The 55,915-nt window shown below is 62.5% G+C and carries 60 protein-coding genes, 1 pseudogene and 2 riboswitches (2 of these 63 cut by a window edge); of the genes and pseudogenes, 27 read left to right on the top strand and 34 right to left on the bottom strand.

The features are described 5' to 3' along the window. The 4 genes in view from BOO69_RS22515 to BOO69_RS22500 are tightly spaced (at most 41 nt apart) and all read left to right on the top strand, a layout consistent with a single transcriptional unit that may run on beyond the window. Positions 1-846: the 3' portion of a phosphoribosyltransferase-like protein gene (locus tag BOO69_RS22515; protein WP_100161457.1), read on the top strand. The gene continues 276 nt to the left of window position 1, outside the view; 846 of the gene's 1,122 nt are visible here — the last part of the coding sequence; its start codon lies off the left edge, out of view; it ends in the stop codon at positions 844-846. 41 nt (positions 847-887) lie between these two features. Then, on the top strand, positions 888-2,753 hold the full coding sequence (locus BOO69_RS22510; protein ID WP_133119789.1) for an ORC-CDC6 family AAA ATPase: 1,866 nt from the start codon (positions 888-890) through the stop codon (positions 2,751-2,753). Between the two features lie 13 nt (positions 2,754-2,766). Continuing rightward, positions 2,767-3,876 carry a hypothetical protein gene (locus BOO69_RS22505; RefSeq protein WP_100161458.1) on the top strand — a complete coding sequence of 370 codons (1,110 nt, stop codon included), beginning with the start codon at positions 2,767-2,769 and terminating at the stop codon, positions 3,874-3,876. Beyond that, the gene (locus tag BOO69_RS22500; protein ID WP_067267214.1) at positions 3,873-4,934 is read left to right on the top strand and encodes a carbohydrate kinase family protein; all 1,062 of its coding nucleotides are present in this window, start codon (positions 3,873-3,875) and stop codon (positions 4,932-4,934) included. Before BOO69_RS22505 ends, BOO69_RS22500 begins: the two co-directional genes overlap by 4 nt. Positions 4,935-4,998: 64 nt before the next feature. Here the strand turns inward: BOO69_RS22500 and virB11 are convergent, their stop codons facing one another. The 14 genes from virB11 to BOO69_RS22430 form a co-directional block, all read right to left on the bottom strand. Then, positions 4,999-6,000: a P-type DNA transfer ATPase VirB11 gene (gene virB11, locus BOO69_RS22495; RefSeq protein WP_067922297.1), complete on the bottom strand. Its 1,002-nt coding sequence runs from the start codon at positions 5,998-6,000 to the stop codon at positions 4,999-5,001. Continuing rightward, on the bottom strand, positions 5,997-7,424 hold the full coding sequence (locus BOO69_RS22490) for a TraB/TrbI/VirB10 family type IV secretion system protein (protein ID WP_071974404.1): 1,428 nt from the start codon (positions 7,422-7,424) through the stop codon (positions 5,997-5,999). Before BOO69_RS22490 ends, virB11 begins: the two co-directional genes overlap by 4 nt. Before the next feature lie 2 nt (positions 7,425-7,426). Continuing rightward, entirely contained in the window at positions 7,427-8,149 is a 723-nt protein-coding gene (locus tag BOO69_RS22485; protein WP_071974403.1) for a TrbG/VirB9 family P-type conjugative transfer protein, read from the bottom strand. Between the two features lie 5 nt (positions 8,150-8,154). Then, positions 8,155-8,835, bottom strand: coding sequence for a VirB8 family type IV secretion system protein (locus BOO69_RS22480; protein WP_071974402.1), 681 nt, complete (start codon positions 8,833-8,835; stop codon positions 8,155-8,157). A 17-nt stretch (positions 8,836-8,852) separates the two neighbouring features. Beyond that, positions 8,853-9,866: a TrbL/VirB6 family protein gene (locus BOO69_RS22475; protein ID WP_071974401.1), complete on the bottom strand. Its 1,014-nt coding sequence runs from the start codon at positions 9,864-9,866 to the stop codon at positions 8,853-8,855. Beyond that, positions 9,867-10,295, bottom strand: a complete 429-nt coding sequence (locus BOO69_RS22470) for a hypothetical protein (RefSeq protein WP_232786401.1) — start codon at positions 10,293-10,295, stop codon at positions 9,867-9,869. Positions 10,296-10,297: 2 nt separating this feature from the next. Then, on the bottom strand, positions 10,298-11,065 hold the full coding sequence (locus tag BOO69_RS22465) for a type IV secretion system protein (RefSeq protein ID WP_071974400.1): 768 nt from the start codon (positions 11,063-11,065) through the stop codon (positions 10,298-10,300). Continuing rightward, positions 11,062-12,174: a lytic transglycosylase domain-containing protein gene (locus BOO69_RS22460; RefSeq protein ID WP_009804201.1), complete on the bottom strand. Its 1,113-nt coding sequence runs from the start codon at positions 12,172-12,174 to the stop codon at positions 11,062-11,064. Before BOO69_RS22460 ends, BOO69_RS22465 begins: the two co-directional genes overlap by 4 nt. After that, complete coding sequence (locus tag BOO69_RS22455; RefSeq protein WP_009804202.1) at positions 12,171-12,380, bottom strand: hypothetical protein; 210 nt, start codon at positions 12,378-12,380, stop codon at positions 12,171-12,173. Before BOO69_RS22455 ends, BOO69_RS22460 begins: the two co-directional genes overlap by 4 nt. Then, positions 12,377-14,770 (bottom strand): VirB4 family type IV secretion/conjugal transfer ATPase, encoded by a 2,394-nt coding sequence (locus BOO69_RS22450; RefSeq protein ID WP_172839585.1) that lies wholly within the window; start codon positions 14,768-14,770, stop codon positions 12,377-12,379. Before BOO69_RS22450 ends, BOO69_RS22455 begins: the two co-directional genes overlap by 4 nt. Continuing rightward, positions 14,745-15,023, bottom strand: a complete 279-nt coding sequence (locus BOO69_RS22445; RefSeq protein ID WP_040609064.1) for a VirB3 family type IV secretion system protein — start codon at positions 15,021-15,023, stop codon at positions 14,745-14,747. The genes BOO69_RS22450 and BOO69_RS22445 overlap by 26 nt, the downstream gene beginning before the upstream one ends. A 15-nt stretch (positions 15,024-15,038) precedes the next feature. Continuing rightward, positions 15,039-15,320: a TrbC/VirB2 family protein gene (locus BOO69_RS22440; protein ID WP_040609066.1), complete on the bottom strand. Its 282-nt coding sequence runs from the start codon at positions 15,318-15,320 to the stop codon at positions 15,039-15,041. 16 nt (positions 15,321-15,336) lie between these two features. Continuing rightward, the gene (locus BOO69_RS22435) at positions 15,337-15,894 is read right to left on the bottom strand and encodes a lytic transglycosylase domain-containing protein (protein ID WP_007120604.1); all 558 of its coding nucleotides are present in this window, start codon (positions 15,892-15,894) and stop codon (positions 15,337-15,339) included. 79 nt (positions 15,895-15,973) lie between these two features. Continuing rightward, positions 15,974-16,288, bottom strand: a complete 315-nt coding sequence (locus BOO69_RS22430; RefSeq protein ID WP_007120603.1) for a hypothetical protein — start codon at positions 16,286-16,288, stop codon at positions 15,974-15,976. A gap of 132 nt (positions 16,289-16,420) precedes the next feature. On the opposite strand from BOO69_RS22430, the gene BOO69_RS22425 reads away from it, so the two are divergent. Further along, positions 16,421-16,999, top strand: a complete 579-nt coding sequence (locus tag BOO69_RS22425) for a hypothetical protein (protein ID WP_007120602.1) — start codon at positions 16,421-16,423, stop codon at positions 16,997-16,999. On the opposite strand, the gene BOO69_RS22420 is transcribed toward BOO69_RS22425, so the two are convergent. The 11 genes from BOO69_RS22420 to BOO69_RS22365 all read right to left on the bottom strand — a co-directional run bounded on the left by BOO69_RS22420 (position 16,993) and on the right by BOO69_RS22365 (position 27,240). After that, complete coding sequence (locus tag BOO69_RS22420; protein ID WP_007120601.1) at positions 16,993-17,193, bottom strand: hypothetical protein; 201 nt, start codon at positions 17,191-17,193, stop codon at positions 16,993-16,995. The two genes, BOO69_RS22425 and BOO69_RS22420, sit on opposite strands and share 7 nt — an antisense overlap. Before the next feature lie 76 nt (positions 17,194-17,269). Then, on the bottom strand, positions 17,270-17,479 hold the full coding sequence (locus tag BOO69_RS22415) for a helix-turn-helix domain-containing protein (protein WP_007120600.1): 210 nt from the start codon (positions 17,477-17,479) through the stop codon (positions 17,270-17,272). A gap of 221 nt (positions 17,480-17,700) precedes the next feature. After that, entirely contained in the window at positions 17,701-18,552 is an 852-nt protein-coding gene (locus BOO69_RS22410; RefSeq protein WP_071974399.1) for a TniQ family protein, read from the bottom strand. Further along, on the bottom strand, positions 18,549-19,430 hold the full coding sequence (locus tag BOO69_RS22405) for a TniB family NTP-binding protein (protein WP_071974398.1): 882 nt from the start codon (positions 19,428-19,430) through the stop codon (positions 18,549-18,551). Before BOO69_RS22405 ends, BOO69_RS22410 begins: the two co-directional genes overlap by 4 nt. Before the next feature lie 12 nt (positions 19,431-19,442). After that, entirely contained in the window at positions 19,443-21,056 is a 1,614-nt protein-coding gene (locus BOO69_RS22400) for a Mu transposase C-terminal domain-containing protein (protein ID WP_071974397.1), read from the bottom strand. A gap of 310 nt (positions 21,057-21,366) precedes the next feature. After that, positions 21,367-22,203, bottom strand: a complete 837-nt coding sequence (locus BOO69_RS22395) for an alpha/beta fold hydrolase (RefSeq protein ID WP_071974396.1) — start codon at positions 22,201-22,203, stop codon at positions 21,367-21,369. A 7-nt stretch (positions 22,204-22,210) separates the two neighbouring features. Beyond that, positions 22,211-22,426, bottom strand: a complete 216-nt coding sequence (locus BOO69_RS22390) for a 2-hydroxymuconate tautomerase (RefSeq protein ID WP_071974395.1) — start codon at positions 22,424-22,426, stop codon at positions 22,211-22,213. Between the two features lie 24 nt (positions 22,427-22,450). Continuing rightward, positions 22,451-23,236: a 2-keto-4-pentenoate hydratase gene (locus tag BOO69_RS22385; protein ID WP_071974394.1), complete on the bottom strand. Its 786-nt coding sequence runs from the start codon at positions 23,234-23,236 to the stop codon at positions 22,451-22,453. Between the two features lie 67 nt (positions 23,237-23,303). After that, entirely contained in the window at positions 23,304-25,208 is a 1,905-nt protein-coding gene (locus BOO69_RS22380) for a TRAP transporter large permease (RefSeq protein ID WP_083545811.1), read from the bottom strand. 14 nt (positions 25,209-25,222) lie between these two features. Further along, the gene (locus BOO69_RS22370) at positions 25,223-26,248 is read right to left on the bottom strand and encodes a TRAP transporter substrate-binding protein (RefSeq protein WP_071974393.1); all 1,026 of its coding nucleotides are present in this window, start codon (positions 26,246-26,248) and stop codon (positions 25,223-25,225) included. Positions 26,249-26,436: 188 nt separating this feature from the next. After that, positions 26,437-27,240: an IclR family transcriptional regulator domain-containing protein gene (locus tag BOO69_RS22365; protein ID WP_083545808.1), complete on the bottom strand. Its 804-nt coding sequence runs from the start codon at positions 27,238-27,240 to the stop codon at positions 26,437-26,439. 170 nt (positions 27,241-27,410) lie between these two features. Here BOO69_RS22365 and BOO69_RS22360 point away from each other — a divergent pair, with 170 nt between their 5' ends. From BOO69_RS22360 to thiE, 17 genes are all read left to right on the top strand, one after another. Further along, positions 27,411-28,343 carry a 3-carboxyethylcatechol 2,3-dioxygenase gene (locus BOO69_RS22360; RefSeq protein ID WP_071974392.1) on the top strand — a complete coding sequence of 311 codons (933 nt, stop codon included), beginning with the start codon at positions 27,411-27,413 and terminating at the stop codon, positions 28,341-28,343. A gap of 66 nt (positions 28,344-28,409) precedes the next feature. After that, positions 28,410-29,903, top strand: a complete 1,494-nt coding sequence (locus tag BOO69_RS22355) for a 4-hydroxyphenylacetate 3-hydroxylase family protein (RefSeq protein ID WP_071974391.1) — start codon at positions 28,410-28,412, stop codon at positions 29,901-29,903. Positions 29,904-29,926: 23 nt separating this feature from the next. Further along, positions 29,927-30,793 (top strand): alpha/beta fold hydrolase, encoded by an 867-nt coding sequence (locus BOO69_RS22350; protein ID WP_036562808.1) that lies wholly within the window; start codon positions 29,927-29,929, stop codon positions 30,791-30,793. Between the two features lie 68 nt (positions 30,794-30,861). Then, on the top strand, positions 30,862-31,413 hold the full coding sequence (locus tag BOO69_RS22345) for a flavin reductase family protein (RefSeq protein WP_071974390.1): 552 nt from the start codon (positions 30,862-30,864) through the stop codon (positions 31,411-31,413). After that, complete coding sequence (locus BOO69_RS22340; protein ID WP_071974389.1) at positions 31,410-32,207, top strand: 2-keto-4-pentenoate hydratase; 798 nt, start codon at positions 31,410-31,412, stop codon at positions 32,205-32,207. Before BOO69_RS22345 ends, BOO69_RS22340 begins: the two co-directional genes overlap by 4 nt. Further along, entirely contained in the window at positions 32,204-33,145 is a 942-nt protein-coding gene (locus BOO69_RS22335; RefSeq protein WP_071974388.1) for an acetaldehyde dehydrogenase (acetylating), read from the top strand. The genes BOO69_RS22340 and BOO69_RS22335 overlap by 4 nt, the downstream gene beginning before the upstream one ends. A 1-nt stretch (position 33,146) precedes the next feature. Further along, entirely contained in the window at positions 33,147-34,181 is a 1,035-nt protein-coding gene (gene dmpG / locus BOO69_RS22330; protein WP_071974387.1) for a 4-hydroxy-2-oxovalerate aldolase, read from the top strand. A gap of 138 nt (positions 34,182-34,319) precedes the next feature. Beyond that, positions 34,320-34,892 carry an NADPH-dependent FMN reductase gene (locus tag BOO69_RS22325; protein WP_205589667.1) on the top strand — a complete coding sequence of 191 codons (573 nt, stop codon included), beginning with the start codon at positions 34,320-34,322 and terminating at the stop codon, positions 34,890-34,892. A gap of 94 nt (positions 34,893-34,986) precedes the next feature. After that, positions 34,987-36,258 carry an LLM class flavin-dependent oxidoreductase gene (locus BOO69_RS22320; RefSeq protein WP_071974386.1) on the top strand — a complete coding sequence of 424 codons (1,272 nt, stop codon included), beginning with the start codon at positions 34,987-34,989 and terminating at the stop codon, positions 36,256-36,258. Positions 36,259-36,511: 253 nt separating this feature from the next. Beyond that, positions 36,512-37,390 (top strand): MBL fold metallo-hydrolase, encoded by an 879-nt coding sequence (locus tag BOO69_RS22315; protein ID WP_071974385.1) that lies wholly within the window; start codon positions 36,512-36,514, stop codon positions 37,388-37,390. Between the two features lie 53 nt (positions 37,391-37,443). After that, entirely contained in the window at positions 37,444-38,181 is a 738-nt protein-coding gene (locus BOO69_RS22310; protein ID WP_071974384.1) for an SDR family oxidoreductase, read from the top strand. A 137-nt stretch (positions 38,182-38,318) separates the two neighbouring features. Then, complete coding sequence (ribB, locus tag BOO69_RS22305; protein ID WP_071974439.1) at positions 38,319-38,960, top strand: 3,4-dihydroxy-2-butanone-4-phosphate synthase; 642 nt, start codon at positions 38,319-38,321, stop codon at positions 38,958-38,960. Between the two features lie 60 nt (positions 38,961-39,020). Further along, positions 39,021-39,788, top strand: coding sequence for an SDR family oxidoreductase (locus tag BOO69_RS22300; protein ID WP_071974383.1), 768 nt, complete (start codon positions 39,021-39,023; stop codon positions 39,786-39,788). A gap of 25 nt (positions 39,789-39,813) precedes the next feature. Further along, a complete protein-coding gene (locus BOO69_RS22295; protein WP_071974382.1) occupies positions 39,814-40,086 on the top strand; it encodes a DUF1330 domain-containing protein in 273 nt (90 codons plus the stop codon). A 57-nt stretch (positions 40,087-40,143) separates the two neighbouring features. Beyond that, positions 40,144-40,262, top strand: a riboswitch (TPP riboswitch). A gap of 98 nt (positions 40,263-40,360) precedes the next feature. After that, positions 40,361-42,175: a phosphomethylpyrimidine synthase ThiC gene (gene thiC, locus BOO69_RS22290; protein ID WP_071974381.1), complete on the top strand. Its 1,815-nt coding sequence runs from the start codon at positions 40,361-40,363 to the stop codon at positions 42,173-42,175. Beyond that, complete coding sequence (gene thiM, locus BOO69_RS22285) at positions 42,172-42,975, top strand: hydroxyethylthiazole kinase (protein ID WP_071974380.1); 804 nt, start codon at positions 42,172-42,174, stop codon at positions 42,973-42,975. Before thiC ends, thiM begins: the two co-directional genes overlap by 4 nt. Then, positions 42,972-43,610 (top strand): thiamine phosphate synthase, encoded by a 639-nt coding sequence (gene thiE, locus BOO69_RS22280; RefSeq protein WP_071974379.1) that lies wholly within the window; start codon positions 42,972-42,974, stop codon positions 43,608-43,610. Before thiM ends, thiE begins: the two co-directional genes overlap by 4 nt. On the opposite strand, the gene thiD is transcribed toward thiE, so the two are convergent. Further along, positions 43,599-44,303 (bottom strand): bifunctional hydroxymethylpyrimidine kinase/phosphomethylpyrimidine kinase, encoded by a 705-nt coding sequence (gene thiD, locus BOO69_RS22275; RefSeq protein ID WP_083545807.1) that lies wholly within the window; start codon positions 44,301-44,303, stop codon positions 43,599-43,601. The two genes, thiE and thiD, sit on opposite strands and share 12 nt — an antisense overlap. 42 nt (positions 44,304-44,345) lie before the next feature. Between thiD and tnpA the strand changes: the two genes are divergently transcribed. From tnpA to tnpC, 3 genes are read left to right on the top strand one after another with little or no spacing between them, the layout of a single operon-like run. Continuing rightward, on the top strand, positions 44,346-44,753 hold the full coding sequence (gene tnpA / locus BOO69_RS23585; RefSeq protein ID WP_071974378.1) for an IS66-like element accessory protein TnpA: 408 nt from the start codon (positions 44,346-44,348) through the stop codon (positions 44,751-44,753). After that, positions 44,747-45,100 (top strand): IS66 family insertion sequence element accessory protein TnpB, encoded by a 354-nt coding sequence (gene tnpB, locus BOO69_RS22265; RefSeq protein ID WP_027264363.1) that lies wholly within the window; start codon positions 44,747-44,749, stop codon positions 45,098-45,100. The genes tnpA and tnpB overlap by 7 nt, the downstream gene beginning before the upstream one ends. Before the next feature lie 54 nt (positions 45,101-45,154). Then, on the top strand, positions 45,155-46,711 hold the full coding sequence (gene tnpC / locus BOO69_RS22260; protein ID WP_071974377.1) for an IS66 family transposase: 1,557 nt from the start codon (positions 45,155-45,157) through the stop codon (positions 46,709-46,711). Between the two features lie 31 nt (positions 46,712-46,742). Here the strand turns inward: tnpC and BOO69_RS22255 are convergent. Both BOO69_RS22255 and BOO69_RS22250 read right to left on the bottom strand, forming a co-directional pair. Beyond that, positions 46,743-46,892, bottom strand: a pseudogene (locus tag BOO69_RS22255) (bifunctional hydroxymethylpyrimidine kinase/phosphomethylpyrimidine kinase); the annotation flags it as partial. Then, complete coding sequence (locus BOO69_RS22250) at positions 46,889-47,338, bottom strand: NUDIX hydrolase (protein WP_071974376.1); 450 nt, start codon at positions 47,336-47,338, stop codon at positions 46,889-46,891. The pseudogene BOO69_RS22255 and the gene BOO69_RS22250, both read right to left, overlap by 4 nt. Positions 47,339-47,372: 34 nt before the next feature. Next, positions 47,373-47,489, bottom strand: a riboswitch (TPP riboswitch). Between the two features lie 99 nt (positions 47,490-47,588). Between BOO69_RS22250 and BOO69_RS22245 the strand changes: the two genes are divergently transcribed. Beyond that, a complete protein-coding gene (locus tag BOO69_RS22245) occupies positions 47,589-48,740 on the top strand; it encodes an HPP family protein (RefSeq protein ID WP_071974375.1) in 1,152 nt (383 codons plus the stop codon). Between the two features lie 15 nt (positions 48,741-48,755). Here the strand turns inward: BOO69_RS22245 and panC are convergent, their stop codons facing one another. The 6 genes from panC to BOO69_RS22215 form a co-directional block, all read right to left on the bottom strand. Continuing rightward, a complete protein-coding gene (gene panC / locus BOO69_RS22240; RefSeq protein ID WP_071974374.1) occupies positions 48,756-49,643 on the bottom strand; it encodes a pantoate--beta-alanine ligase in 888 nt (295 codons plus the stop codon). Next, positions 49,640-50,467: a 3-methyl-2-oxobutanoate hydroxymethyltransferase gene (panB, locus tag BOO69_RS22235; RefSeq protein WP_071974373.1), complete on the bottom strand. Its 828-nt coding sequence runs from the start codon at positions 50,465-50,467 to the stop codon at positions 49,640-49,642. Before panB ends, panC begins: the two co-directional genes overlap by 4 nt. 124 nt (positions 50,468-50,591) lie before the next feature. Then, positions 50,592-51,452: a carboxylating nicotinate-nucleotide diphosphorylase gene (gene nadC, locus BOO69_RS22230; protein ID WP_071974372.1), complete on the bottom strand. Its 861-nt coding sequence runs from the start codon at positions 51,450-51,452 to the stop codon at positions 50,592-50,594. After that, the gene (locus tag BOO69_RS22225; protein ID WP_071974371.1) at positions 51,449-53,032 is read right to left on the bottom strand and encodes an L-aspartate oxidase; all 1,584 of its coding nucleotides are present in this window, start codon (positions 53,030-53,032) and stop codon (positions 51,449-51,451) included. Before BOO69_RS22225 ends, nadC begins: the two co-directional genes overlap by 4 nt. Before the next feature lie 4 nt (positions 53,033-53,036). Further along, entirely contained in the window at positions 53,037-54,089 is a 1,053-nt protein-coding gene (nadA, locus tag BOO69_RS22220) for a quinolinate synthase NadA (protein WP_071974370.1), read from the bottom strand. Between the two features lie 663 nt (positions 54,090-54,752). Beyond that, positions 54,753-55,070, bottom strand: coding sequence for a Dabb family protein (locus tag BOO69_RS22215; protein ID WP_028288509.1), 318 nt, complete (start codon positions 55,068-55,070; stop codon positions 54,753-54,755). Between the two features lie 427 nt (positions 55,071-55,497). Between BOO69_RS22215 and BOO69_RS22210 the strand changes: the two genes are divergently transcribed. Next, positions 55,498-55,915 carry the beginning of an ArdC family protein gene (locus BOO69_RS22210; RefSeq protein ID WP_048534124.1) on the top strand. It continues 506 nt past the right edge of the window, so only the first 418 of its 924 coding nucleotides appear in the window; it begins with the start codon at positions 55,498-55,500; the stop codon falls past the right edge of the window.

The following is a 55,915-nucleotide window of genomic DNA, read 5'->3' as shown; positions in this document are numbered from 1 at the left end:
CCAACCTTTGTTCGCCCAAAGTTGATTGCTGATACCGCGGAGAGCCATTCGGCTTTGGAAGCCCATCGGGTAAAATCGATAGTTAAATCCAAGGAATATCGCGCAAGATTACGAAAGACACTGTTTCTTGGATTGAGCGACGGTGCCCGTACTGACCAGTTTCGAAGGGCGCATCCACAAGACATCACCCATGAGCAAGTGTTCCACGCATATGATATGTCTTCGCCAAAGGCCAAAGGGTTCACGGAAAAGTTACAAAAGGATCTCTCAACGATCTCTGGCGCGGAAGTACCGGAAGATCAAGCTAAGTTCGAGTATGTAGTATTGCTGGATGACTTTACAGCGAGTGGGACCAGCTACCTTCGAGAGGGAAAGAACGGAGACTGGGACGGAAAAATTGCAAAAATTATCCGCGAACTCGATAGCGATGAGCTTTTAGGTAGTCTCGTGGCTCAATCCGGAGTTTCGGTGCTCGTCGTGATCTACATCGCGGCTGATCAGGCGATAGAACACATCGAGCAGCGTTTGGAACAGCTGCCATTTTCGAAAGGATCAATCGAGTTCAAGGTTGTTCATCGCCTCAACTGCGGCGTGAAGCTGGTGCCGCCGACGGACGATGGAATTTTGTCTCTTGCCAACCAAGACCGCTACTTTGACCCCGATGCAGACGATGAACATTCGAAGGTTGGTGGCACGTCCAAACGTTTCGGTTATGCAGGGTGTAAGTTGCCGGTAGTTCTGGCACACAATACACCCAACAACTCCATCTTCCTTTTGTGGGCAGAAGATGTGCACAGGGTACGCGGTTTGTTCCCTCGTGTCAGTCGCCATAGAAAGTTTGAGTAGCTGTGAGAAACCCATTCCGCATAAGAGCATCCCAGCGTTCGGTGAGTGATGAACAGTTCGTCAGACTGTTCGGGCCTGGAGCTTTGGATGTCGTCGACGACAAAGAAGATCCGTTTTCCGGACTAGTCTTCTTTCGAAGCGCTCCTGGGGGCGGAAAGACAACCTTGCTGCGAATGATGCTGCCGCGCCCGCTCGAGCTCGTTGTGTCGTTGCGGGAAGATCAGCAGGTCAAGCCAACGTTCGATGTCTTGAGTAATCTCGGTGCCGTAGATGAAAACGGAGCCAAGTTGCTTGGTGCCATGATTTCGTTCTCGACAGAGTATCAAGATTTGGCGCAGATCGATCGCGGCAATGGGTTATTCAGATCGCTTCTGGATTCTAGAATCGTCATCGCGACGCTCCGATCACTCCTTGATCAAAGTGGACGACTATATCCGGATGATCTGAAAACATTGCGAGTCACTTGGGAACCAGAGTCTGGAGCAACTGTGCCTGCATCCGCGAGTGGAACAGAGCTGTTCGAATGGGCTTCTGAGATCGAACGCAATTTTTATGACACGATGGATGATCTAGGGGAGCCAGATGCACTCCAAGGTGGCCATACAAGGCTCGACAGTCTCAAGTGGTTTGCCCGGGCGAGAATGTTCGATGGGCGCGGAGAGGTTCGGTCCCGACGAATTCTCCTTTTCGACGAACTTCAATTCTTGGACAATGCGCAACGCAAAAGTCTGATAAACCTTGTAACCAATGCACGGGAGCCCTGCGGTATTTGGATTGCCGAGCGCCTCGATGCGATGAGCCACCAAGACTTGTTGACCGAAGGTGCCTTGGAGAAACGCGATTACGACTCCGTCATCCAGCTTGAAACACAGTGGTCCGGAAAGCGGTCATCTGGTTTCACGCGATTTGCCGAGCAAATTGCCAATCTCAGGGCATCCAAGGCGGACGGTTTTGAAGGGAGAGAGTTCTTCCCTTTGGTAGCAAACGAGGAAGAGCTGGCGCAAGGTGAGAATAGATACGGCGAGAAGTCATCCGAGATCGAGACGCGACTTGTCGAGAAGACCGCCGGTGATAGCCGCTATGAAGAATGGATTTCTGCCGCTCGAGAAGATCGCAGAGATGCGATTTCATCAGCTATTAAGTGGCGGTCCACAGAGATCCTGATCGAGCGGGACCTAAGGCGGAGCCAGGCGTCATTCGCATTCGACGTTCTGCCGGCTGATGAACTCGATGAAAAGGAAAAGGCCGTTTCGAGGGCCGCTGAGCATTTCCTAAGAACCGAAATGGAAACTCCGCTGTACTTTGGAAAAGACACGCTAGCGGCAGTGGCGAGTTCGAACATCGATCAGTATCTTGAGGTAGCTGGAGCGTTGTTCGAAGAGATTTCTGCAAAGATCACCGGTCCAAGGAGCATTCCGCGTTCGTTGTCAGCAGAACGACAGGATGCGATAATTCGTGAAGTCGCCGAGTTAAGATGGGAAGGCTTGGTCCGGCGCCTGCCCCAGGGCTACGATGCAAAGAGATTTCTGGAAGCTCTTGGCAAATACTGCCGTGATCAGACCTTTCGCCCAACCGCTCCCTATATGCCGGGAGTCACCGGGTTTGCGATATCCATGCAGGATCGAAATACGCTGGCAAATGAAGATGAAAAAAAGATCAAGCATCTTCTTCAATTGCGAAATGTCGTCACTTCCCTAGTTGCGCATAACTTGATTACCCCGCATTTGGATCGGAAGGCGAAGGGAAAATCCTACATGGTTTTCTATCTGAACAGATTGCTATGTGTGAAATTTGGCCTGCCGCTTGGATATGGGGGCTGGCGTGAGCAATCGCTTGGAACACTTCATCGCTGGATGGAGCTCGGCGACATAGGGGAGCAGTCGGACAGGGAGCCGAGGCTTGTCTAGCGAGGTCACTATCATGCGTTGGGACCCCTATATCTTCCGTCAGGGTGAGGATTTTGATGCCTTTTGGCAGAAATACGCAAATGAACCTTCCAAGCGTTTCTTGTTTGTGCTTGGGCGTGGGTACGACCCGAGGGCTCTATCTGTTTTGGATAAGATCGTGGAGTTTGGTGGGGAAGTCGATGTTTGGTTGCTTGCCTTCGACAACGGCTTCCAAGACAGCGAATTAAGAATCCAGCTCACTCTCGAAAACGTTAAAAAACTCGAAGCTTTGGTCGGCGCATCGAAGATTCGCGAGATTGAGGTCTCACTCGGACGCTCCGGGAAAGGTAACGCCACTTCTAGGAACGTGCGGCAGGCATTGCGCGCCGCGGGTTCTTTGGGCGTGTATACTGACGTTGTGGTGGACATTAGCGCTATGCCCAGGATGGTGGCGCTAACGGCGGTCGCATCTCTGCTCCACGAGCTTGACAAAATGAGTGTAGATGGACCGGACGTAAATCTCCATGTGACGACCGCCGAGAGCGTGTCGGCTGACATCGGCGCCGCGCGAGGTACGCTCCGTGATGACGTCACCAACGTGATCGGTTTTGGCGGGCAGCTTGATAGTGAATCGACCGATCAGATTCCTCGGGTATGGTTTCCGGTGCTCGGCGAACAGCAAGGAATTAGGCTGTCGCGCATCCGAGACAAATTGAACCCTGACGAGATTTGCCCCGTGATCCCTTTTCCAACTAGAGAACCACGACGCGGAGACGAGATCATTCGGGAGCATCGGCAACTCTTGTTCGAAGAGTTCCAAGTCGAACCAGGCAACATTCTAAGAGCATCAGAGTATAATCCGTTCGAAGCTTACAAGCAGATATTTGCCGCCATGGACCGGTATCGGCGGGCACTGAGCGAACTTGGCGGTTGCAAGGCTTTCGTGTCACCATTATCTTCCAAGCTTTTATCGGTCGGCGCCTTGTTGGCGTGCTATGACCATAGGTACGGGGCTATCGCAGGAGATCGTATGTCAGTGGGTGTTTTGTATGTAGAAACAGCAGACTACTCCGATCCTGTCATAGAATCAGACACGGAGTACCAGCTCTCATCTATGTGGCTTCGTGGGGACTGGGAACGATGATCGACGACAAGAAACAGGAAGCCATCGGGTTACGGGCCATGGGAACAGGCTTCGTGGCCATGGATGTTGTGGAGGGCCTTGAGGCGACCTTTGCTTCGGCAGGCGGTTCGTGCGGGAATGTTATGGCCTTGTTGAGCTGGCTGGGTTGGGATTCGTTTCCTGTGGCGCGACTTGGATGTGATGAACCGGGAGACTTCGTTGTTCACGACCTTCAGTTCGACGGCGTTAAAACTGACTTTGTATGGCAAGAACAGTCGGTCTCCACGCCAGTTGTCGTTCAGAAATTCAAGGTAGATGCTGAAGGCCACAGGTCACATCGTTATGTGTTGACTTGCCCGGATTGCGGCGGTTGGCTTCCAAGGTTCAGATCAACGACGATCCGACAAATCCAGCCGGTATTGGATAGTGATTGCGTTCCCGATATCTTTTTCTTTGACCGCGTGTCTCCGAGCGCCCTGAAGCTTGCCTCTTGGGTACGCGAAAGTGGAGGTCTAGTCCTCTTTGAGCCGTCTTCCATAGGGGATGAGAGCCAATTTCAAAAGGCAATAGATGTTTGTCACGTCCTAAAGTTTGCCGAAGATAGGCTCGGTCACATCAATGAAATCCGTGATCTCACTGGGCCAAATCTCATCATTCAAACCTTAGGACCGCGAGGCTTGGAATTTCGCCTTGGCTGGGATTGGTTCGAACTTGATGCTTTCGAGGCGCCATATTTTCTTGATGCGGCAGGTTCAGGTGATTGGTGTACCGCAATACTGTTGAGTGAACTTGGCAACCAGGGCAGTATGAACCCTGTATCCTGGACGCCGAGGTTAATCTCTGACGCACTTCGAAGAGGGCAAGCGGCGGCGGCGTTGAACTGCGGATTTGAAGGTGCCCGTGGAGCGATGCAAGCAGCCGACAAGGATGCTTTCATGTTGGCGGTTTCAGACCTGATGGCCGGCAAGGAAACTTCAGTTGAAAGATTGACTGAGGGTAAGGCTGAGCCGCGAGTGAACCTGTGTTCGCTATGCAAGATTGTTCCGTTTTCGACGGGGAAAGATGCCGAAACCGCCTAAAGTACTATGACATCAGCAGTGCCCACGCATTATGGTTCCGGAGACCCAGTTCTGCTAACGAGCCTCAAGGCGGCGGCTGGTTTCTGCTTCCAGGCAGATAGAACTCAGTGATCCCCCGTTTGCCCTCGGCCCGCCCCAGCTGCACGATCACATCAATGGATTTCCGGATGTACTCCCGCACTTCAGCGAAGGTCAGCGGTGTGCCGGCCTGCAGCACCATGATCGCCAGCCGGTCGATGGCGAGTTCCGCGGTTTCGGCGTGGATCGTGGAGACCGACCCACCATGGCCAGTGTTGATGGCCTCGAGATAGGTCAGGGCCTCGGCCCCGCGCAACTCACCGACGATGATCCGGTCGGGGCGCATGCGGAGGGAGGCCTGAAGGAGGGCATTGGCGCTGCGTTGCGAACCGGTTCCGCGGTCGGCCAGGAGGGCGACGGTGTTCGGTTGGGCGGGGAATAGCTCGAAGGCGTCCTCGATGGTGATCAGGCGTTCGTGCTCAGTGATATGGGTCAGAAGATGGCGGGCGAAAGTGGTCTTGCCGGTCGAGGTGCCGCCGCTGATCAGGACGTTGAGCCGCGCCTCGACGAGGGTCTGCAGCGCGACCTCGAGGTTTTCTTCTGCGAGACTGGCGATGTTTTTCATCTTCTCGGCGCGGAGCGCATCGAGCGAGACGGCCTTGCCGAAGAGATAGGCCGGGGCGTAGTCCCGGACGCTGCCCGAGGCGAAAAGTCGGATGGTGATCGAGGCACCGCGGTCGATGGCGGGCGGCACGGCGACCTGGACCCGGAGGGGGCGGCCCGCATATTCCACCTTGCCGGACACGAGCGGGTTCTTTTCAGAGACGCGGGCCTTGGCGTCGCCGACGATGGTCTGGGCCATGTTGAGGGCGGTGGTGCGATCCACGGTCTGGCCTTCGTGGCGCATCGTGGCGTCGCCCGCGACCTCGAGCCAGACCTTGCCGTCCGGGTTGACCGCGATCTCGACCACGTCGTCGCGCCGCAGAAGGTCGCGGAACGGATCGAGATATCGCTCGAGATAGGAGGCTGGGCTTTCTGTCCGGGTCAATAAATCACCACATCCCGATCCACGAGCACGGTGACCGAGGCCCCCTGATCGACATAGATCGTCGGCGCGATCGAGACCTGATCGGCGATGACCGACCCGACCGCGTCCTGCAGGTCGCTGCCGACATCTCCCAGGACAATGCTGGTGGTTTCATTGTTGGCACTCTCGGCCGCGACCGCAGGCGCCGCCCCGATCACGGAAATCAGAGCCGCCCCGCCAAAGCGCTCGGCGAACTTGGTATCGACGAGGCCGGTGAGGCCCGACCGGCCGAGCTGGTCCCCGCCGACGGCGGCGATTTCCATCGAGGTGCCGTCCGGGGTCAGGACGCGGGTCCAGAGGATCAGGATGCGCTTCTGGTGCATCTCGATGCCGGAGCGGTATTGGCCAAAAAGGCGGGAACCCCGGGGGATCAGAACCCGGTCCCCGGAGAACGCCGGAACCGGCTCGGAGACGACCGCGACAACGGAGCCCGGCAGATCGCTGTTGATGGCGGTCTGAAGCGCGGCCTGGATGACGGACCCTTGGGTCAGCGTGCGCTCGGGATGGGTGAGACGAGTGGCCTCCTGCACCTCGAGCGGTCGCGCGCTCTGCAGGAACGCCTCATTGCCTGAGAGCACCGGCCCCCCGGCACCAGCAGCGGCGGTAGGTTCGGCCACTGCCGCGCCACTCGCGCTGCCGCGCGGCCCGTCGGCATATACCACGGCGGGAGATTTGATCTGCGCGGTCAGAAGCTCCTCTGCAACCCGCTCGGCCTCGCGCTGACGCTGTTCCTCTTCCTGCCTGCGGCGTTCCTCGAGCAGGCGCTGGTCAGCGATCAGCCCTTCGCGGTCGAGCTCGGCCTCGAGCCCTTCCCGCTGCGCCCTCTCGGCATCGAGCATGGCTTGCAACCCGGCGATACGGGACTCGGTCTGGCGTTGCAGGTTGGCAAGCTCGGCCTCCTTTGCTGCCAGCATGGATTCGAGTGCGGCCTTCTGTTCGTCGAAGGCCTCGCGCAGGTCAGCAACGGCGGATTGGATTTCCGAGTTGCGGGCGGCCTGGCTGGCGGCCAGTGCCTCGCGCAGCTTGGCGATCTCGGCCAGCACCTCGGCGCTTGCCTCCGGGGCAGGGGCCGCGGGCACGTCGAGCGCCTCCTCGACAGCGATCAGCGCGTCATTGATCCGTTGTTCGGCCTCATCTGGCGGAAACTCCAACCGCCCGCCCGTGCCGGGGCGGCGGTCCTGAAAGGTCTCGACATCGGAGGTCTCCAGCGCGCTGTCACCTTCCTGCAACCCGGTTGCGAGGAAATACGCGACCCCGGCGCCGCCGAGCGCGAGGGCGGCGGCGAGCGCGCCGACCCCGAGGCTGTTGCCCCGGCGTTTGGATTTGCCGCGCTGGCTAAATTGATCGAGGCGGTCCTGCAGGTCGGGAGGGGTTTGATCGGCCATGGTCAGTTGCTCACGTAGATCGCGCTCTCGTCGCGCCAGGCGCAGATCGCCTCATCGCCGATGCGCAGCGTCCAGTAGGTGTTCACCCCGAGCACGCGGACGGTGTTGCCTGCCTGCGTCCAGTTCACAGTGCGCTCACGGCCTTGGTCATCGGCCTTGAAGAAGGCAGGCTGGCGACCGTTCTCCGGGAAGACGAAATACGTATAGCGCCCGTCGTCGTAGATATGGCTGGGGCGGAAGTCGCCTTCGCCTGAGACGCGGTAGTTGTAATTGCGCGGGGCCTCAAATCCCTTGGGCTGGGTGGAACCCGCCGCGCGGCGCTCCTCGTCGGGGTAGCGGAAGCGCACTTCGAAGAACATGCCGGTGCGGTTCGGGATCGAGCCTTCGCGCAGATGGAACGAATAGGTGCGTCGGTTGGTGATCACCGTCATGTTGGTCGAGGCATTGGCCACATGCGGTTTGATGGTCAGCACGTTGCCCAGCTCGGGGATCGGATCGACCTGGAAGCTTTCGGTGTCGCCAACAATCACTGCTTCAAACCGCTCGCCCGCCCCGAAATGAATCGTGGTCGAATGCCGCAGATCGGTCTCGATCCGGTAGACCTGGTTCTCATTATAGACGGCGGTGCGGATGCGGATATCGAGCGGGCCGCCTTGCGGCGTGGCCTCGGCAAGGGCGGCAACAGGAAGGGCAAGCGCCAGGAGGAGCGCGGGCAGGGATTTCATACTGGTCAGTTCTCCAGGGTCTCGGCATCGACGCGGTAGGAGGTCACCACGAAGCCCAAGGGGTTGGCCCAGACGTCCTGAAGGCGCTGGCGGGTTTCGGGTTGGAAGTCGTAGCCGACGGTGGCGACATAGGACCGGGTGACAGTGCGGGTGTCGCGGGGACGGCGCAGCGTGCGGGTGAAGCGCACCTGCGCCACGCCGCGCTCGATCTGATTCACGGATTTGATCACCACCTCGATCTTGGCGTCGCGGCCGTAAACGGTGATCGGGTAATCCTCGTTGGTCGAGGACCAGAGATCGCGCAGCGTGCGGGCAGCGTCACCGTCCGAGCGGTCCAGCACCGAGTTGATGCGTTGCTCGCCATCGGTCAGGTCATAGGTTTCCCGATCATCGACATAGGCCACGAGATTGGCCTGGATGATCGCGTCACTTTCGGAAAGGGTCAGCGCCTGCACGGCCGCGACCCGGTCCATCTCGCCGGTTTCCTTGTCGACCACGACCACGAAGGTCTCGGTCGATTTGAGGGGAAAGAGGCTCGCGCCCGCGACCATGCCGGCCACGCCGACCAGCACGCCCGCCGCCGCGACGAACCAGGCAAAGCGCTCGCGCCGCCGTGGCCCGAAGATGAAATCCGCCTCGAAAGCGTCGCAGTCTTGGCTCGCAGAACTGGTTACGGTTGTCTTCAAGTCAGTCGTCTTTCAAATCAGGGTTTGCGGAAGGATTTGGCGGCGGAGAGAAGCGCGCCGGGGCTTTGCCGGATCAACTCGCCAGTTTTCACCACGCCCGCATTGGCCATCTGGTTCAGCTCCTGCGGCGACTTGCCGGTGACGAGGCGGGAGGTGGTGCCCGTGCCGTACTGGCGCGTGTTCACGAAACCCTGGCGTGCGAGGCCGGTCAGACCCACGGCGTTGGAGGCAATGCCGACAACGCCGGTGAGGTTGGAGGCGATGTAGGGGACCGAGGCCATGATCCCGGCGCTGAGGATCAGGATGACGAGGAAGGGCAGGATGAGGCTGACCGTCTCGACATCGCCCGGATCGGCGGAGGCGTCCCCGATGGCCTCGGCGATGGCGACGATGATGCCGGCGGCCCCTGCGGCAGCGACCGGCATGAGCGCATAGCCGATGGTAGCGCGGGTCCAGGCCTCGAAGAGCGACTGGGTCGGCTTGAAGAGCGAGGTCACGATCATGAAGGGGGCGATCACGATCATCAGCGCGAAGACGATGCGGGCGAAGGCGATGATCCCGGCGGTGACGGCGGCAAAGACGGCGGAGAGGACGAAGAAGATGGCACCCAGGACCGCGCCGAAAACCCAGCCCGCACGGTCCCCGATCGTATCGCCATAGGCGGTGATGCGGGCGACCATGTTGTCGAGGCTCTCATAGACCCCGGCCTCGTCGCCGGACCCGGTGAGGGCCAGGATCGAGGCGCCGACGGAGTCGGGCACGCGTGTGACGATGTCATAGATGACGCTGAAATTGTCCCAACTTTGCGCGAATATCCCTACCAGTGCCACCTTCACCCCGAAGGCAAAGCCGGTGCCGAAGGGCAGGGGGCGCAGCTGCATGACCGCGTTGATGCCCAGAAGGACGAGGAGGAGGGTCGCGCCCGCCGAGATGACGTTGCCGACCGAGGCCGCCGAGGAGACAAAGCCGTCCTGCGCCACGGTGTTCACCGCGGCGTCGACCTGTCCCAGGATGTCGCGAATAACGCCCATTTACTCTGCGCAACCTTCTGCAAGTTGAGCCTCGAGCGCGTCGGCTTTGGCGTAGAGGTCCAGCACGTTGAAGGGCAGACGCGGATTGTCCGAGGTCTTGAACCGGGGCAGGGCGCCCAAGGCCTGATCCCAGCTGAACTGGTCCAGCAGGCAGGTGCAGCTCTCCGAGGCGAGGGCTTCCTCGGCGATCAGGATGCGCAGGATCGCGCGGTAGCCATTGCGCAAGTAAGCGGTCTCGGCGAGATCAACAGGCGGCTTTGGGACGCGGCATTCGTCCTCTTCATCCCGTACGATCTCCATCGAGGTGAAGGGCCGGTCCTGACCCGAGGCCGGGTCGGGCAAGACGAGAAGACCGACCGGAATGACAAGTGAAAGGCTGAGGAGACCGGCTTCCATCAATGTGAAGCGGCTCGGGGTGCGCTTGGACATTCTCATGGATCCACCGCCATCGAGCGGAACTTGCGTTCATCCGCGAGGGTGGCTGCATCGACGACGCCAAGTTGGCCGGCGCTGACGCCCTGGGCCGCTTCCAGCCGCCAGATCTGGGTCAGGATGATGCCGAGCTCTGCCGTGACGCGGGTGTTGAGATCGACGGCGGCCTTCAGCCCGTCCTGATCGTCGATCAGCCCGACCATGGTCTCGAGCCGCTCGAGGCTTTGGCCCGCTTCTTCATGGCTTTCCTGGGCTGCGACGGACAGCATGGCGCTGGCCCCGGCCGAAGTGGCGATCCGGTTGTCGGCGGGCTGATCGGAGCCCGAAAGCGTGCTCAGGCGCTCCGAGGTGAAACCGCTGCCAGACAAAACCCGCTCGACCGAGGCTGTGAGTTCCGCACCGGGATTGAAGCCGCTCAGGAAATCGCCGCTCGCCAGAGATTGCGCGGTGTTGAGCGGGGCGACCAACTTGCCGCGCAGTGCGCGGAATTCTTCGACCGTGGCGAAGAGCTCACCCAACCCGCTGCCCTCGATCAGCGAGGTCAGTTGCGCCTCGAGGTTTGTGAGCTGCGACAGTTGGGTTTCCAGTTCCAGCCGCATGGTGGCGAGCTGCTGCATCTGGACGTTCAGATCTTCGGCCATGTGCTCGAGTTGCGCGACCAGTTGTCCAAGCTGCGAACCATCGAAGGTTGGCACACCTTGGGCCGCTGCGGGCGAGGAAAACCCAAGCGTGGTGACCGCAGCCACGGTCAGGAGAAGCTGTCTCATTCGGGAACTCCCATTTGCATGAAGTCGCGCTCGGCCAGCCGGTCAGCGACGAGGTGCTGCGCATAGGCCGCCTCGCGCTGCTGGTTTGCCGCCATCAGCCGGACGCGGAGGTTGAGGATGCGACCGATCTCGGCCTTGGCGTAGGTGTTGAGCTCCCAGGCCGCCTTGGCATTGGGTTGCGCGTCGATCTGCAGGATGATCGCGCGCAGGCGATTGATGACCTGCTCTGTGGTGGCGGAACTGTCGGCGGCGTAATAGACGCCGGCCTCGGAGATGCTGGCATACTCGGCCAGCGCAAAGTCCGAGGGCGAGAGCGTGCCGAGCGCATCGGCGCCGCCGACCACGGCAAGGTATTCGTTGTAAAACTTGGAGATGTTGCGCACATAGCCTTGGGTCTCGGCAAAGGGCGGCACGCCACCATATTCGATCACGCGTCCCGGACCCGCGTTATAGGCCGCGAGCGCATGGGGGATGTTGCCGAAGCGATTGAGCTGGGTGGTGATGTAGCGCGCGCCGCCGCGCAGGTTGTCTTTGACATTATAGCGGTCGACGCCAAGATCGGAGGCGGTGCCGGGCATGAGCTGGGTCAACCCATAAGCCCCGACCGGACTTTCGGCGGCGACGTTGAAGCGGCTTTCCTGCTTGATCAGGGCCTGGAAGAGACAGCGCCACTGGGTGGCCGAGAGACCTGCTCGGGCCACACCTGGCGCGCCTGCGAATTCGCCCGCCACCTCGACGATCATCATCTCGACCGTCTCGCGACCGTCGCCGAAGAGGCGGCTGTTCATCGGGCTCGGGTCGGTGTTCGGGTAGACCGCCGCTACTCCGAAATCCGCATTGCCCTCGAGCGCGCGGATATCGACGCCGGGACCGGTGATCGCTGTGGTCATCTCTTCGAGCACACGCAACTGGTCAGCCTGGACATCGGCCAGGGTCGTCTCGGTGCGATCCTTGTCCTGCTGGACGCCCAGATCCTCGGCCAGTGCGGCCACCCGGGCGATGGCGCGCCCGATCGCGGAATTGTCCTGCGTCGGCACGCCCTGGGCGATCGCGGGCAGGGTGCTGAGGCCGAGGCAGAAACCGGCGGATATGATCGCGACGCGGCTCATTCCGGACGGGGCAGGGGCTCGAAGGTGCAGTCGGGCTTGGCCATTGCGTGAGCCGGCGCGCCCATGGTCGAGAAGGACAGGGCGGACCTTGTCACCTGCGGCTCGCCATTGCGTCCGAAGCAGGGCGAGGATTTCTCGGTGTATTTCTCGCAAGCCGAAAGAAGGCTTCCGGCGGCGCAAAGCGCGAGGAGAGGTTTCGAATTCATATAACATGTCTCCAGAAATCAGGATTGGCGCGCCAATCGGCGGGCACACGGGCCTCGCCGGTGGCGCCGCCGCCAAGGATGGGGAGGAGGGTGCCGAGGGCGGAGAGATCGGCATCGACAAAGACGCTGTCGCCCGCCGAGCGCACGAGCGCGATGCGCTGGCCGATTGTGGGCTGCACGAGGAGGGCAGCCTCCTTGGCGTTCACGCGCAGAAAGTCGTAATCGGAGATCGTGGCACGGTCGTTCGGGAAGAGGATCTGGGTCGGGACCGTCTCGACGATGGTCTTGCCGACGCGGCTATCGCGCAGCTGGCTCGGATACTGCGTCATCATGATCACGACGCAGTTCATCTTGCGCAGCGTCACCAGCCAGTTTTCCAGCCGCGCGCCGAAGTAGGGATCGTCAAGCAGCTTCCAGGCCTCGTCGAGGACGATGATGGTGGGGCGGCGATCCTCGACCACACGTTCGATCTGGCGGAAGATGTAGGAGAGCACCGCCATCCGCTCGGTGGTCATGTCGAGAATCTCGGTCATGTCGAAGCCGATGATGTCGGAGGCCAGTTCGAGCCCGGCACCATGTTCCGGCTCGTCGAAGACCCAGCCATAGCGGCCGCCCGGGGCCCATTCGGCGACGCGGGACTGTAGCTCGCCATCGTCGTCGAGCGATTGAAACAGCGTCTCGAAACTCGCGAAGCGCCGGAGCGAGCCCTCGGCATAGGCATTTTGCGCGACCGCGCTCTGGATATGGCGGGATTGTTCGCCCGTGAGGGTTCCGCCCCGGGAAAGAAGGGTCGCCAGCCAGTCCGAGAGCCAGGCGCGGCCCCGTTCGTCGATCTCGGTCATCAGCGGGTTCAGGCCCGTCGGCACGCCAGCGCGGATCTCGTTGTAGCGCCCGCCAAGCGCGCGGACCGCCATCTCGAGGCCGCGATCCTTGTCGAAGAAGAAAAGCCGCGCGCCGACCCGCTGCGCTTGGGCTGCGAGGAAGGCGGTGGTGAGCGTCTTGCCGGTGCCGGTGCGCCCCAGCACGAGCGTATGGCCGACGGTCGGTTCCTTGCCCGGGTTGCCCGCCTCGTGAAAATTGAACCGATAGCCCGAGGTGCCGACGGTTGGCAGGACCGAGATGGTCTGGCCCCAGGGCGATTGGTTGGGGCCGCGCCCCTCGACGCTGCCATGCAGGGCGGCGAAATCCGCGAAGTTGATCGAGGAGATCGGAGTTTTGCGAGCGCGATAGCCAAAGTTGCCGGGGGATTGTGCGAAGTAGGTGGCTTTCAGCGCCATGTTCTCGCGCACGATCACCGACATGATTTCCTGGCCCACGCGCTTGATCTGGGCTGCAGCGCGCTCAAGCGTATCGCGGTCGGGCGCATAGACGGCGATCGACAGGTGATGATCGCCAAAGGCGATCCGTCCCGCCTCCTGATCGTCGGCGGCCTGGCCCAGTTGTTCGCGCAGAGAGACGGCGGCATCGTCGGAGGCGTGCATCTGGCGGATGATGCGCTGGATGCGCTCGGCCATGATGTTGTTCGGGATCGGGCTGAAGGAGTTGGTCAGCACGATGTCGAGAGGCAGGTCGAGCGCGTCGAGCAGCGTGACGTCCGTGAGCGCCGGATAGGTTTTCATCGAAAAGAGTGCGCCGTATTTGACCTGGCCGGTCACGGCGTCGGTCAGGGTGACGACATCGCCGTCGAAGGTCGCGCGACAGTTGCTCAGGGTGTGCGAGAGGGGTAGGGCGCTCTGCCCGAAGGCGATGGGGGAGAAGCTGCCGGCGTTCAGCGTATTGAGGTAGCCCAGCCATTCACCGCCCGACTTCGTGAGCCTGACGGGGTTGGCCGAGGCAAGCGCTACCTCGAAGAAGCCCATGACCTCGTTCAACTCCTGCAGGCGTGTCGCGCGGTCCTTGACCCAGGCCTTGCGGGCCAGCGCACGCAGGAGGGGAATGCGGGCCGAGATATCGGGCCGCCGGATGACGCTGAGATAGAGTTGGCGCTTGGCCGGGCGCAGGTCTTTGACATGGGCCTGCCAGCGCGCATCGATCGCGGCGGCGAAGCTGTCCCCCTCGAGGGGGCGCATTCCGAGATCCTGCGGCACGGAGATGCGGTGAATGTAGAAGCCGAAGGCGTTGCCGGTCTGGGCGACGATGGCAGCGACTGCACGCTTGAGCGCGTCGAGCCGGGCATCTTCCGTGGTCATCGGGTTGAGCCCGTCGAGGCGGAGGGTCGCCATAAGGTCGCCCTCGCGCAGTACCATGACGTCGTCAGCCGCGAGCGCGAAATACGGCAGGTGCTCGGCGAGATAACTCTCCCGCGTGAACTCCCCCCCGCCTGCTTGATGCAGGGCGGCCCCAAAAGTGGAAAGTGTGCCCGCATCAAGCGCCAAAGCTGTCGCCTCCATGCAGGGCCCTGTTCTTCGTCGGACGCACTGATCCATAGGAGACGCGCAGGACCTCGAAGAAATGCGGCTCGCGGTCGGCGACAAACCAGAGGATCGGATAGGCGACGAGACCAATCAGGAAGAAGACCATCGACTTCGTCCAGATGAACGGCAGAACGACCCCGGTCGTCAGCACCACGAGGTATCCGACAGGGAGACCCAGATACTTGGGCGGACGGGCGAGGCCCAGAAAAAGGGGGGATCGTTCTGCCACTGCTCTACTCGGATCTCAGGAGAAGCCGTCGACGATGGTACCGGCCGAGAAGATCAGCACGATCCCGATGATGACCGAGGCGAACCAGCCCCAGTTGAGCCGCCCCATCATGCACATGAATCCGGTGCCGATGACCGCGAGCGTGGCAACCGCGATCCCGATGGGACCGGTCAGCGCGGCCTCGACGGTTTCCAGCATGGTCTGGATCGGTGACAAGTCCTGCGCGAGAGCGGGCGTTGCGAGAGCCGCCAAGGTTGTGGCGATGGGCAAGAGGCGGCTGAGGCAATGTCTGAGCATGCGAAGTTCCCTTGTTTTACTGAAGATCGATGAGGACCGGCGCGCGGGCTGGAACCCGGTCTGCGACGCGGATGTCCGGCGCGGAAACAGGTGTACCCGCAAGTCGGGACCGGATCCGGTGGATGCGCGCGATGTAGTCGCGGGTCTCGATGAAAGGCGGGATGCCGGAATACTCGACCACCCGGTGCGGTCCGGCATTGTAGGCCGCGAGCGCCAAGTCGATGTCCTTGAACGTTCCGAGTTGTGCGAGCAGATACCGCGCCGCGCCGTCGAGGTTCTGGGAGGGATCGCGCGGATCGACGCCGAGCGCACGGGCAGTATCCGGCATCAGCTGGCCAAGACCATAGGCATCCTTCGGGCTGACGGCGGTCGGGTTGTAGCTGCTTTCAGCCTCGACCAGGGCGCGGAACAGAATTTGCCAGTCGTCCGCATCAAGGCTGACCTGCCGCAGGGCACGGTTCCCCTGGTGGCGGACGGCAGTCGTGCGGATCAGGGAGAGGGTGTCGTCGCGACTGGAAGGCGGCGTGGCGTCCAACGAGGCCAGAACGACCTCGGCTTCAGCGCTATGTTCCAAACCAGCCCAGGCAGGGCGCTCACCGTGAAAGGTCCAGCCCGAAGTCCGGGCTGTGCCGTCGCGGCCGAAGGCGATAACGTCAGCCGCGCTCCTCGAGGGTGATGCTGTAGTCAGGACCAAAGCGCAGATCGCGCCCGTCACCGAACTCGAGATGATGTTTGAAGAGCCCTGGCCATATGTTGAAATACCGCGGCTCAGGCCCGTGCGGGGTGATCCGGGTCGAGACCAGAATGGCTTCCGGCTCACCCTCGCGCAGGTAGATGCACTGGTAGCGCGGCTTGCCATCGTCCGTGAACCCCACGAGTTCATACCGGCAGCGGAACGCGATGCCCTGTTCGGACAGGTCTTTGACACCATCGATGGTGATCAGGATCTGGTTGCGCGCTATCGGCATGTTCGGACTCTCCCCACGAGAGCCCTTCTACTTCCTGCGCTTAAATCCATAAAGTCATATGGAGTCAATACGACATATTGCAGATAAATACATATTGCGCGATAGTCTGCGCAACTTTTGCGGGAGAGCGACATGAAGCGACAGGCGATGGCAGCGGCGATGGGGGTGATGGCGGTGTTCGGAGCCCCGGGGAAGGCGCAGGCCTATGACATCGACTGCGCCATCATGCTCTGCATGGCTGGCGGCTTCCCCCCGAGCGCAGTCTGTGCACGGGCCTATCGCACTATGATCCGCCGCATCACGCCCTGGCCGAGCCTGCCGCCCTTCGGGGTCTGCACCTTCGCACATGTGCCGGTCGAGCTGGGCGGGCCCGGCGGGGAGGGCGAGCTCGACACCACTCTGCCCGAATACGAATGGCTGAACCGCACCCATGTGATCTGGTTCACCGGTCAAGCCTATAGAGAAAGGGGAGGTGAACAGTATTGGGACTGGTCTCTCCGTTCCTGCGACCGAGAGAACCGCACCTGCCGGTACATCCAGCGGGTCTACCGATCCCACACGCCCTGGCCCGAGGCATTCGTATCGGAAGGCGGTCAGGAGATCGCCTATCCGACCGGCGGAGGTTCCTCGTACTTCTATTTGCGCAGTATCATGGTTGAATACGGCGACTACGAGGGCAACATGGGCCACTCGGAGTGGTTCTCCTACTGATCCGAACGGTCTGATGCCTTCAGGGAAACTGGGCGAAGCTCGACCAGACAAGCATCAAAGCGTTCTGGATCGACATGCCAGCGGCGGCTCACCGAGCCATCATTCCAACGGTAATCGGTGAACAGGTGAATCTCCTGCGCACCGTCGTTCAGAAACCCGTTCTGGAAGGGCCAGCCTGTCTTCTTCTTACCCATCGAACTCTCTGCACTCCATTTGACTACCTCTTGAGACGTTCCGCTCCAGGACGCATCAGGGGCTGGCAAAAACTGGCTAGCGTTTTGTGAAGAGCTCTGCTGGATCTACGTTCAGTGCTTTGGCGATACGTTCGAGAAGGTCGAGGGAGGCCGCGAACTTGGCGTTCTCGAGCTTGCCCATATGGCCGCGACTCACATCGGCCCGATGAGCAAGCTCCTCCTGGCTGAGGCTGCGGGCGCGTCTCAATTCCTGGATGTTTAGTGCTACACGGTCCCGCAAGTTCATGCCGTTGAAACGGACACGATGCGCGAAATATCGCCACGCGATATATGTTACATTCGGAAGTGCAGAGAAGAAATCTTGGGATGGCGCGAGATCGCCGGAATGGAATGCCTGCCGAAACGCAGGTCACGTGATGATCCGTCTGTCACTTGGCACTTAAATGTGAGAATGCGGCCGTTCCGAGTATTCTTGGCATTTTAATATGAGAATCATTTGGCCGTTTCTCATATCAATTGGAACTGTTGGGGCGGTCCCCACTCGAGAGCTGGGGCGACCAAATGGTCAGTTGCCATGACAAATCGGTTCTTGTTTTCTCCCATCATGTGCCCTTGCAGCATCTTCAGCATCGGTGGTCCTGCGCGGTCGATGATCGCCACGCCTGCCAAGAGCGCGGGACGGACGTGTAGCGGCAGAATGGGGTGCTTTGGCGAGAACGGGAACGCGGTCTCTTTGGTTAGAAGGTCATCGAAATCGGGAACGATGGCGCCAAGGAGACGGTAGCGCCAAAAATCGCAATCGCGAGGGGGTGGCCAGGGGATGCGGCGCATGAGCAAGAGTCGCGCAATCTCCAGCGGTGGCAGCCATGTTTCCACGCGGCGTTCTGCGTGGTTATCCAACAAGGCCTCACCGCGACGTGCTGCCGCGCGATATGGTGCAAGTGTCCGATCGCCATCGCTGGTGGTCTTGTCCTGGTAGTGTTCCCCACAGTGCGGGCAAGTGATCCTCCAACCTTGCAATTCGCTTCGAAGGACTGGCAGTAGATCAGCACCAGAATGAGTGCAACGCGCGCAACGCTGCATCGGACCCTTGGAAATGAAGCGGTGAGCGGCTTTCGGGGCGTCTGCGAAGCTCAGGCTGCGTACAAGTTTCGGGCCCACGCCGAACATCCCCGCAATCCGGTCCGTCTGCGCTTTCGTCAGCGACAGGTCGATTGCCCCATGCGATGTCGCCTCCGGTAGCCCATGGCGCAGCATGGTCAATGGTGTGACCCCATAGAAGTCCGCGTGGCGATTAATCCAGGATGACAGGACTTCGCCGGGCAGGGGTGACAAGGTGACGGGCAGGGGTCCTGTCATGCGAAGGCTGCCTCGGTGTCAAACGCGGGCACCCAGGCCTCGACGGCGCCGTCGGTGATGTGTTCGGTCCCGCTTTCGATGGCCTCGATCGCAAGACTGCCCAACATCTGGAAGATGTTCGCCGTGATGCCGTCCGTTATCTGCAGAATGCGCCGCAGGGATTTAGGCGTCAGCACAGTAGGTCGCCGCAATGGCGTATTGCGCAGGATCGACGCAATCAACGTCTCGAAGTTCTCATTGGCGGCCCAACGGTTCAGGGTGAGTTGCTCGAAGCGGCGCGCAAGCTGAACGTCGCCGCCGATGGCTTCCCGGGCGTCGTTCACGCCGAAGCAGACCAGGGAGATTTGGAGCCGATTGCTGATAAAGCGCAGCATGTTGAGCACGATACGTTGCTCTCGATAGGTCCCGGCAAGGATGTTGTGGACCTCGTCGATGACCAGAACCTGGGTGCCGATGGCCTTCATGATCCGCAGCGTCGCCTGTTCCATCTGGGCAATATCGGCCCGTGGTGCCTGCGGTGCACCGAGGAGGGAAAGCAGTTCACCATAGAACCGCCGCTCGCCGGGGCGGCTGACCATTTCCATGGCCAGGACCGGTGTCATCAGAATGCCGGTCCGGCGAGCGAGATGTGGCGGATGCTGGTCACGGAAGCGTTGCATGATCATGGTCTTTCCCATCCCGCTATCGCCGTAAATCGCGACAGACGGCATGCGGGGGCCTCTCGGATGATCAAGAAGCGCCTCAAGGCGATCGAGGGCTTGCTTCGCGCGAGGGTAGAGAACCCAACGGCGGGACCTGATGGCGCGAATGCGTCCTGCCTGGGGTTCAGACAGCAGGGCCGCCGCGTCGGCGGTCAGATGAGGGTGATCGTTCGTCATATTGGCTCCAGCTCATTCGATGTCCTCAACAAAAGGCACCGGTTTGCTGGAGTCGACACCACGGAGCGTGCCCGTGTCCCGGAGGTCGTCGGCACGCCTCGGCTGAGCCTTGCCGCGCCGCGCGGCCGCGGTTTTTTTGACGGCCTTGTCAACCAACTTCCGCTGTTCGAGCGCGGTCCTCACAACCGCGCGGCTATCGACTTCTCGCCGCCCTTTCTCACGCAGGGTGCGCCGCGCCGTCAAAGCCTCGTGCAGGGAAATGGGTGCCAGGGTCAGGTCCGCGTAGCGGGCTTCGACGAAGTTGCCCGAGGGCCGCCGCACGAACACGCGCGACATGTCACGCGGATCATACTTCACGAGAAGCCGCCGCTCTGTCCGGCCGACATCGGCGCTGAGTGCGGCTGACCAGTAGCGCAGATCGAACAGGTGAATGCCGGTCGGACGCAAGGTCCGCTCCTGTTCCGGCAGGAAAGAGACCCAGAACTGCAGTCGATCTTCCGGCAGCCGCAGCGGGATCTCACCTTCGTGGTCCCGCCAGACCGCAAGGGGAGGGCGGCTCAGCGAACTGTGGATGGACTGATGATAGGACCCGACAATGTCGAGGGCGATATAGCGCTCCAACTCCCGCAAGGTCAGCGCCGCATGTTTCTTTGAATCATACTCCGCGAGGTCCTGAGCGTTGCTGAAGGTCGTACCGGGCAAAAGGTGCAGCCGTCCCATCTGGGTGCCGATCAGCCGCTCGATATGCCCGCCGAAGCGCGGTGTCCCCGGCGGTCGCCAGTCGATCGCGATGCCCGCATTCTCGCAGCCACGTTTGAAGGCGCGACTCCGGAAATCCGCGCCGTTGTCCACATGAACTCGGTCGGGAAGGCCGGCCACCGGCCAGGGCTCTTCGATTTCGCGCGCTTTGAGCCAGGCCGTCTTGTCATAGACCGAATGCAGCAAGCAGAGGCTCGTCGAAAGCCGGGATGGCGCATCCATGGTCAGGTAGAACCCTGTCACCATTCGGCTGAAGACATCCATGGCCAGGGTCAGCCAAGGTCGTCCGATCGGTTCCCGGGTTTCCTCATCGACGACAAAGATATCGGCTTTCGTGTGATCGATCTGAACAATCTCGAGGGGTCGAGTGGTGCTCAGTGTTCCCGGGACTGGCGTCGTTGCTTTTACGGTCCGCGTTTCGCCCCGGCGCTGCGCCCGGTGGCGCAGGTCCAGGTCGCCCAGACGCCGCTCGATTGTTCGACGATGCGGCGGTTTCAATCCTTCCGCATCGCAATCCGTTTCAATGTCCCGCACCAACTGCGAGACCGTCGGCCGGGTTGGTTTCAGATAGTATTTGCGGATTGCCTTCTCGATGATCTCCTCGCGTCGAGCATCCAAAGCGCGATGGCCCGCCGGGCGTCCGCGCTTGGTCTCAACGAGCGACATCACGGTTCCGTCCGCCCGAAAGCGTCTTAGCAGACGGTAGGTCGTCGCTTGGCTGACCTGCAGTTCGGAAGCAAGATCGGCAATAGCGTTCACGGTTGACTGACCGGAAGCGGTCTCCAGGAACCTGCGTATCGCGGCCGCACGGCGGCACGCTTCTGCCCACAGGGCGTCGTCTACCTCGTCTGGAAGTGGTTCGGTCACAGTGAAAACCCGACAAAATCGGAGCCACGATTATTGAATTAAGTGCTAAAGTCCAGTCTCCATCATCAATTTAAGTGCCAATTCTCATATTTAAGTGCAAAGCTAAGCTATTGAAATCAGGGAGAGCGCATTATCAGCTTTAAGTGCTAAGTGACAGGATCATCAAGAATATTCCGGTTGGTGGGACGGATCGCGAAGCCACAGGGGCTTGTGGAGATCCTGTTCTTGATCGAAGCCGTCACTTGGTTCAAGCGCTGTCACGGACGGGGCCCACCAAAGCCATGATCGGCACACTCCCTTTGTCATCGGGTCAGGAATTGCCCTCCGCTGCCGCCACCGCAGCGAGGTAGGCTCGTAACACCGCAAGGCTTTCCGGCTCGTCCAGAAATGGCATGTGCGCCCGGTCGGGTACTTCGGTTCGGATCAGGTCTGGCCGCCGCAGCGCCATCTCCTCGACAATGCGGGTGGATAGGATGTCCGAATTTTCCCCACGGATCACCGCCACCGGCCGCCCGGCAAGCGCGTCGAATCCGTGCCACATGTTCGGCGCCCGGTCTAGCGTGGCCATGAAAGCGTCGCGCAGGGCAGGGTCGTAGGTAATACGCAACCCGTCCGGCGTTTCGGCGAAATGGTGCTGCACCTCTTCGCACCACCGCGCATCGGGCACGCCGTAAAACCCCGGATGATGCGTGGACATTGCCGCAATGCGCGCGTCAATATTGCGTTCTTTGGGCTGGAGCCCGACATAGGTGGTGATCCGCATCCGCCCGTCCGGCTCCATTTCGGGGCCGATATCATTCAGACACAGGCCCAGGACGCGCTCCGGGACATGCGCGGCCAGCGCCATGGTCACCATGCCGCCGCGCGATGTACCCAGAAATGGCGCGGCCTCGATCCCTAGGTGATCGAGCAGGTTCAGGACATCCTCACCTTCGCGGGGCACGGTGTAAGTCTCCGCGCCGGTTTGTTCGGAGAGGCCGCGCCCGCGTGCGTCGAGGGCAACCAGTCTGTGGTCCGGAAAAAGCGGACGCAACAGTTCGAAATCGCTCCCGTTCCGGGTCAGGCCGTGCAGGCAAACCAGGATCGGCCCGTCACCGCCATCGCGATAAAACAGGCGAGCGCCGTCCGAAGCGGTAAAATGGGGCATGGTCGAACTACTTCTTTCCTGGTGGGTTTCCGGCGGCGCGGCTGTCGGCGATGGAGACGCCCGCAACCGAAAAGTGATTTGTCGGGATCTCTTTCAGGATCACGCGAATGCGCTCCGGCTCGGCATCCATGGACCGCGCCAGGGCGTCGGTGACCTCGCGCATGATCGCGCGCTTCTGGTCGTCGCTTCGACCCTCGAAGATCAGGATTTCTGCTATCGGCATTGGGTTCTCTCCTTCACGTGTGGCTCAGGTTTCAAGCGTTGGTGACGGGCTGAGGCGAAGCTCGATCCGGCCGAGCGGGCCAAATTCGGCACTGACAACGGCACCCGCAGACAGCGAAATGGCGGCGGTGGCGGCCCCGGCCAAGACCACGTCGCCTGCCGATGTGCTGATACCACGCGCGCAGGCGAGGCGCCCGGCCGCCGCCAACGCGTTGAGGGGATGCCCGAGAATTGCGGCGCTTGAGCCAGTCTCTTCCGGCCCGTCCGACATGGCAATCGAGATGGCGATATCGCTAATCTCGGTTTCAGGCGGGAACCTGCGGCCAAGAACATAGCCGGCAGAGGACGCATTGTCGGCGATCACATCGCCAAGGTCGAAACGGAATCCGTCGTAGCGGGAATCGATGATCTCCAGCGCTGGGGCCACCGCCTCGACGCAGGCCAGAGCTTCCTGCGGTGTCGGATCCGGCGGCAGTGGGCTGCGCAGCACAAATGCAATTTCGGGTTCGACACGGGGATGAATCAGCGGGCCGAGGTCCAAACTGTCGCCTTCGTCATGGTGCATCGCGTCGGTGAGTTGACCGAGGATGACCTCGTTCACGCCAACCTGTTTCATCTTCGCTTCGCTGGTGAGGCCGAGTTTCACCCCAGCCAGTCGTTCGCCCCGCGCCAGTCGATGCGCAACCACAATCGCCTGGATGGCATAGGCGTCCTCGACGGACAGAGCCTTGTCCGGAGGGAGTTGCGGCACGGGCCGGGTTGCGAAAGCGGCATTATCGAGAAGGGCCGCGCGGTCCTGGAGGCTGGTCATGGGGTAGGCTCCGTTCGAATATCTGATGTGACTGGATGACCCCAGCCGACGAAGGCGGTCCGGACGATCAACTCAACACCCCGCCAAGCCAAAGCGAGATCGCGGGAAAGGCGATAAGCAGCACCATGCGCAACAAATCAGCGGCCAGAAACGGCAATACCCCACCAAAGATGGTGGAAAGCCGGACGCGATTGCCCACGACTGCCTTCATCACGAACACGTTCATTCCAATCGGGGGGGTTATCATGCCGATTTCGACAAGTGTCAGCGTGACGATGCCCCACCAGATCGGATCGAAACCCATTGACAGGATGATGGGCAACACAAAGGGCACGGTGATGACCACGGCGGCCACTGTGTCGAAGATGCTTCCAAGCACCAGGTACATGATGGCCAGCAAGGTCAGAACCGCCCAGGCGGGCAGGGTATCCGGGTTGATCACGGCCTCCAAAGCCTGAGCCATACCCGCAAAGTTCAGATGACTACCGAAGATATTGGCGCCGATGATCAATAGATAAAGTCCGGCGCTGGTGCCCGCAGCATCCCGCAAGGCTTCGAACAGGCCGCTGACAGAGGCGCGGCCCGACATGAGCCAAGCCACGAAGGAGAAACCGGCTCCGACCGCAGCGGCCTCCTGCACGGTGAAGACGCCGCCATAAAGCCCCCCCAGCACAGCCAGGAACAGGGTGATCGGGCGCCAGGCGATGCGCAGCGCGTAGACCGGGGCGAAAGTTTCGGAACTGTCGGGGACCGGCGCCGCATCGGGACGCAGCCGGACCTGGATAAGGACAGACGCGACGTAGAGCGCCAGGGCCAGCATCCCCGGAACAATCGCTGCCGTAAACGCCTTGGCGATCGAAATTTCGGAAATGACGCAGTAGATGATCAGGACCACTGAGGGCGGAATAAGCGCGCCCAGTGTGCCGCCGGCGGCGATGCTGCCAGTCGAGAGCCCCGGCGCATAGCCGCGTGATTGCATCTCGCGAAAAGCGACACCGCCAAGCGTGGCGGTGGTGGCCACCGACGAGCCGCTGATGGCACCGAAACCAGCGCAGCCCATGACAGCGGCGAGTGCATGGCCGCCGCGCAGGCGACCAAAAACCGCCGTCGCAGCGGTGAAGATGTCATCGGCAAAACCTGCCGCGACCGCGAGGTTTCCCATCATCAGGAACAACGGCACCGCAGCCAGATCGACGCTGGACAGGCTTCCGGTCAGGTTATTTGTGCCGATGAGCAGGGCCGGGCGAAACCCCATCTGAAGCAAGACAGCGCCAAGCCCGGCAATCGCCAATGCCACGCCAATCGGGACATGCGCCAGCGCCAGGAGGTAAAGAATAGCGAAGGAGGCCAGGACCTTTGGCCCCGCCCCAAGCGTCGGTGCGAAATACGCCGTGCTCAGCATCACCGCGAAAGCGGCGGCGACCATGAGCGTGGGCGGAACCACATCGCGCAGCCGTTTGCCCGGATTCCGAAGATAGGAGGCAAGTTCCGAGACGAAGACCGCAAGCTGTGCCAGCGCCGCGAGCCCGATCATAACAGCGGCCGCACCCCAGAACGGGGCCTTGGGCAGCCCCGTAACCAGCGTCGTCTCGCCATGTGACGCTTTCCCGATGGCGTATCGGATAAGAAACCATGCAAAAAGGCAGGACACGAACAAGCCGAGGCCCGCCGCGATCAGGCGCGGAGCGGCCTCACGACCTGTGATCTGGGCCAGTATACCCATTGCAACGTGCGATTGTCGCGTGTTCGTCCAGACCAGAGCCAGCGCCATAACAACCGCAAAGCAAAGTTCTGCAACTTCATACAATCCGAGGATTGGTGCCGAAATGCTCCAGCGCAGCAGGACATCCAGGGTGAAGGCGAGCGACAACCCGAGCAGCATGAGGCCCGCCGCGTTGGCCAGCTGGCGGGCCGCGAACTCGCGCAGCCCACCCCCAGCCACCTCGGTAACGTTGGCTGTGGCGGCAGACATCCGCTTCCCCTGCGTTACTGACTCTCGCGCCAGGCTTTGATTTCAGCGCGGTATGCGTCCAGCACAGTCGCCCCGTTGGGCGTGGCCTCGACCCACTCCGCGATCACCTTGTCGGCGGCCGCTGACCATTTGGCCATTTCCGCTTCGCTCGGGACGATGATGTGATGGCCTGGCGTTGATTCCACCACGGCCCGGACACGATTACTCTCGTCCTCAAGACCCGGGCCCCAGAATGCGGCGAAGGCGGACGGCGGGTTGTCGTCGAAGACCTTTTGGATATCCGGCGGCAAGCGATCGTAGGTATTCTGGTTCATGACGATATACATCGGCGTCGTACCGAGCGGGATGTCGACATGGCCGAGCGTGACGTCGAGCAGCGAAAACCCTTCGACAGCAAACCAGTCGGCAGCGGCCGCATCGACCACATTCTTGGACAGCGCTTCAGCGATGGCCGGAGCCGGCAGTCCGACCGGAGTGGCGCCAACGGCGGTGATCATGGCCGAGAGAACGCTGCCCGCAGCGCGCACCTTGGCGCCCTTGAAATCGTCCAACCCGGTGATCTCGCCGGAATGGTGCAAACGCGCAATATCAGCGGTACCGATGCCAACCACCTTCACGGACTCAAATCCCTCGATGAGGCCGTCCTCATAGAGGGCTGCAAGGGCTGCGGATGTCTCGGAAGAGCCGCTGGCAAGAAGTGGCAGCTCTGTGACGCCCGCCGACTTAAACCGACCGGAGTTATAAGATGTAATGCTCCAGCCAAGATCAATCAGGCCCGCCTCGACGGAATCGAACACTTCGTTTGGAGCGGCAGCCGAGCCACCGGTGAGGAATTCCACCTTGAGCTTGCCGCCCGATTCCTCTTCCAGCTTCTTGAACCAGGGCTCGAAGAGACCGGTATTCAGGAAGTTTGTTGGGCCGGTAAAACTCGCGAAACGGAGCGTAACTTCCTGCGCGTTGGCCGTAGAAACAATGGTGGTCGACAGAGCGACACCAAGGGTTAACGCCGTAAAACGACGGCAGATCGTTGAAATGGACATTAAGGTCCTCCCTACCTTGTTGAGATGCCGCGGCATCCGTTCTGACGCGACAAAAGGCGGTTCGCGAGACTGCAAGTCTCCCCCTCACCGCCTCGTTATCGCTAGAGGCACAAAGAGAAATCCTGAAGGGCAAAGTCTAAAGTATTCACTTGGCGAACATCCTTTATTGGATGCCTCGTTTGGATGACTCAATAACGCGTTTGCGCTTTCAGAGCCGCCTCGGACCGGGCAATGCACTCGCGCAGGGGTTGGAGGCAAGTCGCAGCCGCTTCAGCGGGCGACATCGCCGTGCGGAAAAAGGCGATATTGACTGCGCCGATCGATTTGCGCCCGAGTTTGACGGGCAGGGCGATGGCGCTGATGTTCTCTTCGATCAACCCGACCGATAGCGCGTAACCGCGCCGGTGGATTTCGTCAAGCCGACCATCAATGTTGCCCAGAATCGCAAGGTCCTGGCCATCGAGCGTGCCGATTCGGTGCAATATGTCCAGAGTGCGCGCCAAGTCTGAGCGACCGAGCGAACTAAGATAGGCAAGCCCCAGCGCCGAACGGAGAACGGACCGCGTCTTGCCCACCAGCCTACGGTGAACCGAAACAGGACTGTATTTGTGGCTGGACGCCTGAATCACCATCTGCCCGGAAACCAGCGTCGCAAAATCACTTGGCCAAATGACCTGCTCGGTGAGTTCGTGCAGCATTTGCGACATGATCTGCGTCGCGACATCTTCGTACCGAACGCCATCGCTGAGTTGGTGTACCCGCTCGGTCAGCGACACCGAGCCATCCTCGGCGCGGCGCATAAGATAACCTTTGAGTTCAAGCGTGTGGATAAGCCTATACAGCGTGGCGCGGTCGATTCCGGTGAAGGTCGCAAGTTCGCCGACCTTTGCCCACCCCAGATCACCCGCAGCCTCCAGCAGATCCAAAGCGCGCGTGACCGCACGTATCTCCTTGTAGGGGGAGGCGGTATCGGAATCGCCAGCTATTGTCATGACCTACTCCCGTTCGCCACGTGAACAGTATGGAGGTGGTCGTTGTGGAAAATCAAGGGGGGCGTCATTTCTTGAGTGTCGGGAGGTTACAGACCTTGTCCGGCATTCGGCGAAACCGCTCACCCTGACACGGGGCAGAAGCGGACGCCTCTCGGAGAGGAGGAGACGAAATGATTGTTGGAAGCGTCTGCATGTCGCACAGCCCTATCATGGATCGGAACCGCGCGGCACCTGAGGCCGAGAAACGATTCTGGAGGGCCATCGACAAGGCGAGCGACTATGTTGCTGAAGCCGATCCGGACCTGGTGGTGATTTTTCATCCGGACCACGTGAACGGTTTCTTCTACAAACTTCTGCCGTCTTTCTGCATCGGAATCGAAGGCGACTCCGTGGGCGATTTCGGCACCGTTGCGGGCAAGCTCGATATTCCCGCAGGCCGGGCCTGGTCCTGCGCCGAACACACGCTGAAAGAAGGCGTCGATGTTGCGGTCTCCTACCGCATGGATGTGGATCACGGCGGTGTTCAGCCGATCGAATTGCTCTCGGCAAAGGTGCCGTTGACGCGCATGATCCCGATTTTCGTGAATTGTGCCCTGGCGCCGCGGCCGACGATGGCAAGGGTCCGCGCTCTCGGCGAGGCGGTCGGCCGCTGGGCAGCATCGTGCCCTGAACGGGTGCTGATCGTGGGTTCCGGCGGGTTGTCGCACGATCCGCCAATTGCCTCGCTGGACACGGCAACGCCGGAAGTGCGCCAACGGCTGATTGACGGCGGCCCGCTGCCGCACTCGGCGCGCACGGCACGACAGAATAACGTGATGGGAGAGGGGCCGCGCTTTGCCGCCGGGCAGTCGAAGCTGCTAGCGCTCGATGCTGACTGGGACAAGATGTTGTTGGACGGCTTCGCGGCTGGTGATCTCTCCACGCTCGACTCATCAGACGACCAAACGATCTCGCAGACCGGTGGCCGGGGCAGCCATGAGGTGCGTTGCTGGATCGCTGCATTGGCGGCCCTGGGTCAGGGCTACAAATCAGACGTGTTGTTCTACGAACCTATTCCGGAATGGCTTACGGGCATGGGCATCATGACGGCCACACCGGCCTGACGCCACGGATTCAACCAGACGGCCGACGCGCTTGGCGAAAGTCGACACGAAAAGCAGGAGTGAGACATGGGAGTCCGTAGCGGACAGCAATTCATCGACGGGTTGAAAGCCAACCCGCGCGCAGTTTGGATTAACGGCGAAAAGGTCGAGGATGTCACCACGCATCCGGCCTTCTCGCGGATCGTGCGCCAATTGGCCCGGCTTTATGAAGCCCAGGTCGATCCGGCGACCCGCAATACATTGACCTATGAAGTCCCCGAAACCGGTCAGCGGGCCGGCATGGCCTTTATGCCGGCGAAAACGTCCGAAGATCTGCGCCGCCGCCGCGATGCCTATTACCTCTGGGCGTCGATGAATTTCGGCCTGATGGGGCGCTCCCCGGACTTCCTTAACGCCAGTTTGCTTGCATTTGCCGAAGCGCGCGAGGTTTTCGCCCGCGGCGGCGACCGCTTTGCGGACAATATCGTCAATTACTACAAATACATCCGCGACAACGATCTGTTTCTCAGCCACGCGCTGATTTCGCCGCAGAACGACCGGACCAAATCGTCTTCCGAACAGAAAAACCTGCACATGCGGGTGGTCAAGGAAACCGATGAGGGCATTTACGTGCAGGGCGCGCGGATGGTGGCCACGCTCGGCGCGGTTGCGGACGAAATGCTGATGTATTGCCTGCCCGGCATCCCGGAAAGTGACGCCGACCACGCGTTGTCCTTCGCAGTTAAGGTGTCCGATCCGGGCGTGAAGCAGATCTGCCGCGAACCCTACACCGTCGATGGGCAGCGGTCCGACTTTGATCATCCGCTGTCGAATAACTTCGAAGAGAACGACTCGCTCTTGATCTTCGACAATGTCTTTGTTCCATGGGAACGGGTGTTCATGTATCGCGACGTTGCGCTCAACAACGCGCTTTATACCGAGACGGCGCTGCGCAACTACACCGCGCACCAGACCAACACGCGGGCGCTGGTGAAACTGCAATTCGGAGTGGGCGTGGCCATGGCTGTCGCGCGTTCGATTGGCGCCGACCAATTCCTGCATGTGCAGCGAATGCTGGGCGAGGCCCTGAACGGAATCGAGTTTCTCAAGAGCGGCTTGGTGCGCTCCGAAGTGGAATGTGAGCAAACCGGCCATGATACGGTGCGCCCGGCTCTGGCCCCTTTGCAGGCGCTGCGCACCTTCCTGCCAACCGCTTACCCGAAGCTGGTGGAGACCATTCAGACCATTGCCGCCGGCGGGTTCATGATGATGCCCTCGGGCGCAGAATTCACTGTCCCCGAACTGTCTGAAGACACGGACCTTTATTACCAGGGCGCAGGCGGAATGTCTTCGGTAGATCGGGCGCGGCTTTTCAAGCTTGCCTGGGATCTTTCCGGTGAGGCGTTTGGCTCACGGCTGCTTCAGTACGAGCGCTACTATGCGGGCGATCCGATCCGGACCACTGCCTCCAACTATCTTCAGGTGCAGGACGAAGAGATGATGCGCCTGGTCAACGATGCGCTGGCGCTGGCTGGTGATCCTGAACCCGCGCGCAGCCTGCAGCGCGACGCAGCAGAGTGAAAAACGTGGAGTATGAGATGACAATGACGTCCCAACACAAATCCATCTGGACCGACCTGACGCGGGTGCCTTTTACCCAGGGCTATCTGGATGCGGGCGGCGTCCGCACCCGCTATCTGGCGGCCGGTGACGAAGACAAACCGCTGCTGATCCTGATCCACGGGACCGGCGGCCACGCCGAGGCCTACAGCCGCAATCTTGCCGCCCATGCCGAGCATTTCCGCACCTATGCAATCGACCTTGTCGGCCACGGTTGGAGCGACAAGCCGAAGCTGGATTACGAAATCGCTGACTATGCCAAGCACGTGATCAATGTGATCAAGGCGCTCGGACACAAAAAGGCGCATGTGTCGGGCGAGTCCCTTGGCGGCTGGGTGGCCGGATGGATGGCGGTTCATCATCCCGAATGGCTCGACCGCACTGTACTGAACACGGCCGGCGGCTGGACCGCTTATCCGGAGGTGATGGAACGCATCAAGCGGCTGACCATGGAAGCGGTGAACGATCCGTCGCCTGAGCGGATTCGAACGCGGCTGGAATTTCTGATGCACGACCATTCCAAGGTGAATGACGATCTCGTCGAAGTGCGCCGGGCAATCTACGCACAGCCCGGCTATGCCGACATCATGGAACGCATCCTGTGCCTGCAGGAAATGGACATCCGTCAGCGGAACATGTTCAGCCCCGAGGACAGTGCCAAGATCACAACGCCGACTCTGGTTCTGTGGACCTCGCACGATCCCACCGCAGCGCCCGAAGAAGGCCGCAAGATCGCGGATGCGATTCCCGATGCGCGCTTCGAAGTGATGAACGAATGCGGCCACTGGCCCCAATTCGAAGATCCCGAAACTTTCAATCGGATTCACATCGACTTCCTGCTGGGCCGCTGACCGCGACCCGGAACGGAAACACGTGGTTTCATCGGCCCAACCGACCCTGAGACAAGGAGAGCAAAGTCATGACGATAAACACACAGGCAAAACGCCTTGTCAGTGCCAAAACGACACCACCCTTGGCGCCGACAGCGTTCCGCGATGCGCTGGGACGTTTTGCCACCGGCATCACGGTCATGACGACGCATGATGACGAGGAGGGGCATTATGGCGTCACGGCCACATCGTTCTCCTCGTTGTCGCTTGACCCGCCGCTGGTGCAATGGAGTTTGCGCAATGAAGCCTATTCGTTGCCGGTTTTCCTGCGCGCGCAACGCTTTGCAGTGAATATCCTGGCGGCGGATCAAGAAGAGGTGTCGCGGCGTTTTGCGACCGCCGATGTTGACCGCTTTGCCGATCTTGACCTTGACGAAGGAATTGTCGAGTTGCCCTTGATCAAAGGTGCAGCGGCCTGGATCGAATGCAGCCTCGAAACCACGCTTCCCGGCGGCGATCACACGATCCTGGTAGGGCGCGTGTTGCGGGCCCGCACATTTCCCGAGCCGCCGCTTCTGCACTGGCGGGGCGACTATCTGCCGATTGACGAAGACGCCCGCCAGCCTCGGGGCACCGCATGAGCGGGCGCATCGACGACATGGCCACGGCGCTGGTGGACGCCCGGACAGAGCTGAAACAGATCCCGCCGCTGCGCGAAAGTCACGGGCTGGACACGGTTGAGGACGCCTATGCGGTGCAGGACGCCGCAAACAAGATTTGGCTTGGCCAGGGACGACGGTTGGTTGGTCGCAAGATTGGGCTGACCTCGCCGGCGGTTCAGGCTCAGATGGGCATCGACCAACCCGATTACGGGATGCTTTGGGCCGACTATTTCTTCACCGATGGCGAGGTCGTCGACACCGGCCGCTTCATGCAGCCAAAGGCCGAGTTGGAAGTGGCCTTCGTAATGGACCGCGGCTTCGACGATCCCGAGGCGCCGATGGCCGAACTGATCCGCCGTGTCGCCTATGCGGTTCCGGCGCTTGAAGTGGTCGACACCGCGATCCGAGATTGGGACATCAAACTGGTCGACACTGTGGCCGACAACGCGTCGGGCGGGGGGTTCCTTCTGGGCCTTGGCGCGCGTCGGCTGACCGATCTCGACCTGCGACTCTGCGGCGGCATCCTGTCGTGCAATGGCCGCGTCGTTTCACACGGGCTTGGCGTAGATTGCATGGGAAGCCCGCTCAACGCGACATTGTGGCTGGCCCGCCGCATGGCGCAGCTGGGCCAACCACTGGCTGAAGGCGACATCGTGATGTCGGGGGCTTTCGGGCCGATGGTCCCGGTGGGACCGGGCGAGGCATATCTGGCCGAGATTTCCGGGTTCTCGCCAATCCAGGTGAATTTCGACGACGGAGGGGCGGGAGCATGACCGGCAAGATCAAGGTTGCAATCATCGGTTCGGGCAATATCGGCACCGATCTGATGATCAAGATCATGAGGACTTCGGACGTTCTGGAGGTGGGCGCCATGGTCGGGATCGACCCGGACAGCGATGGTCTGGCCCGTGCCACACGGCTTGGCATCGCGTCTACGCATGAAGGCATCGAGGGGCTGACCCGGCTGCCCGTGTGGTCCGAGATTGGCATTGTCTTCGATGCCACGTCCGCGGGCGCGCACAAGCGCAATGACCAGATTGTCCGCGACGCGGGCAAGATCATGATCGACCTGACCCCGGCGGCCGTTGGTCCTTATGTTGTTCCCCTGGTGAACATGGACAACCACCTGGCGGAGACCAATATCAATATGGTGACCTGTGGTGGCCAGGCCACGATCCCGATTGTGGCGGCGGTGTCGCGAGTCGCCGAAGTCAGCTATGCGGAGATCGTCGCCTCGATCTCATCCCGCTCGGCCGGACCAGGCACCCGCGCCAATATCGACGAATTCACCGAGACCACATCGCGCGCAATCTGCGAGGTCGGTGGCGCCTCAAAGGGCAAGGCGGTGATCATTCTCAACCCCGCAGAGCCGCCCATGATCATGCGCGACACCGTCTATTGTTTGGCAAAAACGACTGATCGTGAAGCCGTGCGCCGCTCGGTCGAAGCGATGATCGCCGAGGTGCAGGACTACGTGCCTGGCTATCGGCTGAAACAGGAAATCCAGTTCGAGACCATCGGCAACAACGCCGCGGTGCGCATCCCGGGCGTCGACGACCACGCCACCGGGCTGAAGGTCAGCGTGTTTCTCGAAGTCGAAGGCGCGGGCCACTACTTGCCGAAATATGCCGGCAATCTGGACATCATGACCTCTGCTGCGTTGAAAACCGCCGAACGGCTGGCGCGACGGACACTGACGGAGGCCGCGTGAGATGACCGACTCGGACAAGACCAAGCTTTACGTACAGGATGTTACCCTGCGCGACGGGATGCACGCGATCCGCCACCGGTACACTTTGGATCAGTGCATCGACATCGCCACGGCGCTGGACCGCGCCGGCGTGGCCGCGATCGAACTGAGCCACGGCGACGGGCTGGCCGGGTCGAGCTTTGCCTATGGTTTTGGGCGCCACACCGATCTTGAATGGATCGCCGCCGTCGCCGACAAGCTTGAAACCGCCAAACTGACAGCTCTTCTGGTGCCGGGGATCGGCACCATTCACGACCTTCAGGCCGCCTATGATGCGGGGGTGCGCTCAGTCCGTGTGGCCACCCATTGCACCGAGGCCGATGTCGCCGCCCAGCATATCGCCCATGCCCGCAAGATCGGCATGGATGTGTCGGGCTTTTTGATGATGGCGCACATGTTGGGGCCAAAGGAGTTGGCCGAACAGGCGTTGTTGATGGAAAGCTATGGCGCCCATTGCGTCTATGTCACCGACTCGGCCGGCGCGCTGCTGATGGATGGCGCACGGGACCGTATCCGCGCCTATCGCGATGTACTGAATCCGGAAACCCAGGTGGGTATCCACGCGCATCAGAATCTGTCGCTTGCGGTGGCCAATTCGGTTGTTGCGGTGGAACAGGGCGCGTTCCGGGTGGACGGCTCTTTGGCCGGGATGGGCGCAGGAGCCGGCAATACGCCGATCGAAGCCTTCGTGGCTGTCGCCGAGCGGTCCGGTTGGGACCACGGCTGCGATCTTTTCGCGCTTATGGACGCGGCTGACCGGCTGGTGCGCCCGATCCAGGACAGGCCGGTGCAGGTGGACCGCGAAACTATCGCGCTGGGGTATGCCGGGGTCTATTCGAGCTTCCTGCGTCATGCCGAAACCGCCGCCAAGACCTACGGTCTCGATTCGCGCGAAATCCTGGTCGAGTTGGGCGAGCGCAAAATGGTCGGCGGTCAGGAAGACATGATCGTCGACGTGGCCCTGGATCTGCTGCGGGCAGGGCAGGGCACCGAATGAGCGTTCGCTGAGTGAACAGAAGACAGTTAGTTTTGCGATGTTGTCGGGATGAGTAATAACCTCATTCTTGTCGATGCTGCGAAACGCCAGAGAGAGTGAGGCGGCGGCTCGACTGAAGGCCTAGGGAGGACATCTTCAATGATGAGAGAAAAGAACCGCCCCCTGATTCTGGGGGTCGGTGGAACTTTGCGGAATCAGTCCACCGGGCAAAAAGCCCTGCACCATGTGCTTGCACGAGCCGAGGAGCGCGGTGCCCGCACAAAACTGATTTCCGGGCAGGCGCTGAACCTACCGCTTTATTCGCCCGAGTCTGCCGAGCGCAGCGCGGCCGCCCAGGAGATGATCGCGCTGATGCGCGAATGCGATGGGCTGGTCTTGTGCTCTCCCGCCTTTCACGGCTCGGTCTCCGGGCTAGTGAAGAATGCGCTCGATTATACCGAAGACATGAACCGCGATGCCCGCGTGTATTTCGATGGGCTGCCGGTGGGCTCGATCGCTTGCGGCGCAGGTTGGCAGGCCGCTGGTCAAACGCTGTCCGCGCTTCGCGCCATTGTCCATGCGCTGCGCGGCTGGCCGACGCCAATGGGCGGGATGATCAATTCCACCCAAAAAGTCTTCGATGACGCGGGTGTCTGTGTGGATGCCGCCGTGCGCTTCCAACTCGACACAATCGCCGATCAGGTCACGGAGTTTGCCATTCGCAAGAGTTGAATGACCCGCCCGATTCGCTTTGGAGGTGGAGGGCGGGAACATCGGAAAGACATCGCCCCGGCGTTGATACGTAAATCAAGAAAGGAGAAAACACATGCGATTTGGAGCGTTTCTGCTACCGGCTGCGGCCGCGAAACACGATGAGTTACAATCAGAGCAGTACCCAGGAGCCAACCCGACTTACTACCAGCGGTCGCTGAACGAACACGCCCGCGTGATCAAGCAGCTCGAAGACCTCGGCTTTGACTTCGTCGCCTTTTCGGAGCACCATTTTCATCTGGAAGGCTTGGAGATTTCAAACAATCCGATCCTGCTGGGTTCCTGGGCCGCCGGCTTCACCAAACGCATCCGCATCGGCCAGATGGCCACCGTGCTTCCGGCGCGCAATCCGATCCTCGTGGCCGAGGATTTGGCGATGCTGGATCATTTCTCCGAAGGCCGCATGTTCACCGGCTTTGCGCGGGGCTATCAGGCACGTCACGTCACTACGATCGGCCAGAAGAACGGCGCCGTGGCGACCTTTGCGACCGATCCCGACTACGCCACCAACGATGCGCGCAATCGGGAACTCTTCCAGGAATCCTATGACGTGATCAAAGGACTCCTGAACAACAGGACCTTCTCGTATCAAGGCAAGCATTGGCAGATTCCGCCCGAAAACGTGAAGTGGGATCACCCGAAGACCAAAAAAATGGCGCCGGACATGGTTGATGGCGATATCCTGAAAAAGATCGGCATCGCGCCGAACACCCTTCAGGATCCCTCGACAATCGAAATGATGGTGCCCTTCACGCTCAGCCCCAACACCATGAAATGGGCGGCGCAGGAAGGGGCCTGGCCGATCGTCTTCACGCCCATCGACGAGACCCTGCGGATGTGCCTCGATGCCTACCATTCCGAGGCAGTGGGCCGCGACCCCAACGTCAAATGGGGTCAGAACGTGGGTCACTTTCGCGACATCGTTGTCGCCGATACCGACGAAGAGGCCTTCAATATCGGCAAGGACGCGCTTGGCTATATCTGGACCGGCTGGCACGATCACTTTGGCTTCAACGAGGCGCTGCGGCGCCCGGGCGAAGAGGGGCCGATCCCCAACACCTATGAATCGATGGTGGATCGCGGCTTCGCGATTGCCGGCTCGGTAGATACCGTGGCCGCCAAGATGGAGAAGATGATCGAGACCTACGGCATGGAAATGATCGTGCCCTGGATCGGCGTTGGACCGGGCCCGGTCGACAAACTGCTGCGTTCGAACGAGTTGCTGGTAGAGAAAGTTCTGCCGAAGCTCGGCATCAAGCTGGAACAGCGCAAGCCGACCTTCCGCAAAGAACTGCGCGAGGGCACTTGGCGCGATCAGCCGCTCTGATACCCTCCGGCTTCAGGCAATGAAAAAAGTCCCTCGCGCCACTGCGATGAGCGGCGCAGGGGCGCGAGGAGATCGGATGCTGACTCCCGTCAGGTATTTCATGGGTATATTCGGACCCGATGGCGATGCAGAATAGTGCTTCAGCCGTATCATAACGGTCTTGAACCGGACGGCCGAATTGTCCTGATCGCGCGGACGCGGGGGCTTGGCGTCTTCGCAAACTAATAAGAGACACAACGCGGAGGAGACGCAAATGACTGACGACCAATCGATCCGGCAAGCGCCGGGCATTTACCGCAGGCGCGTGGGCGACTTTGTGGTCACGGCGATCAACGACGGTATCGTTCCGGTGCCGGCCGAGGTAATGGTCGGCATGGCGCCCGACGAGGTGAAGAAAACCCTGGAAGGCCGCTTTCGCCCCGGCGATCCGCATATTACCATCGGTGCCTATCTGATTGAGAAGGGCGGTTCGCGCACGTTGGTGGACACCGGTGCACGCAATCTGATGGGACCGACGCTCGGAAAGGTGGTGGACAATCTGGCGGTGGTTGGGGTGACACCTGACCAGATCGACCGCATTGCCTTGACCCATATCCACGCTGACCATGCCGGCGGTATGCTGGACGACGACGGGGCTGCGATCTTCCCGCGGGCCGAAGTCTTTCTGTCGGTAGACGAAGAGAAACATTGGCTTGGGGGTGAGCCGCCGACCGACGAAGTGGGCGTATCCGAACAGGTCAACTCCTACGCGCCACAGCTGCGCAAGGCCTATGGCGACCGCTGGCACGCAATCGGCGAGGAAGAGATCATTCCCGGCATGCGCCGCGAAGCCTTGCCGGGCCACACCCCTGGCCACAGCGGTTATCACCTGTCCAGCGGTGACGAAGAACTGCTGATCTGGGGTGATATTACCCACGTGCCGGTGGTGCAGATTGCCCGTCCCGACGTCGGTCTGGCTTTTGACGTGGACGTCGACCTTGCCCGCAAAACGCGGCATCGTATCCTGGATCGTATTTCTGCGGACCGTCTGGCCATCGGCGGGATGCACCTGGAGTTCCCGGGCTTTGGTCATGTGGTGCGCAATGGATCGGGGTACGAATACGTGCCAGATTTGTGGATGCCCGACATCTGAGAAAACATGTGACCGGCGCGGCTGGTGTTGCCGCGCCAACCAAGGAGGCGGCGATGCAGGGCGATGTAACCAATGGCGGGGAAACGCAGCGGGCCAAGGTCGCCGTGGTGACGGCGGCGAGCTCGGGCATCGGGCTGGGCGCGGCCCGCGCATTGGCGGCGCGCGGCTGGTCACTCGTGCTGATGTCGCGTTCGGAAAAGATCGAAGCCGCGGCCGCGGAACTGGGCGCAACGGCCCTGCGCGGAGACGTGACCAACGATGACGACATCGCCCGGCTCATTTCGACCGCGATGGATCTTCACGGACGGATTGATGGCGCCGTCATCAATACCGGCCATCCGCCCAAGGGAGAAATCCTGGAGCTCACCGACGACGACTGGCACACTGCGATGGAAATCATCCTGATGCCGACGGTCCGCGCGATGCGGCACCTGGCCCCGATTTTTGCGCGGCAAAAGTCGGGAGCGGCGGTATCGGTCTCGACCTATGCCGCACGTGAACCGGAACTGACCTATCCGTTATCGGCGGTCTTCCGGGCCGCGTTGTCAGGCTTTCTCAAGCTCTGCGTCGCCCGCCACGGCGGCGAAGGCTGGCGGATCAATGCCGTGCTGCCCGGCTTCGTCGACAATTATCCCAGCAAACCCGAGGCGCTGGCGAAGATCCCGATGGGGCGATATGCGGCAGTCGAATATGAAATGGGTGCGACGATTGCCTTCCTGCTTTCCGAGGACTCCGGATACATCACCGGCCAGGGCCTGCTTGTGGATGGCGGGCTAGTCCGGGCGATCTAAAGGGAAGGAAAGCGAATGACCCAAATCGCAGGAAAGACGATCCAAAGCTACTGTACTGGAACTGCCGAGGTAACCCAATGAACACGATGGCGAATGTAGTCAGCCTGAATCTGCTGGAAGGCGAGATCGTTTCGCCGATTGTGCTGGATAGGGTGGAGGATGCGATCACCGCGATTGCGCGCGGCGAGATGGTGATCGTCGTTGATGACGCTGACCGCGAGAACGAGGGCGATCTGATCATGGCCGCTGACGCGGTCACCCCTGCCGACATCAACTTCATGGCGACCGAGGGGCGGGGGCTGATTTGTGTGTCACTGTCCGCCGAGCGCCTGGAGCAGTTGGACCTGCCGCAGATGGTGGGGAACAACACCGAGTTTCTCAGCACCGGGTTCACAATCACCTGTGATCTGCGCGAAGGGACAACCACGGGAATTTCGGCGTCTGACCGGGCAAAAACCATCCGTGCGCTGACCGACGCCAACCGCGTGCCGGGCGATTTCAACCGTCCCGGCCATGTCTTTCCGCTGCGCGCACACCCCGAAGGGGTGCTTGGACGTCCCGGACACACCGAGGCATCGCTGGACCTGTCGCGTTTGGCTGGGCGCTACTCCGGCGGCGTGCTCTGCGAGATTGCGCTGGCCGACGGCGAAATGGCTCGACTCCCCGACCTGGCGGCCTTTTCCCGCCGTTATGGGCTCAAGTTGATCTCGATTGAGGATCTTATCGCTTGGCGCCGGGTGAACGACAGGGAATCCGAAATCGGAAACACACCGTCCTGACCTGGCGGGACTGTGTGCACGGCCTGAGGCCCTGAGCCAGCCACGAACTGAGGATTTGATATGAGCAGAAATCAGGTTTGCGTTGTTGTCGGCGCCCGTTCCGGGCTGGGATTCGCCGTGGCCGAGGAAATGGCAAAACGCGGGTATGATCTGGTGCTTTCATCGCGCAATCCCAAAGAGGCCGCCGATACGCTGCGCGCTCGCCATGACGTGCGGATCGAAATTGTGCCCGGCAGTGTTGCCGAACCCGCGGTCGCGGCTGCATTGGCAGAAACCGCCAGCGGTCTGGGCGGGGCCAGTGCCTTGCTGCTCAACCACGGCGGACCGCCGGTCAAGCCGTTGATGGCCATCACGGATGAGGATTGGTCACAATCGGTCGAAATCATGGTGAATGGCCCTTTGCGTGTGCTGCGGGCGTTGGTGCCGCAAATGCAGGAAGCCGAAAGCGGACGGGTTGTGGCGGTGTCGTCTTTTACCGTCAAGTCGCCCTATGCCGGTATTGGCCTGTCAAACAGTCTCCGCGCCGCGCTGGTCAATGCGCTCAAGACGGCGGCACTTGAACTCGGGCCGGAAGGGATCATGCTCAACGCCCTGGCGCCGGGATATGTTGAAACAGGCCGTATTCGCGAGTGGAACGACTCCTACGCGAAGCAGCGCAATATCGGTGTCGATGACGTGCGCGCGCAGACCTTGGCGACGGTTCCATTGCGCCGGTATGGAACGCCCGAAGGCTACGCGCGGATGGCCGCGTTTTTGTTGTCGGACGACAACGACTATATTTCTGGTCAGCAGATCCTGTATGATGGGGCGCTGGTGACCGCGAACTAGACAACAAAAACACGGAGAAGGCGAAATGCCGGCACTGGTTCTTGCAAGAGTGAAGATAAGTGACGCCGAAGCCTACAAGGAATACGCAGCCCGTTCCAGTCCGGCGGTGCAGGCCTTCGGGGGCCGGTTCGTTGTTCGGGGGGCAACGCCAGAAAAGTTGGAAGGCGAGGATGACAGTCTGCGCACCGTCGTCGTGGAATTCCCCGATATCGAAACCGCCCGGGCGTGGCACAAGTCTGAGCAATATACCGAGGCGCGCGGATTCCGGACAGTCTCAAATCACCCGCCCGAGTGGTAACGATAATGGCCCCTCTTATCATGCGTTGACATTTGCGCGCGCCCAGAACAGCCTGCGGGCACTCACCCGGGGGGTCTCGACAAGAGGCTGAGATACTGCTGGCACCCGTGCAGCGCAGTGACCCGATGAACCTGATCCAGTTCACACTGGCGTAGGGATGGTGCACTGGCCGCGCGGGCCCCGACCACTTTCGTGGAGGGCTATTCCCACACCGGCAATCCCATTCGACGCGGAACTGGGTCTCCAACGCTTTGAGCTATGGAGGCTCCGACCGATGAAAGATCTCACCCCAACCGTCACCACGGGCCCGCTGCCCGCGTCGCGCCGCGTCTGGCACGCGGGCACCCGTCACCCCGATATCCGCGTGCCCATGCGCGAGATCGAGCTGCACCCCACGGCCGGGGAACCGCCCGTCACCGTCTATGACAGCTCGGGCCCCTATACGGACCCGGAGGCGACGGTCGCCATCGACCGGGGCCTGCCGCGCCTGCGCGAGGGCTGGATCGCGGCCCGTGGCGATACCGAAACCTACGACGGGCGCCATGTGCAGCCGGCTGACAACGGCTTTGCCGAAGGCGCGCGACTGACGCCGGAGTTTCCCGTTCGCAACGCGCCCCGTCGCGCCACGCAAGGTCGGGCGGTGACCCAGATGGCCTATGCCCGCGCGGGCATCGTCACGCCCGAGATGGAATTCGTCGCGATCCGCGAAAACCTCGGGCGCAAGGCGCAGGCAGAGGCCCATGCACAGACATTGGCGCGCGACGGCGAAAGTTTCGGTGCGGAAATTCCGGATTTCATCACGCCGGAATTCGTGCGTGACGAGATCGCCAAGGGCCGCGCGATCATCCCCGCGAACATCAACCATCCCGAGGCCGAGCCGATGGCGATCGGGCGGAACTTCCTCGTCAAGATCAACGCCAATATCGGCAACTCGGCGGTGACCTCCTCGATGGCCGAGGAAGTGGAAAAGATGGTCTGGGCGACCAGATGGGGCGCCGACACGGTCATGGACCTGTCGACGGGGCGCAACATCCACAACATCCGCGACTGGATCCTGCGAAACTCGCCGGTCCCGATCGGCACGGTGCCGCTGTACCAGGCGCTGGAAAAGGTCGGCGGCATCGCCGAGGACCTGAGCTGGGAGGTCTTTCGCGACACCCTGATCGAACAGGCCGAGCAGGGGGTGGATTACTTCACCATACATGCAGGTGTGCGGCTGCACATGATCCCGATGACGGTGAACCGGGTGACGGGGATCGTGTCGCGCGGGGGCTCGATCATGGCAAAGTGGTGCCTGCACCATAACCGCCAAAGTTTTCTGTACGAGCATTTCGACGAGATCTGCGAGATCGCGCGCGCCTATGACGTGTCCTTCTCGCTCGGTGACGGGCTGCGCCCCGGTTCCATCGCGGATGCCAATGACGAGGCGCAATTTGCCGAGCTTGAGACCCTCGGAGAGCTGACGCAGATCGCCTGGGCGCGGGATTGCCAGGTGATGATCGAGGGGCCGGGCCATGTGCCCATGCACAAGATCAAGGCCAACATGGACAAGCAGTTGCAGGTCTGCGGCGAGGCGCCGTTCTATACGCTCGGGCCGCTCACAACGGACATTGCGCCGGGATACGATCATATCACCAGCGGCATTGGCGCGGCGATGATCGGCTGGTTCGGCACGGCGATGCTTTGCTACGTGACGCCGAAGGAACACCTGGGCCTGCCAGACCGCGACGACGTGAAGGTGGGCGTCATCACCTACAAGATCGCGGCCCATGCGGCGGACCTCGCCAAAGGCCATCCGGCGGCACAGATCCGCGACGATGCGCTGAGCCGCGCACGGTTCGAATTCAGGTGGGAGGACCAGTTCAACCTCTCGCTCGATCCCGAAACCGCTCGGTCGATGCATGACGAGACCCTGCCGAAGGAGGCCCATAAGGTCGCGCATTTCTGTTCGATGTGCGGACCGAAATTCTGCTCGATGAGGATTTCCCACGACATCCGCGCCGAGGCGCAGAAGGACGGCATGGCCCGCATGGCCGAGAAGTTCCGCCAAGGCGGAGACCTGTATATCCCGCTGGAGGACAAGGCATGAGCCAGGCACCGGACACCCTTCTGACCGCGCTGCGCGCCACGCCGCCGCTGGTGCAGTGCATAACCAACTACGTCGCCATGAACATCGCCGCCAACGTGATGCTGGCGGCGGGGGCCAGCCCCGCCATGGTTTTCGACGTCGAGGAGGCCGAGGAATTCGCCGGGATTGCCGGAGCCGTGACGGTGAATATCGGCACCCTGTCGCCGCCCTTCGTCGCCGGAATGCACGCTGCAATCCGGGGCGCGCGAGGTGCGTGGCGGCCCTGGGTGCTGGATCCGGTGGCCTGCCAGGCGACGGCCTATCGCCGCGAGGTTGTGCAGGCGCTGGTGGCCGAACGCCCGACGATCATCCGGGGCAATGCCTCGGAAATCCTGTCGCTGGCCGGAGAGGCAAGCAAGGGGCAGGGCGTCGACGGGCGTGATCCAGTCGCGGCGGCGGAAGAGGGGGCGCGTCGGCTGGCGCGCAGCAGCGGTGCCGTGGTCGCCGTGACGGGCGAGGTCGATTATGTCACCGACGGCACCCGCGCAGTGCGGGTCGAGGGTGGTTCGCCTTTCATGCCGATGAACACCGCCCTGGGCTGTTCGCTGACCTGCCTTTGCGGGGCCTATGCTGCGGTGGCCGAAGACGCCTTCGACGCCGCCGTCGCTGCGCTTGCGCATTTCGCCGTTGCGGGGGCGAAGGCGGATGAGGGCGCCTCGGGGCCGGGCAGCTTTGCGCCCCGGTTCCTCGATGCGCTGGCGGCGGTCACCCCGGCGGACCTGTCGAGGGCGGCGATTTACGACGCGGCGGTTCCCGCGTGAGGCGCTGCCCTGACCTCTCGCTTTACCTCGTGCTTGATCCCGGCCTGTGCGCCGGGGTCGGCTTGGTCGAAACCGCCCGCGCTGCCGTCGCGGGCGGGGCGACGGTTGTGCAACTGCGCGACAAGGCGGCAGGCACCGCGCGGATGATCGAGACTGGCCGGGCACTGAAGGCGGCGCTGGCCGGAACCGGCGTGGTGCTGATCGTGAACGACGACGTGGAGGCCGCCGTTGCGATTGGTGCGGACGGGCTGCACATCGGGCAGGGCGACATGGCCGTGACCGAGGCCCGCGCCCGGATCGGTCCGGCGATGGTGCTGGGCCTGTCGGTCGAGACACCCGCGCTGGCCGCCGCCGTCGATCCGGCGCTGGTCGACTACATCGGTGCGGGGCCGGTCTTTGCCACGCCTTCCAAGCTGGATCACAAGGCGCCTGTGGGTTTCGAAGGGCTGGCGGCGCAGGTTGCTGCCAGCCCGGTGCCCGCCGTGGCGATCGGCGGGCTGAAGGCCGAGCACGTGGCGCAGGTCCTGAAGGCCGGCGCGCAGGGCGTCGCCGTGGTTTCCGCCATCTGCGGCCAGCCCGACCCCGAGGCCGCCGCCCGCGCCCTCAGGGACAGGATCGACGCGCTAACCGTCTGACGCCCAGAGCGCGTGGAAATGATGCACCGGCCCGTGCCCGTGGCCCACGTCCAGCGCATCGCTTTGGGCCAGCGCCGCATGCAGGTAGGCCTTGGCGCGGGTCACGGCCTCGGCCATGTCGTGATGCGGCAGGAGCGCGGAAATGGCCGAGGACAAGGTGCAGCCCGTGCCGTGATCGTTGGTCGTGGTGATGCGGGGCGCGCGCAGGGTCTGGATACCCTCGGGACCGGCCAGCAGGTCGGTGCTGTGCGCGCCCTCCAGATGCCCGCCTTTAAGCAGGACGTACTCGGAGCCGAGAGACAGGAGTTCGGGCAGGGCGGCGGTCATGGTCGCGGCGGTCCAGTCGTCGGGACGGTTCAGCAGGACGGCGGCCTCGGGCAGGTTCGGCGTGATGACCGTGGCCAGAGGCACCAGCGCCTCGCGCAGCGCCGAAACCGCTTCGGGATCCAGCAGCGCGTGACCGCTTTTCGCCACCATCACCGGGTCCAGCACGATGTTGCGCGCCGCGTGATGGCGCAGCCGGTCGGACACCGCGCGGGCGATCCCGGCGTTGGCGATCATGCCGATCTTCACCGCGTCGATGCGCACGTCCTCGAGCACAGAGTCGATCTGGTTGGCGACGAAATCTGGGTCAAGCGCCTGGAAGGACCGTAAGCGGCGGCTGCACCCCACGTTGTAGATGAGCTCCGGCACTGCGAGGTGATACCCATCTCATGATGTGGAGTGCGTTTCGCAATGTGCGCGACAAATTCGTTTCTCAGATCTCTGGGCGTCGAGATCTACGGGTCAGGTCATCGGCGCTGGCCGGACGACGTGAAGGCTCGTGCTGTGGCAGAGACCCTGGAGCCGGGTGCGACTGTGAATGCGGTTGCCGGTCAGTATGGCATCCGCCCGAACCAGCTCTCGGCTTGGCGGCGTCTGGCAAAGCAGGGGCAGCTGGTTCTCCCTCCGGCGGAGCTCGGAGAGCCGGCCTTCGCGCCTCTGGTCATTTGCGATCCGACGGAGACGCCCGAGCCTTCCGACGCGAAGCCCCAGCAGGTGATCCGGATCGTCAAGGGAACGACCCGGATAGAGCTGTCGCCCGACACGTCGGCAGATCGGATCGCCGCGATCGTGCGTGCTCTGGAAGCGCCCACATGCTGATGCCGTCCCAAGGGGTCCGCATCCTGGTGGCGACGAAGCCGGTAGACTTCCGCAAGGGGCATGATGGACTGGCAGCCTTGGTGCAGTCGACCTTGACCGAAGATCCGTTCACCGGGACGGTCTTTATCTTTCGGGCGAAGCGCGCAGACCGGATGAAGATCCTGTTCTGGGACGGCAGCGGTCTCGTCATGGCCTACAAACGGCTGGAGGAGAGCACCTTCACCTGGCCCGCGATCCGGGATGGTGCGATGACCCTGAATCGCGCCCAGTTCGAGGCGCTGTTCGCCGGGCTGGACTGGCGGCGGGTGCGGTCTCTGGAGACGCGCGCCCCCGCTGTGGCAGAGTGACTCAGGGCGGGGAAAGCCGGTCTGACGAACGCAGGAGCGGGGTATGATCCCCCCATGTCCAGCGCCCTATCCCTCGACCTGTCGGCCATTCCGGAAGACCAGCGTGACGCTGTTCTGGCCGTCCTGCGCGAGCGTGATGCACTCAGGGAAGCCAACAAGCGCCTCGAGCACCTCGTCGCCGAACTGAACCAGGTCGTGCATGGCAAAAGGTCCGAGAAACTGAGTGAGGACGAGCGGCAGCTGGCCTTCGAAGATCTGGAAACTGCCGTCGTCGAGGCAGAGGCCCAGCAGGATGAAGACGCCACGGCCTCGTCCGGTCCGCGGCGATCCAAGGTCGCCCGCCGCAATCGGGGCAATCTGCCTGAGAGCCTCCCCCGGATCGAGCAGATGATCGAGCCGGCCAGCCTGGAGTGTCCCTGCGGCTGCGGCACGATGCACCGGATCGGCGAGGACCGCAGCGAGCGGCTGGACATCGTGCCGGCCCAGCTCCGCGTCATCGTGACGGTTCGACCCAAGTATGCCTGCCGTGCCTACGCCGAAGGGGTCACCCAGGCGCCAGCCCCTGCCTTCCTGATCGAGGGCGGGCTGCCGACCGAGGGCGCCATTGCGTATGTGCTCGTCGCCAAGTTCGCCGACCATTTGCCTCTCTATCGCCAGAGCCAGATCCTCGCGCGTTCCGGGATCGACCTTCGGCGCAGCACGCCCGCCGATTGGGTCGGCACCGCGGCCTTCCACCTTGCCCCGGTGGTCGACCGGCTCGCCGAGCACCTGAAGGGCTCGGGCAAACTCTTCATGGACGAAACGACGGCGCCGGTTCTGGAGCCCGGGCGAGGCAGGACGAAGACTGGCTTCCTCTGGGCGCTGGCCCGAGATGATCGGGGCTGGGGCGGCGATGACCCGCCCGGCGTGGTCTTCACTTACCGCCCGAGCCGCGCCGGCGTGAACGCGGAGCAGATCCTGCAGGGCTTCGACGGCATCCTGCAGCTGGACGGCTATCCCGGCTACGATCGGCTGACGCGCCCCTCGCGCAAGGGCGGCGCGCCGATCACGGTTGCGCACTGCTGGGCACATGCCCGCCGGAAGCTGAAGGAAGTCTTCGACCGTGATGGATCGGAGATCGCCGCCGAGGGGCTGCGCCGGATCGCCGAGTTCTACCGGATCGAAACCGAGATCCGCGGCATGGGACCGGGACAGCGCCTGTCGGCGAGACAGACACGCACCGCGCCGCTGGTGGCCGAGTTCGGCGAATGGTTGCAACTCCAGCGCCGCCGGGTCTCCGCCAAGTCCCGCCTCGGAGAGAAACTCGCCTACATCCACCGGCAGTGGGACGGGCTGCAGACCTTCCTGCAGGACGGCCGCGTCGAGATCGACTCCAATGCCGTGGAGAACCTCATCAGGCCGATCGCCCTGACACGGAAGAACGCACTCTTTGCTGGGCACGATGAAGGCGGACGCACCTGGGGGCGCATCGCCTCGCTCATCGCCACGGCAAAGATCAACGGGATCGAGCCCTTCGCCTACCTCAAGGCGACGCTCGAGGCGATCGCGGCAGGCCATCCTGCGCACCGGATCGACGAGCTGCTACCCTGGAACTTCAAGCCGTCCAGCTGAACTCCGGTGGGGCGTAGACGCCGCTTACGAAGGACCGAACGCCGCAGGTGTTTTGCGCCACCACGGCCGTGACGACCGAACAGGCATAGGCGCCAAGCGCCGACATGGTCTTGATGTCGGCCTGGATGCCGGCGCCGCCGGACGGGTCCGTGCCCGCAATGGTCAGGACGTTGGCGATCATGTCGGTGCCCCCGCCATCAGGGCTGCGGCCTGGTCCGCAACTGCGCCGACATCGCGGCTGAGCGCGAGGCTGCCATCCGTCAGCGCGGCAAGGTCGATCCAGCGCGCCTCGAGCGCGTCATCTGCGGCAACCGGAACCCCGGCGATCCAGCGGAACAGAACGGCGATCAGGATGAAATGGCGGCGCAAGGTGCCGGTGCCGTCGTGATCAAAGGCGTCGAGCGCCGTGATCACCCGCAGCGGGTCTGCGGAAACGCCGGTCTCCTCGGCCAGTTCGCGGATGGCTGCGTCGAACAGGGGTTCGCCCTGGTCAATCTTGCCGCCGGGAAATCCCCAAAGGCCCGCATCGGGCGGATTGGCGCGACGCACGAGAAGGACCTGGGTGTCGCGCACGACTACGGCGATGGCCGCCGGGATCGGGCGCGGGTCTGTCGGTTGATATGGCAAGGCGGCCTCGTCATTCTGAGGCCGGCAAGGGCAAGAGAGCGCTGCGATCCTGTCCCTTCGCCGGCATGATCCGGATCAGGTTCAAAGGGTCACCGCGCTGCAATCGCCAGCGATATCTCAGCCCCTTGTCGGGACACCCCTAGGTGAGCGGCAGCTTATCAGGCTGAGCGCCCGGTTCAATGCCGTGCGGATGTGCTTGCGACTGCCGTCGCTTGCTGAAACTTTAGGCAAAACAGACAAGGCAGCAGTCATGGAGTCCCTGTTCCGTTCGCTTGGCCCGGTTATTGGCCGCCCCTCGCCAGCCGGAGCCCTTCGCGCCGGGATCGGCGCCCTGATCGGGCTTGGGGTGACGGGCGCATTCCTGTTGTCGCCCGTGGTCGACCTGACGCTTGGCCTTTACCTGATTGCCCCGTTCGGTGCGACGTCGGTCCTGCTGTTCGCAGTGCCCAACAGCCCGTTGGCGCAGCCGTGGTCGGCGGTGGTGGGCAACACTCTCGCGGCACTGGTCGGTGTGGTGGTCTGTTCCGTGGTCGCTGACCCTGTCCTGCGGATCGCCCTTGCGGTCGGGCTGACGATTACGGTCGGCATCCTGTGTCGCGCGATCCATCCCCCGGCGGGTGCGGTCGCCATGACAGCGACGATGAGCCCGGAGGCGGTCGAGCGACTTGGACTCTGGTTCGCGATCGCGCCCGTCGCCACGGGCACCCTCGCGCTGTTCGTCTGTGCTGCGATCTACGCCCGGCTCACGGGGCGCAGATATCCATTCCGCCAGTTCGATGAGCCAAGTCGCCACCGCACCGAAGATCCCGATCCCGCCAAGCGCATCGGGCTGTCCCGAGAAGAACTGACGGAGCTTCTGGATCGCTATCGCCAGTCGTTCAACTCGGGTGTCGAGGATCTGGCGCGATTGATCGGCGCGGCCGAGTTGCAGGCCGCCGCGCACCGGACAGGTCCGCTTCTGGCGACCGACGTCATGTCGCGTGATCTGGTGACCATTGGCCCGGACACTCCGCTGTCAAAGATTGCGGACCTGTTCAGACATCATCGCTTTACCTCGCTTCCGGTGACCGGGGTCGAGGGGCGTTATCTTGGCGTGATCTTCCAGATGCACCTGATCGACCGAGCGCGCGAGGATGCGCTTCGGCTCGACCGTGGATATCTCGCGGCGTTTCGGCGCCTGATCGACCAGGGTCGCACGCAGCCGGTCCGAGCCAAGGACATCATGAGCGTCGCCGGGCCTCGGGCGGTACCGGCGACTCCGGTCGGGGTGCTCCTGCCGATGATGGCCGATGGTGATGTCGATGCGGTGCCGGTCCTTGAAAAGGGCCGGATCGTCGGCATCGTCACCAGGACGGATCTGATCGCCGCCCTCGCGCGGTCCGGGCTGCGGGCACAGGGCTGAGAGGCGGCGGCCCGGTCAGGCCGGTTCGAGCGGGTGATCTTCGGGAGTCGGGACGCTTGCGAGACCCGCGACAGGGACATTGTCGATCAGGCGCACGCCATCGAGCCAGGCGGCCAGGAAAAGGCGACCGGGGCGGTCTGCCCTGGTCATCAGCTTGAGGTCGGGATCGCTGCGCAACTCCAGGTAGTCGATCGTGTCGAACCCGGCAGAGAGCAGCGCCGCCCTGGCGTTATCGAGGGCCTGCGCAACTTGTCCGCCGCGGGAGATGACACGCGCGGCGTCGTCCAGGACCTGGGCGATCACCGGCGCAATTTCGCGTGGCCCGGGCCCGAGCCGGAGGTTGCGCGACGACATGGCGAGGCCGTCTTCCTCGCGGATGGTCGGACAGCCGACAATCTCGGTCTTCAGGTCCAGATCCTCGGCCAGGCGGGTCACCACCTGCAGCTGCTGGTAATCCTTTTCCCCGAAATATGCCCGGTCGGCATCGCACTGCAGGAAAAGCTTGGTCACCACCGTGGCCACGCCGTCGAAATGCCCCGGCCGCGCCCCGCCGCACAGGCCCGCGCTGACACCGGTCACCGAAATCGTCGTGGCAAAGCCGTCGGGATACATCTGCGGGCCGTCGGGCACATAGAGGACATCCGCGCCATAGGGCGTCAGCTTTTCGGCATCGCTGTCCTCGGTCCTGGGGTATTTGGCCAGATCCTCGGGGTTGTTGAACTGCTTGGGGTTCACGAACAGTGTCACGATCACCCGGTCATTCTCGTCGCAGGCGCGGTCGACCAGGCTCAGATGACCGGCATGCAGCGCGCCCATGGTCGGCACCACACCGATGCTGTCCCCGGCGCGACGCCAGCTTTGCGTGAGGGCGCGCAGCTCGGCCTTGGTGCGGATTATCTTCATGTGCCTGGTTCCTCCTGGGAAAAGACATGTTCGGGGGCGGGGAAGCTGCGGGCGCGGACCTCTTCCGCGTAGGTGCGGATGGCGGTACGCGCCTCGCTGGCCAGGTCGCCATAGCGTTTCACGAACTTCGGCTTGAAGGCGTCGAAAAGGCCCAGCATGTCGTCGATCACCAGGATCTGCCCGTCACAGCCCGCGGACGCCCCGATGCCGACCGTGGGAATGTCGATACCCGCGGTGATCTGATCCGCCAGAGCGGCGGGCACCTTTTCCAGCACGACCGAGAAGGCCCCGGCGCGGGTCACCGCACGGGCGTCTTCCAGGATCCGGTCCGCATCTGCGCCGCGCCCCTGCACCTTGTAGCCGCCAAGCGCGTTTACTGCCTGCGGCGTCAGGCCGATATGGGCCATGACGGGGATGCCGCGATCGACGATAAAGCGGATCGTGTCCTCCATATGCGCGCCGCCTTCCAGCTTGACTGCGCCGGCACCGGTTTCCGCCATCAAGTGGGCGGCATTGCGAAAGGCTTGGGCCGGGCTTTCCTCATAGCTGCCGAAGGGCATGTCGACGACCATCAGCGCGCGGCTGAGGCCACGGGCGACGGCGCGGCCGTGCAGCACCATCATCTCCATCGTCACGCCGAGGGTCGAGGGCAGCCCGTGCAGCACCATGCCGACGCTGTCACCGACCAGAACCAGATCGCAGTCCGCGTCCGCCAGCTGTGCCACGGGGGTCGTATAGGCGGTCAGGCAGACCAGCGGATCGGCCCCCTTGCGCGCACGGATGTCGGACGCGGTGAGGCTGCGTTGCGGGGCGGATTGGCTCATGTCGGTCCTCCTCAGACAGGCTTCCGTGGGGTTACCCGGTTCGACATTATTTCGCAAGTGCAGCGTAATATTATTGCGATTCAATATAAGAAAAAGCCATATATGTGCGTGATGGGTTGTGGACTCAGAAGTCCAGTCCCAAGTCCAGCACCTGCGCCGAATGGGTCAGCGCACCGGATGAAATATAGTCCACGCCCGTCGCCGCGACCTCGGCGATGCGGTCCAGCTTCATGTTGCCCGAGGCCTCCAGCACCACCTGACGGGCGGTCATGTCCACCGCCTTCGCCAGCATTGACGTGTCCATGTTGTCCAGCAGAACAACGTCTGCGCCACCCTCGTCCAGGACCTCGGCCAGCTGGTCCAGGCGGTCGACCTCGATCTCGCAGCGGATCATGTGGGATGCCCGCGCCTTGACCGATTGCAGCACGGGGCGGATGCCACCGGCGGCCGCGATGTGGTTGTCCTTGATCAGGATCGCGTCGGACAGGCCGAAGCGATGGTTGAACCCGCCGCCATGCAGAACGGCCTGTTTTTCCACGATACGCAGGCCGGGGGTCGTCTTTCGGGTGCAGGTCACGCGGGCGTCGGTGCCGCGCGTTTCGGCCACGAAGGCGGCGGTCAGCGTGGCGATGCCGGACATGCGCCCGGCAAAGTTCAGCGCGACCCGTTCGCCCGACAGGATCGAACCCGCGTCGCCCGTGATCTCCATCAGCAGGTCGCCCGGCGCGATCACGTCGCCATCGACCTTGTGCGTGGTGATCTGCAGCGCGGGATCGACCAGCCGGAACGCAAGCGCGGCCATTTGCAGACCCGAAACCACGCCCGGTTCGCGGGCATTCAGCCGCGCGGCATAGGTGGTGCCGGCAGGAATGACGGTGCGGGTGGTGATGTCGCCGTAGGTGCCCAGATCCTCGATCAGCGCGGCGCGGACCAGCGGTTCAAGGATCAGGTCGGGCAGGGGGGGCATTGTTGCGCTCTGGTTCATGCCGGTTCCTTTCGGGTCATGGTCGCGCGGATCGCCAACGCGTCGGTCAGGGTCATCAGCGACCGTATGCCGGTTGCGCCATCGGGGTGGGGAAAGTCCGACCGGAAATGCGCGCCCCGGCTTTCGCGGCGCAACAGCGCGGCGGCGGCGATCAGGGTGGCGGTGGCGGTCATGTTGGCCAGCGTCTCGCACCCGGGTTGGGCGGCTTCGATCGCGGCGATGTCGGTCAGCGTGCGGGTCAGCCCGCCGGCCGTGCGGATCACGCCGGCACCATCGGTCATCGCCTGCCGCAGCCGGGTGACCAGCGCAGGGTCGGGCGTTTCGGCGGCGGGAAGATCGGGCAGGGTGACGGGCGCGGCCGCCCTGGGCGCGGGCAGGGCGGCGTCGATCGCCAGCGCACAGCGGCGGCCATAGACCAGCGCCTCAAGCAGCCCGTTCGAGGCCAGACGGTTCGCGCCATGCAACCCGGTCGAGGCGACCTCTCCACAGGCCCAGAGGCCGGGCAGGGTGCTGGCCCCGTCGGCATCCGTCGCCACGCCGCCCATGTGGTAATGCGCGGCGGCGGCCACGGGGATCACCTGCGTCACCGGGTCCAGCCCGGCCTGCTGGCAGGCGGCGGCGACGGCGGGGAAATCTGTCAGGATCTTCGCGCCCAATGCCGCGCGGGTGTCCAGCGCGGGGGCCAGCCCGTCCTGTGTCTGGGCATAGACGGCGCGGGCCACGATGTCGCGCGGGGCCAGTTCGGCATCCGGATGCGCCTCCACCATGAAGCGGTCGCCGTGGCGGTTGACCAGAACGGCCCCTTCGCCGCGCAGTGCCTCGGTCGCCAGGGGGGCGGGATCAAGGCCGCAGGCCATGGCCGTCGGGTGGAACTGCACGAATTCCGCATCGGCGATCTGTGCACCGGCGCGGGCGGCCATGCCGATCACCTGACCCCGGATGCGCGGCGGGTTGGTGGTAAGGGCATAAAGCCCGCCCGAACCGCCCCCCGCCAGCAGCACGGCGGTGCCGCGCAGGGTGACGCTGGCGCTTTGCCCCTGATCGCAGCGGACGACGGCTACGCCGGTGACGCGGCCGCCCGATACCTCAAGCGCCGTGGCCATGACGCCTTCGAGCACCTGGATATGGTCCGCCTCGCGCACTTGGACGGTCAGGGCGCGCATGATTTCCGCCCCGGCCTGATCGCCCTGCACCCGCACGACGCGGGCGAAGCTATGCGCCGCCTCGCGCGACAGAACATAGGATCCGTCGGCGGTGCGGTCGAAGGGCGTGCCCAGCCCGGTCAGGTCAAGGATGTGATCGCGCGCCTCGGCGGTGACGGAAGAGGCCACGCCTGGATCGACGGTACCCGCGCCGGCGGTGACGGTATCGCGGGCATGGGCATCGGCGCTGTCCGCCGGGTCCATCGCTGCCGCCACGCCACCCTGCGCCCAGGCCGAGGACGCGCCCGTCCCCAAAGCCTCGGGAGAGATCATCAGCACGGGACGCGGGGCCAGTTTCAGCGCCGCATATTGCGCCGCCAGTCCCGCGCCGACGATGATCACGCGGCCCGTTTCGATCGGCGTTTCGATCGGGGTCATCGCCCTAGCCGGCCATTTTTGCGGACAGATCGATCATGCGCTGAACGGCAACGCGGGCCTTGTCGGCGATCTCCGGGTCGACCTCGACCGCGCCTTCCATCGTGTGCAGCGACCACAGCACCTTTTCCAGCGTGATTTTCTTCATGTAGGGGCACATGTTGCAGGGCCCGACGAAATCCACATCCGGCAGCGCGTCCGAGATGTTGGAGGCCATCGAACATTCCGTCACAAGCATCGCCTTTTCCGGCCGCTGCTGCGTCACATAGTCGATGATCCCGCTGGTCGAGCCGGAGAAATCGGCCTCGGCCACGACATCCGGCGGGCATTCGGGATGCGCGATGATCCGCGTGCCCGGGTTCCATTCGCGAAAGTCCTTCAGGTCCTGCGCGGTGTATTGTTCGTGCACGATGCAGGCACCGTCCCACCACACGATGTTCTTCTCGGGCACCAGGTTGGCGATGTTCTGCGCCAGGTACTTGTCCGGCGTCATGATGACGGTGTCCGCGTCCAGCCCGCGCACGATCTGCACCGCGTTGGAGGACGTGCAGCAGATGTCGGATGCCGCCTTCACCTCGGCCGTGGTGTTCACATAAGTGACCACCGGCGCGCCGGGATACTTGGCGCGCATTTCGGCGATGCCTTCGGCGGTGATGCTTTCGGCCAGGGAACAGCCGGCCTCTATGTCGGGGATCAGCACCGTCTTGGAGGGATTCAGGATCTTCGAGGTCTCGGCCATGAAATGCACGCCGCACTGGACGATGACGTCTGCCTTTACCTTGGTCGCCTCGATCGCCAGCTGAAGGCTGTCGCCAACCACGTCCGCGATGCCGTGGTAGATCTCGGGCGTCATGTAGTTATGCGCCAGGATAACCGCGTTGCGTTCCTTTTTCAGCTTGTTGATCGCCGCGACATAGGGCGCGTAGATCGCCCAGTCTGGGGGCGTCACGACACGGTCCATCCGGGCGAAAATGTCAGCATTTGCCTGGGCGATGTCGGTGGAGGGAGAGAGATCGTAGTGATCGGCGAGTTCGGCGCGCAGCGCGATCTGGTCGAGCAAGAGCGGAGTTCCTGAGGTTATTTCGGGCCGCCGCGGAGGGCGCGACCGCACGCGGGTGGTGTCGGCTGGGAGGTGTTTACGGGTCGACTTACCTAAGGGCAAGTGTGCGGGGTGTCTTATTTGAATGACGCACGCTAACATGTGCCGAAAGCCACCGTCATACGATTATGGGCTCAGACGTCGGTGCGCAGGCAAGACTTTGGATCCGGTCCAGAGGCGAAGCGGGCTTTCAGCAGGCATTCGTCGTATTCCGAGCGAACCTCGGAATCGAACAGGATGCCGCCTCACACTTTGAAAATGGCCTCATCGCCCTTTTGGAAGGCGAGGTTGCGGACGGATGGAGACATTGCCGCGCACCAGGCCAGAAGGATCTATGAATTCGATGGCCCCGCAGTCGATGTCACGCGGACGTCCCTCCAGCGCGCAGGGACTGTATTGCGCGGATCAAGGCCACAGCCTGTCTCGTAGCTCACGTAGCCCGCGCACCATTGGCCCGCGGTCCGCACGCGTTCCATGCGGTCCAAGGCCCGTGGCATCTCGTCAACATGGTCGGCGTAGATAAACTCGCGAGGTGCGGTGAACCGCATCTCGGTGCCTGCCCAATCGTCGCGCAGCAGGAGGCGGTGAGCGTCCGATTTGGCCTCTACTGGTACCCTCGAGGGGTCAGGCCTCTTCATCGGCCGTTACGAAGGCCTGAGAGGTGTCGTAGTCCACCGCGAAGCGCATCTCGCGGAGGGGTTTCACGCGCCGGATGGATTCGGCGTAGATCTCGTGCGCCTTGTAGGCGGCCAGCGCCGCGTCATCCACGAACTCTCCGTAGACGACAACATCGACTTCCTTGCTGGCCGGATCCGTCTTTCGGTTCAGAGCGATCTCGAGGTGCTTCGCATGGGGAATCCGCGTCAGGATCTGCAATCCCTTCCGAACCGCGTCGAGGTTGCCGTCGATTGGGACAGTGAAGAATACTACATGGCGGATCATTGAAATACTCCGGGAGTTTAAGGGTGGGAAGCGGTTCCGGGCCGCACGCGAGATAGCACGCGCCCCGCGCGTCTGCCCTTCTAAGGTTTCGGCCCGACACCGCAACCCGATCTGCCCGCCATCAGCAGGTTTTGCCCTGAGACACCGCCGAAGTGTGCGGGAAGCGCTTACGTCGCACTGAAAGGCTTCCTGTTGGTGCATCAGGACGGGTTCCTGGCGGGCGGTCCGCGTTCTGACGGTCGATCCAACCACGGGATGACCGGGTTCCGGAAAGTCAAAGCAGGCCTTGAGAAAGTCGGATCCGGAGGTGGAGTGATGGGTCTGGCGGGAATGCGGACAGCACCCGTACCCCCGCGCGGCGTCGCTCACCACCCTTGTCCGATCCGCGCGCGGCTGCCGCGCGCTCCCCAAACATCGGAGATATTTCATGTCCAAGTCTAGCAAACGCAAGTTCGACGCTGCAGCGTCGATCACCAACGAACTCATCGACATCATTGACCGGGGCGTGCTGCCCTGGCGCAAGCCATGGACGGTCGGCGGCAGTTCCGTGCCGCTCCGCCTGAACGGCGAACCCTACCAGGGCGTCAATAACTTCCTGTTGACTATGCGCACCATGATGGCCGGATACGCCTCGCCTTACTGGATGACGTTGAGGCAGGCGAACGAGCTCGATGCGAAAGTCATCAAGGGCTCGAAATCGTCGGTGGTCGTCTACTACGGGACGGCCGAGCGCGAGCAGGCCGAAAGCGCCCACGGCGACCAGGCGGAAACCGAAGATCCCAAAACCATCCCCTTCATGAAATCCTACCGCGTCTTCAACGCCGATCAGATCGAGGGGTTGGACC

The organism is Sulfitobacter alexandrii (genome assembly GCF_001886735.1).
Lineage (GTDB): Bacteria > Pseudomonadota > Alphaproteobacteria > Rhodobacterales > Rhodobacteraceae > Sulfitobacter > Sulfitobacter alexandrii.
This window is presented reverse-complemented; position numbering and strand designations above follow the sequence as displayed.

Bases quoted from the DNA above. Each gene is read 5' to 3' on its own strand.
- BOO69_RS22505 (WP_100161458.1), top strand. From the start codon at position 2,767: ATGCGTTGGGACCCCTATATCTTCCGTCAGGGTGAGGATTTTGATGCC.
- BOO69_RS22500 (WP_067267214.1), top strand. From the start codon at position 3,873: ATGATCGACGACAAGAAACAGGAAGCCATCGGGTTACGGGCCATGGGA.
- BOO69_RS22490 (WP_071974404.1), bottom strand. From the start codon at position 7,424: ATGGCCGATCAAACCCCTCCCGACCTGCAGGACCGCCTCGATCAATTT.
- BOO69_RS22485 (WP_071974403.1), bottom strand. From the start codon at position 8,149: ATGAAATCCCTGCCCGCGCTCCTCCTGGCGCTTGCCCTTCCTGTTGCC.
- BOO69_RS22475 (WP_071974401.1), bottom strand. From the start codon at position 9,866: ATGGGCGTTATTCGCGACATCCTGGGACAGGTCGACGCCGCGGTGAAC.
- BOO69_RS22470 (WP_232786401.1), bottom strand. From the start codon at position 10,295: ATGTCCAAGCGCACCCCGAGCCGCTTCACATTGATGGAAGCCGGTCTC.
- BOO69_RS22465 (WP_071974400.1), bottom strand. From the start codon at position 11,065: ATGAGACAGCTTCTCCTGACCGTGGCTGCGGTCACCACGCTTGGGTTT.
- BOO69_RS22460 (WP_009804201.1), bottom strand. From the start codon at position 12,174: ATGAGCCGCGTCGCGATCATATCCGCCGGTTTCTGCCTCGGCCTCAGC.
- BOO69_RS22455 (WP_009804202.1), bottom strand. From the start codon at position 12,380: ATGAATTCGAAACCTCTCCTCGCGCTTTGCGCCGCCGGAAGCCTTCTT.
- BOO69_RS22450 (WP_172839585.1), bottom strand. From the start codon at position 14,770: ATGGAGGCGACAGCTTTGGCGCTTGATGCGGGCACACTTTCCACTTTT.
- BOO69_RS22440 (WP_040609066.1), bottom strand. From the start codon at position 15,320: ATGCTCAGACATTGCCTCAGCCGCCTCTTGCCCATCGCCACAACCTTG.
- BOO69_RS22430 (WP_007120603.1), bottom strand. From the start codon at position 16,288: ATGCCGATAGCGCGCAACCAGATCCTGATCACCATCGATGGTGTCAAA.
- BOO69_RS22425 (WP_007120602.1), top strand. From the start codon at position 16,421: ATGAAGCGACAGGCGATGGCAGCGGCGATGGGGGTGATGGCGGTGTTC.
- BOO69_RS22420 (WP_007120601.1), bottom strand. From the start codon at position 17,193: ATGGGTAAGAAGAAGACAGGCTGGCCCTTCCAGAACGGGTTTCTGAAC.
- BOO69_RS22415 (WP_007120600.1), bottom strand. From the start codon at position 17,479: ATGAACTTGCGGGACCGTGTAGCACTAAACATCCAGGAATTGAGACGC.
- BOO69_RS22410 (WP_071974399.1), bottom strand. From the start codon at position 18,552: ATGACAGGACCCCTGCCCGTCACCTTGTCACCCCTGCCCGGCGAAGTC.
- BOO69_RS22405 (WP_071974398.1), bottom strand. From the start codon at position 19,430: ATGACGAACGATCACCCTCATCTGACCGCCGACGCGGCGGCCCTGCTG.
- BOO69_RS22395 (WP_071974396.1), bottom strand. From the start codon at position 22,203: ATGCCCCATTTTACCGCTTCGGACGGCGCTCGCCTGTTTTATCGCGAT.
- BOO69_RS22390 (WP_071974395.1), bottom strand. From the start codon at position 22,426: ATGCCGATAGCAGAAATCCTGATCTTCGAGGGTCGAAGCGACGACCAG.
- BOO69_RS22385 (WP_071974394.1), bottom strand. From the start codon at position 23,236: ATGACCAGCCTCCAGGACCGCGCGGCCCTTCTCGATAATGCCGCTTTC.
- BOO69_RS22380 (WP_083545811.1), bottom strand. From the start codon at position 25,208: ATGTCTGCCGCCACAGCCAACGTTACCGAGGTGGCTGGGGGTGGGCTG.
- BOO69_RS22370 (WP_071974393.1), bottom strand. From the start codon at position 26,248: ATGTCCATTTCAACGATCTGCCGTCGTTTTACGGCGTTAACCCTTGGT.
- BOO69_RS22365 (WP_083545808.1), bottom strand. From the start codon at position 27,240: ATGACAATAGCTGGCGATTCCGATACCGCCTCCCCCTACAAGGAGATA.
- BOO69_RS22360 (WP_071974392.1), top strand. From the start codon at position 27,411: ATGATTGTTGGAAGCGTCTGCATGTCGCACAGCCCTATCATGGATCGG.
- BOO69_RS22355 (WP_071974391.1), top strand. From the start codon at position 28,410: ATGGGAGTCCGTAGCGGACAGCAATTCATCGACGGGTTGAAAGCCAAC.
- BOO69_RS22350 (WP_036562808.1), top strand. From the start codon at position 29,927: ATGACGTCCCAACACAAATCCATCTGGACCGACCTGACGCGGGTGCCT.
- BOO69_RS22345 (WP_071974390.1), top strand. From the start codon at position 30,862: ATGACGATAAACACACAGGCAAAACGCCTTGTCAGTGCCAAAACGACA.
- BOO69_RS22340 (WP_071974389.1), top strand. From the start codon at position 31,410: ATGAGCGGGCGCATCGACGACATGGCCACGGCGCTGGTGGACGCCCGG.
- BOO69_RS22335 (WP_071974388.1), top strand. From the start codon at position 32,204: ATGACCGGCAAGATCAAGGTTGCAATCATCGGTTCGGGCAATATCGGC.
- dmpG (WP_071974387.1), top strand. From the start codon at position 33,147: ATGACCGACTCGGACAAGACCAAGCTTTACGTACAGGATGTTACCCTG.
- BOO69_RS22325 (WP_205589667.1), top strand. From the start codon at position 34,320: ATGATGAGAGAAAAGAACCGCCCCCTGATTCTGGGGGTCGGTGGAACT.
- BOO69_RS22320 (WP_071974386.1), top strand. From the start codon at position 34,987: ATGCGATTTGGAGCGTTTCTGCTACCGGCTGCGGCCGCGAAACACGAT.
- BOO69_RS22315 (WP_071974385.1), top strand. From the start codon at position 36,512: ATGACTGACGACCAATCGATCCGGCAAGCGCCGGGCATTTACCGCAGG.
- BOO69_RS22310 (WP_071974384.1), top strand. From the start codon at position 37,444: ATGCAGGGCGATGTAACCAATGGCGGGGAAACGCAGCGGGCCAAGGTC.
- BOO69_RS22300 (WP_071974383.1), top strand. From the start codon at position 39,021: ATGAGCAGAAATCAGGTTTGCGTTGTTGTCGGCGCCCGTTCCGGGCTG.
- BOO69_RS22295 (WP_071974382.1), top strand. From the start codon at position 39,814: ATGCCGGCACTGGTTCTTGCAAGAGTGAAGATAAGTGACGCCGAAGCC.
- thiC (WP_071974381.1), top strand. From the start codon at position 40,361: ATGAAAGATCTCACCCCAACCGTCACCACGGGCCCGCTGCCCGCGTCG.
- thiM (WP_071974380.1), top strand. From the start codon at position 42,172: ATGAGCCAGGCACCGGACACCCTTCTGACCGCGCTGCGCGCCACGCCG.
- tnpA (WP_071974378.1), top strand. From the start codon at position 44,346: ATGTGCGCGACAAATTCGTTTCTCAGATCTCTGGGCGTCGAGATCTAC.
- tnpB (WP_027264363.1), top strand. From the start codon at position 44,747: ATGCTGATGCCGTCCCAAGGGGTCCGCATCCTGGTGGCGACGAAGCCG.
- tnpC (WP_071974377.1), top strand. From the start codon at position 45,155: ATGTCCAGCGCCCTATCCCTCGACCTGTCGGCCATTCCGGAAGACCAG.
- BOO69_RS22245 (WP_071974375.1), top strand. From the start codon at position 47,589: ATGGAGTCCCTGTTCCGTTCGCTTGGCCCGGTTATTGGCCGCCCCTCG.
- panC (WP_071974374.1), bottom strand. From the start codon at position 49,643: ATGAAGATAATCCGCACCAAGGCCGAGCTGCGCGCCCTCACGCAAAGC.
- panB (WP_071974373.1), bottom strand. From the start codon at position 50,467: ATGAGCCAATCCGCCCCGCAACGCAGCCTCACCGCGTCCGACATCCGT.
- nadC (WP_071974372.1), bottom strand. From the start codon at position 51,452: ATGAACCAGAGCGCAACAATGCCCCCCCTGCCCGACCTGATCCTTGAA.
- BOO69_RS22225 (WP_071974371.1), bottom strand. From the start codon at position 53,032: ATGACCCCGATCGAAACGCCGATCGAAACGGGCCGCGTGATCATCGTC.
- BOO69_RS22215 (WP_028288509.1), bottom strand. From the start codon at position 55,070: ATGATCCGCCATGTAGTATTCTTCACTGTCCCAATCGACGGCAACCTC.